Raw genomic sequence first — 54028 nt, 5'->3', positions numbered from 1 at the left:
GGCAGTTCCAGCCCGTCCGGCGACCGAGGACGCAGGGTCAGGTGGTGACCGGCTCCTTCACGGGTTCCGGCCCGGCCTCCGCGCCCCGCCCCGCCAGCCGCTCGCGCCAGGCGAACAGCACCGCCTCGTCGGTCGGCTTCGTCGCCAGGGACACGATCACGTACACCGCGAGCGAGGACAGCAGACCGTAGTAGACCGGCTCATTGGCAAGGATTCCGTACGTGGCCATCAGGCCGATCACCGCGATACCGCCGACGCACACCGCCGCCAGCGCACCCTCCGCCGTCCCGCGGCGCCACAGCAGCCCGCCCAGGATCGGCACCAGGAGTCCGGCCACGAGCAGGTTGTACGCCACGGTCAGCGCCTCGACGACGTCGTTGAGCGCGATCGCGATGAGGATGACGGCGATACCCATGATCAGGATGAACGCGCGGTTGCCCTTCACCTCGTCGCGTTCCTCCTCGCCGCCGCTCTTGGCGACCGCCCCACGGAGCCTGGACCAGATGTCGTTGTTGGCGACGGTGGCGCAGGCGATCAGCGCACCGGATGACGTCGACATGACCGCGGCCAGCGCGGCGGCCAGCACGAGCCCGCGCACGCCCATCGGCAGTTCGTCCTTGACGATGGTCGCGAACGCCGCGTCCGCGCTGGGCAGGGTCGGATAGATGACCTTGGCCGCCGTTCCGATGACCGCTCCGGCGATGGCGTACACGAGGCAGTACGTACCGGCGACCGTGCCGCCCCAGCGTGCCGTCCGGTCGGTGCGGGCGGTGAACACGCGCTGCCAGATGTCCTGGCCGATCAGCATGCCGAAGGTGTAGATCAGGACGTACGTGAAGATCGTTTCGCCGCCGATGCCCAGCGGGTCGAAGTACTCGGTGGGCAGCTGGGCCTTCATCTCGCTGAAGCCACCGGCCTTGACGACCGCGATGGGGAGCAGGAGCAGCAGCACGCCGATCGTCTTGACGACGAACTGCACCATGTCCGTCAGCGTGATCGACCACATGCCGCCGAGCGTCGAGTACGCGACGACGATGGCGCCGCCCAGGATGATCGAGATGGTCCGGTTCATGTCGAAGAGGACGTCGAAGATGGTGGCGTACGCGATGGTCGAGGTGACCGCGAGCATCAGCGTGTACGCCCACATGACGAGTCCGGAGATGATTCCGGCCCGGCCGCCGTAGCGCAGGTCGAGCATCTCGGAGACGGTGTAGACCTTCAGCCGGGCGATGCGGGCCGAGAAGAAGACGGACAGGGCGAGGAGCCCGAGGCCGATGGTGAAGACCATCCACGCGCCGGAGAGTCCGTACTGGTAGCCCAGGCCGACACCGCCGATCGTGGAGGCGCCACCGAGGACGATGGCGGCCATGGTGCCGGAGTACATCCAGGGGCCGAGCCGGCGGCCCGCCACCAGGAACTCGCTCTTGGACTTGGCGCGGCGCATGCCCCACCAGCCCATGGCGAGCATGCCGGCCAGATAGACGACGATCACGGCGTAGTCGACAGCCATGGGCTTTCCCTCCGTCTCGCTCAACAGGTTGGTGAAGACGGTAGGTGGCCGATAAGCAACCATGAAGTGTACGTTTCAGCCATTCTCGAAGCGCTGAATGGATGGACCATCCATGCCGGACTCCCCCACCGCACCGCCCACCCCGCCCGTCCCGCTGGCCGAGCTGCTGGCCAGGGAGGAGCTGGGGCTGCGCCGGATCGCCGGTCCCCGCGACGCGAACCTGCTGTGGGTGCACACCTCGGAGATGGCCGACCCGTATCCCTACCTCCTCGGCGGTGAGCTGCTGCTGAGTGCCGGGGTGCTGCTGAAGGACCCGGACACCTATGTCGCGCGGCTCGTGGAGGCGGGGGCGGCCGCGCTCGGGTTCGGGGTTGCGCCGGTGCACGACACGGTGCCCCGGGCCCTGGTCGAGGCGTGCGACCGGCACGGGCTGCCGCTCCTGGAGGTGCCGCCCGAGACGCCGTTCACCACGATCGCGCGGGCCGTGTGGCGACTGATGGCGGAGGCGAGGCACCGGGAGCTGCGCCGGGTGACCCGCGCCCAGCAGGCCCTGGCCTCGGCTGCGGCCAGGCCCGACCCGGTGCCCGCGGTGCTGCACCAGCTGGCCGTGCAACTGGCGGGGCGTGCGGCCCTCCTGACCGCCGAGGGCGAGGAGCTGCACGCGTCGGGCCGCCGCCCGGCCCCCGGGGCTCAGGAGGCCCTCGCCCGTCTGTCCCGGGTGGTCTCCCCCGCGGCCCGCCCCGACCCGGCCCCCGCATCCGCCACCGACACGGTCGGCGGCACCCAGCTGTCCGCGTACCCGCTCGGCGGCGGCCAGGGGCTCGTCCTCGCCCTGTCCGCCGGCCGGCGCGAGCAGGGGGACCACACGGTGGCCGGTATCGCGGTCGTCCTGCTCTCCCTGCTGACCGCCCCGCACCAGGGCGCCGACGCGGCGGGCCGTGCGGCCGCGCTCGTACGGATGCTGCTCGGCGCGGCCCCGGCGGACGTCACCCCGCTCCTGGGCGCCGCCGACCACTGGACGGTGGTCCACGCGCGCCGCCCCGGCGGCGCGCCCGCCGACCCGCTCACCGCAGGGGCGCTCGGTACGGCACTGGGCTCGGCCCTCGTCGACGCGGACCGTCACGCCGTACGCGTCCTGGTCACCGACGCCGACCGGATCACCCCGCAGCCCGGCTGGACACTCGGCGCCTCCGCCCCCGCCCCGGTCACGGCCCTCGCGGCGGCCGACGCCCAGGCGGCCCGCGCCCTGAGCCGCGCGGAGGCCACCCGTACGCCGCTCTCCGTACACCGCCCCCCGACCGGCCTGACGGAACTGGTCCCCCGCGACCGGGCCGAGGCCCATGCCCGCGCCCTCCTCGCCCCGCTCACCGAACCGCTGACCGAGACCCTGCGGTGCTGGCTGAGCCTCCACGGCAGCTGGGACCGCACGGCGGTCGCGCTCCAGGTCCACCGCAACACGGTGCGCCAGCGCATCGCTCGCTGCGCGGCGCTGCTGGAAGCGGACCTGGACGACATGGACGTACGCACGGAGCTGTGGTTCGCGCTGGGTCACCGCTGAACCGGGGCCCGGCTGAACCGCGGCCCGGCCGCCGAGCGTGCCGAGCATCACCCTGGACAGGTGCGGTGACTGGCGGGTAACTTTTAACCAGGTCTGAGCAAGCGCTTAGCCAGCCCGCCGGAAGCTCACGCCGAGCTGACCGAAGCCGACAGAGGAGGCACCCCGTGCGCCGTACGGTATTCAACGAGGACCACGAGGCGTTCCGGGAGACCCTTCGCGCCTTCATCGAGGCCGAGGTCGTTCCCGTCTACGACGAGTGGTTCACCGCCGGCCAGGCGCCGCGCGACTTCTACTACAAGCTCGGCGAGCTGGGTGTCTTCGGCATCTCGGTCGAGGAGGAGTTCGGCGGCGCGGGTGTCGACTCGCACAAGTACGAGGCCGTGCTCCAGGAGGAATGCGCACGCGCGGGCGTCTCCTTCGGCGGCTCCGGCGTGCACGTCCTGCTCGGCCTGCCGTACATCAAGATGCTCGCCACGGGCGACCAGAAGAAGCGCTGGCTCCCGAAGTTCGTCAGCGGCGAGGAGATGTGGGCCCTCGCGATGACCGAGCCGGGCACCGGTTCCGACGTCGCGGGGATGAAGACCAACGCGAAGCTCTCCGAGGACGGCACGCACTACGTCCTCAACGGCTCGAAGACCTTCATCACCGGCGGCGTGCACGCCGACCGGGTGATCGTCTGCGCCCGTACCTCCGCCCCGCGCGAGGACGACCGCCGCTTCGGCATCTCGCTCTTCGCCGTCGACACCAAGTCCGAGGGCTACTCGATAGGCCGCAAGCTCGACAAGCTGGGCCTGAAGGTCTCCGACACCGCCGAGCTGGCGTTCGTCGACGTGAAGGTGCCGGTCGAGGACCTGCTCGGCGAGGAGAACAAGGGCTTCGGCTACCTGGGCACCAACCTGGCCTCCGAGCGCTGGGGCATCGCCTTCGGCGCGTACGCCCAGGCCGCGGCCGCCGTCCGCTTCGCCAAGGAGTACGTCCAGGACCGCACGGTCTTCGGCAAGACGGTCGCCTCGTTCCAGAACACCAAGTTCGAGCTGGCCGCCTGCCAGGCCGAGGTGGACGCTGCCCAGGCCGTCGCCGACCGTGCCCTGGAGGCCCTGGACGCCGGTGAGCTGACCGCCGCCGAGGCCGCCTCCGCCAAGCTCTTCTGCACCGAGGTCGCGCACCGCGTGATCGACCGCTGCCTCCAGCTGCACGGCGGCTACGGCTTCATGAACGAGTACCCGATCGCCCGCCTCTACGCCGACAACCGGGTCAACCGGATCTACGGCGGCACCAGCGAGGTCATGAAGTCGATCATTGCCAAGTCGATGGGCCTGTAGAGCAGTTACGTTCCCCTCATGAGCGCAGCACTCGACTCCCTGCTCGATCTGCTCGACCTGGAGCGGATCGAGCGGGACATCTTCCGGGGCACGAGCCGTTCCGCGGTCGTGCCCCGGGTCTTCGGCGGTCAGGTCGCGGCCCAGGCGCTGGTCGCCGCGGGCCGGACCGTCCCCGCGGACCGCACGGCCCACTCCCTGCACTCCTACTTCCTGCGTATGGGTGATCCGGGTGCCCCGATCGTCTACACCGTCGACCGCATCCGCGACGGCCGGTCCTTCACCACCCGGCGGGTCGTCGCCGTCCAGCACGGGCAGCCGGTCTTCCACCTCTCGGCGTCCTTCCAGACGTACGAGGAGGGGCTGGAGCACCAGGCGGACATGCCGCCCGCCCCGGACCCCGACACGCTGCCCACCGCGGCGCAGATGCTGCCCCGGTACGCGGACCGGTTCGTCGATCCGGGTGTCATGGACCGGCTCCTGGAGGCGCGGGCGGCGGTCGACCTCCGGTATTGCGACGCCCCTCCCTTCGCCACGGTCGGGGACCCGCGGGAGCCCCGCTCCCAGGTGTGGTTCCGGACGAACGGCAAGCTCGCGGACGACCCGCTCCTCCATGTCTGCATGGCCACGTACGTCTCCGACATGACGCTGCTCGACTCGGTGCTGCTCGCGCACGGGCGCGGCGGCTGGGCGGTCGGTGACGTGGTGGGCGCGAGCCTGGACCACGCGATGTGGTTCCACCGGCCGTTCCGTGCGGACGAATGGCTGCTGTACGACCAGGAGTCGCCGTCCGCCTCCGGCGGGCGCGGGCTCGGGCAGGCCCGTATCTACACCCAGGACGGCCGGCTCGCGATCACGGTCATCCAGGAGGGCGTGATCCGCGCCCCGCGGGGCTGAACAGGTCACAGCCACCCGACTCGGACATACTCCCCACCATGACCGATGCTAAAAGTGGTGGTGGGGAGTCCACGTTCACCGTCGTCGTCGCGGCGACCGCCAATCTGGGCATCGCCGTGGCGAAGGCGGTCGCCGGACTGATCAGCGGGTCGAGCGCGATGCTCTCGGAGGCCGCGCACTCGGTCGCCGACACCGTCACCGAGGTCATGCTCCTGACCGCGCTCCGGCGCAGCGGGAAACCGGCCGACGAGGAACACCCGCTCGGTTACGGCCCCGAGCGCTACATCTGGGCGATGCTCGCCTCCATCGCCACGTTCGTCGGCGGCGCCGTCTTCTCCGTCTACGACGGCGTGCACACCCTCGTCGCGGGCGAGGAGCTGGGTGATCCCCTCGTCTCGTACCTCGTGCTGGGCGTCGCCTTCCTGCTGGAGGGCTACTCGCTGCGTACGGGCGTCAAGCAGGTCCGCCGTGAGGCCGCCCGGCTGCACTCCCCCGCCGGCTACTACCTGCGCCACACGCCCGACACGGCCGTCAAGGCGGTCGTGATGGAGGACTCCGCCGCCCTGATCGGGCTGCTGCTCGCCGCGGGCGGTCTGCTCGGCGGCCAGCTCTCCGGCTCCGGCGTCTGGGACGGTGTCGCATCGGTCCTGATCGGTGTCCTGCTCGTGTACGTGGCCTGGGTGCTCGGCCGCTCCAACGCCCAGTTGCTGATCGGCCGTCCGCTGCCGAAGGCGATGCGCGACGGCGTGCGCGAGGAGCTGCTCTCTGTCCCGCACATCATGGGCGTCCTGGAGCTCACCACGCTCATCCAGGGTCCGACGGAGATCCTGATCGCCGCGAAGATCGACTTCCGGGACGTGGCGAGCGCCGAGCAGGTCGAGTGGGCCTGCGAGGAGGCGGAGGCGCAGCTGCGGGAACGCTTCCCCGCGATCCGCCGGGTCTATCTGGATCCGACGCCGGGCCCGGGTCAGCGCGAGGACGGCCGGTCCACGTCCGGCCGTGGGTAGGGGCGGCCGGTCCCGGCGCCGGGACCGGCCGCCCAGGAAGGCCACGGCGGCGCTCCCGTCCCGGCCCCGTACGGGGTCAGAGCAGTCCCGCCGCGTCCAGGAGGTAGTCGGTCATCGGGTCGTAGAAGCGCGGATCGGTGACGTGGTCGTCCAGCGGCACCGTCACCTGGAGCGTGCCTTCCGCCTCGCCGAGGAACAGCGCGGGGTCGTTGGAGTCCGCGTAGCCGACCGCGTCGATGCCCCGCTGGCCCGCGCAGCCTGCCCACCCGTGGTCGGCGACGACGAGATCGGGCCGCGGCCGGCCCTCGCGCTCGAAGCCGTCCAGGATGGCCGCCATCGGGGCCGGTGAGTGGGTGTGCCACAGCGACGCCCCGTGCTCCAGGACGGCCACGTCCGCGAACTGGAAGACCATGCCCTCGTCCGTCCTCAGCCCCTGCGGAATCCGTACGATCTCGCATCCGGCGGCCCGCAGCGCGTCCGCGGTCTGCCGGTGCACGTCCAGCAGGCCGCCCGGGTGGCCGGTCGCGAACAGGACCCGCTCCGAGTCGGCGGCCGCCTTGCGCAGCCTCGCCGCCATCCGGTCCAGCGCGTCGACGGTCAGCTCCGGGTCGATGGTGTCCTGCCCGAACCTGTGCTCGGGGTCGTCGCTGACCCCGCAGCGCTCCGCCATCACGGCGAGCACGTCCTGCTCATCGGCCCAGCGGTCGCCGAGCTCCAGACCCAGCCAGTAGTGGCGGTCACCGTTGGCGAGCTTGCGGTAGTGGGAGAGGTTGTTGTCGCGCGGGGTGGCGACGTCTCCGGCGATACGCGTACGGACGAGGTGGTCGACGAGGGCGGCACGGCTGGGTATCGGCATGAACCCATTGTGCCGTCAGGGGTGCGCAGTGTGCCGGGCGTCTTGCACGACGGACGGCGGGTGGCTCCGACGGCCTACGCGGACTACGCCCGGGAGGCCGCCGCCGCGAAGGCTCCGCGCGCCAGCCGGTGCAGCAGCGCAGCCGTCGCGTCACGGTCCGGGAGGGCGCCGGTGAGGTGCGGCGTGGAGTTGAGCAGGCCGAAGACCGCGTGGACGGTCATCCGGGCCTCGGCCTCGGCCAGGGCCGGGTACAGGGCGCGGACCGCCTCGACCCAGACCTCGACGTACTGCCGCTGGAGCTGGCGCACCCGCTTGCGGTCGGCTTCCCGGAGGCGGTCCAGCTCGCGGTCGTGGAGGGTGATCAGGGGGCGGTCGTCGAGGGCGAAGTCGATGTGCCCCTCGATGAGCGCGTCGAGGAGCGACTCCGGCGAGCCGTCGCCGGCCGCCGCGTCCTGCGACACGCGCATCCGTCCACCGTCGAGGAGGCGCTCGCTGATACCCACCAGCAGTTCGGCGAGCATCGCGTCCTTCCCGGGGAAGTGCCGGTAGAGGCCGGGGCCGCTGATACCGACGGCGGCCCCTATCTCGTCGACGCCCACTCCGTGGAAGCCGCGCTCGGCGAAGAGGCGCGCCGCCTCCCGGAGGATCTGCTCGCGGCGGGTGGGAGCCGCGACTCGGGCGGTGGCATGGGTGCTCATGGAGATTCATTCTAGACAGGGCCGTTAGCGCTCGTTAACCTGAGCGCAATGCGTTAACGGTCATTAACCAGTGCGGTACGGGCAAGGGGGCTCGAACGATGCAGCAGGCACCGGTCCTGGCGAGCGCGGCCGATCCCGCCTCGGAGGCCTGGCAGGCCAACGAGGCGGCGCATCACGCGCTCGCCGACGAGCTGCGGGCGCGGCTCGCCACGGCACGTCTCGGCGGGGGTGAGAAGGCCCGCGCCCGGCATGTGGCGCGCGGCAAGCTGCTGCCCCGTGAGCGGGTGGACACCCTGCTCGACGCGGGCTCGCCCTTCCTGGAGCTGGCACCGCTGGCGGCCGAGGGGCTGTACGGGGGCGCCGCCCCGGCGGCGGGAGTGATCGCCGGAATCGGCCGGGTCAGCGGCCGGGAGTGCGTGATCGTCGCCAATGACGCGACCGTCAAGGGCGGCACGTACTACCCGATGACGGTGAAGAAGCATCTGCGGGCCCAGGAGGTGGCGCTGGAGAACCGGCTGCCCTGCCTGTACCTCGTCGACTCGGGCGGCGCCTTCCTGCCCCTTCAGGACGAGGTGTTCCCGGACCGGGAGCACTTCGGACGGATCTTCTACAACCAGGCCCGGATGTCGGGCGCCGGCATCCCGCAGATCGCCGCCGTGCTCGGTTCCTGCACGGCAGGCGGGGCGTACGTCCCCGCGATGAGCGACGAGGCCGTGATCGTCCGCAACCAGGGCACGATCTTCCTCGGCGGACCGCCGCTGGTGAAGGCCGCGACCGGCGAGGTCGTGACGGCCGAGGAGCTGGGCGGCGGCGAGGTGCACTCGCGGACCTCGGGCGTGACCGACCACCTCGCCGAGGACGACGCCCACGCCCTGCGGATCGTGCGGAACATCGTGGCCACCCTGCCGGACCGCGCACCGCTTCCGTGGCCGGTGCGGCCGGCCGAGGAGCCGAAGGTCGACCCCGCCGGGCTGTACGGGGCGGTGCCCGTCGACTCGCGGACGCCCTACGACGTACGGGAAGTGATCGCCCGGGTCGTGGACGGCTCGCGCTTCGCGGAGTTCAAGGCGGAGTACGGGACCACGCTCATCACCGGCTTCGCGCAGATCCACGGCCACCCCGTCGGCATCGTCGCGAACAACGGCATCCTGTTCTCGGAGTCCGCCCAGAAGGGCGCCCACTTCATCGAGCTGTGCGACCAGCGCGGCATCCCGCTGGTGTTCCTCCAGAACATCTCCGGCTTCATGGTCGGCCGCGACTACGAGGCCGGCGGCATCGCCAAGCACGGCGCGAAGATGGTCACCGCCGTGGCCTGCACCCGGGTGCCCAAGCTGACCGTGGTGGTCGGCGGGTCCTACGGGGCGGGCAACTACTCGATGTGCGGGCGGGCCTACAGCCCCCGCTTCCTGTGGATGTGGCCCAACGCGAAGATCTCCGTCATGGGCGGCGAGCAGGCCGCTTCGGTGCTCGCCACCGTCAAGCGCGACCAGCTCGGCGACGACTGGAGCGCCGAGGACGAGGAGACCTTCAAGGCTCCGATCCGCGCCCAGTACGAGCAGCAGGGCAACGCGTACTACGCCACCGCCCGGCTGTGGGACGACGGGGTGATCGACCCGCTGGAGACCCGGCAGGTGCTGGGGCTCGCTCTGACCGCCTGTGCCAACGCCCCCCTGGGTGACCCCCAGTTCGGCGTCTTCCGGATGTGATGTGAGGACTTCCATGTTCAGCACTGTTCTGGTCGCCAACCGTGGCGAGATCGCGGTCCGGGTCATCCGGACCCTGCGCGAGCTCGGTGTGCGGTCGGTCGCCGTCTTCAGCGACGCGGACGCGGACGCCCGGCATGTACGGGAGGCCGATACGGCGGTACGGATCGGGCCCGCACCCGCCGCCGAGAGCTATCTCTCCGTGGAACGGCTGCTGGACGCCGCCCGGCGCACCGGCGCCGAGGCCGTCCACCCCGGATACGGATTCCTCGCCGAGAACGCGGGCTTCGCGCAGGCGTGCGCGGAGGCCGGACTCGTATTCATCGGGCCGCCCGCCTCCGCGATCTCGCTGATGGGCGACAAGATCCGGGCCAAGGAGACGGTCGCGGCGGCGGGTGTGCCGGTCGTTCCCGGCTCCTCGGGCAGCGGACTCACCGACGCCCAACTGGCCGCTTCCGCCCGCGAGATCGCCATGCCCGTCCTGCTGAAGCCCTCGGCGGGCGGCGGCGGCAAGGGCATGCGGCTGGTGCGCGACGAGAGCCTGCTCGCCGAGGAGATCGCGGCGGCGCGGCGCGAGGCCCGCGCCTCCTTCGGCGACGACACACTGCTGGTGGAGCGGTGGATCGACCGGCCCCGGCACATCGAGATCCAGGTCCTGGCCGACGGCCACGGGAACGTGGTGCACCTCGGTGAGCGCGAGTGCTCCCTCCAGCGCCGCCACCAGAAGATCATCGAGGAGGCACCCTCGGTACTCCTCGACGAGGCGACCCGGGCCGCCATGGGCGAGGCGGCCGTGCAGGCGGCCCGCTCCTGCGGCTATGTGGGCGCGGGCACGGTGGAGTTCATCGTCCCGGGCGACGACCCCGCCGCGTACTGCTTCATGGAGATGAACACCCGTCTCCAGGTCGAGCACCCGGTGACGGAGCTGATCACCGGACTCGACCTCGTCGAGTGGCAGCTGCGGATCGCCGCCGGTGAGCGACTGCCGTACAAGCAGGACGACATCACGCTCACCGGCCATGCCATCGAGGCCCGCGTCTGCGCCGAGGACCCGTCCCGCGGTTTCCTGCCCTCCGGCGGTACGGTGCTGCGGCTGAATGAGCCGCAGGGCGACGGGGTCCGCACGGACTCCGGCCTCAGCGAGGGTGTGCCGGTCGGCAGCACGTACGACCCGATGCTGTCGAAGGTCATCGCGTACGGCCCCGACCGGGCGACGGCCCTGCGCCGGCTGCGCGCGGCCCTCGCCGACACGGTGGTGCTCGGCGTCCCGACCAACGCGGGCTTCCTGCGCCGGCTGCTCGCCCACCCGCTGGTGGCCGCGGGCGAGCTGGACACCGGGCTGGTGGAGCGCGAGGTGGCGGGGCTGGTCCCCGACGGCGTACCGGAAGAGGTCTACGGGGCGGCGGCACTGCTCAGGCACTCCTCCCCCGCCCCCGCGCCGGACGCCTGGGCCGACCCGTTCTCCGTAACGAACGGCTGGCGCCTCGGCGGCACCCCGGCCCCGGCCGTCCGCCATTTCCGGGTCCCCGGGCACGAGCCGGTGCGGACCGCTCTGCGCCCCTGGCCGACGGGTGCCGAGCTGACGCTCGGGCCCACCGTGGACAGCGGCCGGGCCGAGGACGTCCAGGCCGACGCCTGCGGGCCGGTCCCGCCGCAGCCCGGTGCGCAGGCGGTCCGGCTCGTCGTCGGGTCCGGCCACCGGGTCACCGTCGAGATCGACGGGCTGACCCACACGTTCGACCATGCCGCGTCGCCGGAGGGCAGCTGGCTGGGCCGGGACGGCGACACCTGGCACGTCCAGGACCACGACCCGGTGGAGGCGTCCCTCAGCGGCGCCGGACGCTCCGGGCTCGACACGCTCGCCGCGCCCATGCCGGGGACCGTCACGGTGGTGAAGGTGGCCGTCGGGGACGAGGTGACCGCCGGGCAGAGCCTGCTCGTCGTCGAGGCGATGAAGATGGAGCACGTCATCTCCGCGCCGCACGCCGGCACCGTGACCGAACTCGATGTCACGGCGGGCGCCACCGTCGCCATGGACCAGGTGCTGGCCGTCGTGACCGCCAGGGAGGAATCATGACCGAGGGACTTCCCATGCGGGTCCCCGCCGAGGGCCTGCCGCCCCGGGTCCGCATCCACGAGGTCGGGGCCCGCGACGGACTTCAGAACGAGAAGACGGTCGTCCCGACCGAGGTGAAGGCGGAGTTCATCCGCCGACTGGCCGTCGCCGGGCTCACCACGATCGAGGCGACCAGCTTCGTCCACCCGAAGTGGGTGCCCCAGCTGGCGGACGCGGAGCAGCTGTTCCCGATGCTCGGCGACATCGCGGACGTCGGGGACGTCTCGCTTCCCGTCCTCGTGCCCAACGAACGCGGCCTCGACCGGGCCCTCGCGCTCGGCGCGCGGCGGATCGCGGTGTTCGGGTCGGCGACCGAGACGTTCGCCGCCCGCAACCTCAACCGGACCGTCGACGAGTCGCTCGCCATGTTCGAGCCGGTCGTGGCCCGCGCCAAGGCCGACAAGGTGCATGTGCGCGGCTATCTGTCGATGTGCTTCGGCGATCCGTGGGAGGGGCCCGTCCCCGTCGGCCAGGTCGTCCGCGTCGCCAGGGCGGTGATGGACCTCGGCTGCGACGAGCTCTCGCTCGGCGACACGATCGGCGTGGCCACGCCGGGCCATGTCCGGGCCCTGCTCTCCGCGCTGAACGAGGCGGGCGTCGCCACCGGCACCATCGGCGTGCACTTCCACGACACGTACGGACAGGCCTTGTCCAACACCCTCGCCGCGCTCCAGCACGGGGTGACGACCGTGGACGCCTCCGCCGGCGGCCTCGGCGGCTGCCCGTACGCGAAGAGCGCGACCGGCAACCTCGCCACCGAGGACCTCGTCTGGATGCTCGAAGGTCTCGGCATCCACACCGGGGTCGACCTCGCCGAGCTCACCGCCACCAGCGTGTGGCTCGCCGAACAACTGGGCCGACCCAGCCCTTCACGTACCGTCCGCGCACTCTCGGTGTAACAAGCGCAGTCCCACAAGGAGTGAACACCACCATGTCCCTGGACCACCGGCTGACCGCCGAGCACGAGGAACTGCGCCGCACCGTCGAGGCGTTCGCGCACGACGTGGTCGCGCCGAAGATCGGCGACTTCTACGAGCGCCACGAGTTCCCGTACGAGATCGTGCGGGAGATGGGGCGGATGGGACTGTTCGGTCTGCCGTTCCCGGAGGAGTACGGCGGCATGGGCGGCGACTACCTCGCCCTCGGCATCGCCCTCGAAGAACTGGCCCGGGTCGACTCGTCCGTGGCGATCACCCTGGAGGCCGGGGTCTCGCTGGGCGCGATGCCGGTGTTCCGCTTCGGCACGGAGGAGCAGAAGCGGCAGTGGCTGCCGAGGCTCTGCTCGGGCGAGGCGCTCGGCGCGTTCGGCCTGACCGAGCCGGACGGCGGCTCGGACGCGGGCGGCACCCGCACGACGGCGGTGCTGGACGAGGCGACCGGTGAGTGGGTGATCAACGGTTCCAAGTGCTTCATCACCAACTCCGGTACGGACATCACCGAGCTGGTCACGGTCACGGCGGTGACCGGCCGCAAGGAGAACGGCGCCCCGCGCATCTCCGCGATCATCGTGCCGTCCGGCACCCCCGGCTTCACGGTCGCCGCCCCGTACTCCAAGGTCGGCTGGAACGCCTCGGACACCCGCGAGCTGTCCTTCAGCGACGTGCGCGTCCCCGCCGCGAACCTGCTCGGCGAGGAGGGCCGCGGCTACGCGCAGTTCCTGCGCATCCTGGACGAGGGCCGGATCGCCATCTCGGCACTGTCGACGGGCCTGGCGCAGGGCTGTGTGGACGAGTCGGTGAAGTACGCGGCGGAGCGGCACGCCTTCGGCAAGCCGATCGGCGCCAACCAGGCCATCCAGTTCAAGATCGCGGACATGGAGATGCGCGCCCACATGGCCCGCATCGGCTGGCGCGACGCGGCCTCACGGCTGCTGGCGGGCGAGCCCTTCAAGAAGGAAGCGGCGATCGCGAAGCTGTACTCGTCGACGGTGGCGGTGGACAACGCCCGCGAGGCGACCCAGATCCACGGCGGCTACGGCTTCATGAACGAGTACCCGGTGGCCCGGATGTGGCGCGACTCCAAGATCCTGGAGATCGGCGAGGGCACGAGCGAGGTGCAGCGGATGCTGATCGCCCGCGAACTGGGGCTGCCGGCCTGACGTTTGGGGCTTGCTGCTTACGGTTTACGGCTTACGGCTTGGCTTTCGGCTTTCGGCTTGGCTTTCGGCGAGGAGGCCGCCGTGCGCGTGCGGTGACGCGGCGCACGGCGGCCTTCCGCTCGGACGGATCAGCCGGTCAAGCCGCCCATCGGCCCAGGCAGCGCACAGCTCATTCTCCGTCCGGGCCGCCCGGCGCCCCGGGCTTGCCGCCGTCCATCGGAACGGCGCGGCGCAGCGTGCGGATCGCCGGAGTCACGAGCAGCGCCACGCAGCCCGCCAGGCAGGCGCCCGCCGACACCAGCAGCAGCCGCCCCGGGGAGGCCAGCGCGATGGCCGGCCCCGCCAGCATCTGGCCCAGCGCGATCCCGGACACCGAACCGGCCAGCTCGTACGCGGAGACCCGGTTGAGCACCGCGGGCGGGGTGTGGGTCTGCACGCTGGTCGCCCACATCACCGACCAGAACGCCAAGGCGCCGCCGCCGAGAACGTGGCCCGCAAGCAGCACCGGCAGGCCGGCGTCCAGCGCCACGCAGAGCGGCAGCGCGGTGTACAGCGCCATCGCCACCGCGCCCGCGGCCAGCGGCCGGGCCGGGCGCAGCCGCAGGGCCAGCAGGCCGCCGAGCACCGTTCCGACGCCGAGGAAGGACACCGCCAGGCCGTAGGCGTTCGGGCCGAGCCGGGCGCCGACCAGCGCCGAGCTGAGCGGTACCAGCGGGCCGAAGAGCAGCACGCCGTAGCCCACCCAGATCAGGATCACCGCCCACATCCAGGTGCGGGAGCGGAACTCCTGCCAGCCCTGGCGCAGGTCGCGAAGGAGTGCACTGCCGGTGCGGGCGGCGGAGTCGGCACCGGCCGGGGTGTCGGTGGGCACGTCGGCCGGGGCGAGCCGGATGAGTGCCAGGCACAGCGCGCTGAGCAGGAAGGTGCCGCTGTCGATCGCGTACACGGCCCCGGCGCCGGTCAGCGCGATCAGCACCCCCGCCAGGGCCGGGCCGAGCAGGTGGGCGAGCGCGTCGGCCACCTTGAGCGTGGCGTTGGCCCGCTGCGGCTCGGCGGCGACCAGCGGGACCATCCCGTTAGCCCCCGGCAGGAACATCGCGACGGCCGCACCGGCCAGTGCCGCCATGGTCACCAGCAGCCAGAACGGCGGCGGCCCGGCGAAGAACGCGGCAGCCAGCACACCCTGGGTGAGCACCCGGACGAGGTCCGCGCAGACCATCAGCCGGCGCGCGCCGAACCGGTCGGCGAACACCCCGCCGAACAGGACCAGAAGGACGAAGGTCCCGGTCCAGGTGCCGAGGACGAAGCCGACCCCGGAAACCCCGTACAGCGCGCCGACGGCGAGCGCGGTGGCCACCGGCATCATCGCGTCGCCGAACATCGAGACGGTGCGGGCGGTGAAGTAGAGCGTGAAGCGCCGGTCCCACAACGGGGGACGGGCGGGCGGCCGGACGGCCGGCGGATCGCTCCGGGCGGTCTGGCCGTGTGTCTGGGTCTGTGTCTGGCTGTGTGTCGGTGTCTGCGAGGTGGTCACAGATCAGATGCTGGACTGGACCAATCAATAACCCCAGTGTCTCGAACGACGTGATGAGGTACTTTCGCGCCATGACGCCTCGCTCGCTGCCGAAGTCCCCGGCGCCGCATCGGGTGGTGGCCCTGCTCCAGCCCCCGCAGTCGGCCTTCCTGCTGGCCTGCGCGACCGAGGTGTTCGGTGACCACGGTCCGGCGATCCCCGCCCGCTATGCGTTCGAGGTCTGCGCCGAGCACCCTGGCCCGGTGCGCACCGAGGCCGGCTACGACCTGCTGGTCACGGCGGGCCTGGACGCGTTGGAGCGGGCGGACACCGTGCTGGTCCCCGGCTGGCAGCAGGCGCCCGGCACCGAGGTGCCGCCGGCGGTGGTCGCGGCGGTCCGCGGGGCGCACCGGCGCGGCGCGCGGATCGTCGGCATCTGCTCCGGCGCTTTCGTGCTCGCCGCCGCCGGGCTGCTGGACGGCCGGCGGGCCGCCACCCACTGGGCCCGGGCCGCCGAGTTGGCCGCCCGGTTCCCGCAGGTCCGGGTCGACCCCGCGGTGCTCTACGTGGACCACGGCGACGTCGCGACCAGCGCCGGATCGGCGGCCTGCGTGGACCTCTGCCTGCACCTGGTGAGCACGGACCAGGGCGCCGCGTACGCGATGCGGATCGCCCGCCAGATGGTGATGCCGCCGCATCGCGAGGGCTGCCAGCTGCAGTACGCCGAACTGCCCACCTCAGGACCGGTCGCCGACACGCTGGCCCCGCTGCTGGAGTGGCTGGCCGGGCGGCTGGACCAGCCGGTCAGCGTCGCCGAGATGGCGGTCCGCTCCCAGGTCTCGGCCCGCACGCTGACCCGGCGCTTCACGGAGCAGCTGGGCATCAGTCCCGGACGCTGGCTGCTGGACCGGCGGATCGCCGCCACCCGGGCGCTGCTGGAGGAGACCGACCTGCCGGTGGAGACCATCGCGCGCCGGGTCGGCCTCTCCTCGGCCGTCAACCTGCGCCGACGCTTCCACGAGGCCCTGCGCACCACGCCCGCCGCCTACCGGCGCGCCTTCCGCGCGGACAAGGCACCTCCCGGCGACGAGCCGGCCGAGCGAACCACCTGGCGTACCGAACGTGCCTGACGGGAGCCCTTCGGCACCCCGCGGCCTGCGGCGGAGCTCAGCCGGAAGACCCCGTCCATCAGGACGTTGGTGAGCACGCGCGCGGCTTCAGGAGCACTGGCCGTGTCGAGCAGGCCGTGGAGCAGGACCGGTATCCCGGCCGGGCATCCGGGGATCGCGGACCAGACGACCTCCTCGCAGCCGCGCAGTGCGGGGTGCCCGCTGTCGGCTCGTACGGCTCGCGCGTACTGACGAAGGAATCGGTCGACCTCAGCCCTCTTGGCTGCCGCGTCCAGCACGCACACCTGTCTGCCCCCGCCGTGGACGAAAGCCTCCGTACAAGCGGCACTGTTCCCCGCCCGGAGCCAGGTGTGCAACCGATATCGCCGGCCCGGCCTCAGAGGTCGTCGGGCAGTAGCCGGAACGCTTTGTGGCCGGTCAGCGGTCGCACGGCGCGGAAGTCCCGGCGGTCAAGCGTCAGGATGTACTCGGTCTCGTACGCCTCGGCCAGAACCGCGTTCACCGCGTCGGCAAGCGCAACGTGCCGGCCGAGACGTCGGGAACGAGCACCCTCATGGCGCGTTCCTGACCGAGCAGCCAGTCATTGACCGCATGCGCGGCCCGCCGGTCGACATTGCGGGTGGCGATGTGTTCGATCTCCATGAAGACGAGCGGGGACACCACCGTCGCCGACGCACGCCTCAGCCCATCGGACCGTCGTAGTAGCCCGGTTGGGCCACCAGCACGGACTGGAAGTAGTGGCCCTGCTCCTCCTCGGGGTTGTCGTCGTCCACGAACGGGCGCCACAGGGACAGCAGCAGATCGGAGGCGACATAGCTCCGGCCGCCCTCGTCCTCCTCCAGTTCGGTGAGCGCACCGAGTTGTTCGACGACCCGGGCGGCCGGGGTACGGAGAAGGTCGATTCCCCGGTATTCGACGCGGAGCGGGGCGTACGGCCGGTAGACCTGGATCGCCCCGAGCGTGCCGCCGGGGGCCGGTTCCAGCTCGATCGACATACCGCTCGCGTACGTGGCGGTGAGGCTCTCGGAGCCTGGCGGGCCGGGCTCGTAGCCCTCGATCGCCGCAAGGGCGCTCCTGGCCTCGTCCATCGTCATGCCGATCCGGACCGGGCCCACGCCCTCCGGGGGCACCACTTCGAGGTTCATCCTGCTCTCCCATCAATAAAAGGGGGGTGGGGCGGGGGCCTGGTCCGGCTCCCCGCCCCACTGTGGATGGTGCTTGCGTCCGTCAGCCGATGGTGCCGGGCACCGTTCTCAGTGCCTGGTACGCCGGATTGTTGGCCAGTCCGTCGACCATCTGTCTGATCGCACTGTCGTACTTGGTTCCGAACCTCTGCCTGATGTCATTGATGTCCATCTGCACGGCCTCGTCGATCCGGCCCGAACCGATGAGCTCCTTCTGCCAGGCACGCCATGCCTTCGCGGCGCGCGCCGACCCGGTCGAATACACCGCACGGTGGTCCAGGTAGTCCATCTGGATCGCCGGACCATCACCGTACGCGAAGTCGGTCACGGAGTCCGGCGGGATGTGGTTGATCTCCGTACCGGGCACGTTGCGCGGCTTCCCGGGCGGACTGCTCGGGTCCTTGAGGTTCTTGTACTCGCCACCCTGGTACTGGTGTCCGGCGGGGGCACGGTCCTGTCCACCGGGACCGCAGCCGTTGTGGACGAGCAGGTCGAGACCACCGGCGAGCACGTAGTAGTCGTGCACGCCGTCGACCGTGAGGTTGTACACCCGGGCATGACGGTTGGTGTGCTCGACCGCGGTGACCTGCACCCAGGTACCGGCGGCGGTGCGCAGCCAGGTACCGGGCTCCAGCTCACCCGCCTTCACCCAGCGGCCTGCGGCCGGCAGCCAGTACTCGTGGCCCGCCGTCGAGGTGATCTTGCCCTTCGCTTTCTTGCCCGACTCCTCCTTGCTCTCCACGGTCAGCGTCACCAGGTGCTTGTCGCCCTCGTGCGAGCGGGTGTCGGTGACGACGCGGCCTCGGGTGTCATCGCCCTCGACGTCCGTCGCCGTGACCCGGTCGCCGACCTCCAGCTCCTCGATGGCCTTGTGGCTGCCATCGGCCATGACGACCTTCGTGCCGGGGACGAAGCTGTTCACCTTGCAGCTCGGTGCGGTCGTCTCGGCCTTCGGGGTGGGGTTGTCCGGGGTGGTGTCCTTGGGCTTCGGCGGCGTCGCCGCGTCCACCACGTCACCGGCGTTGTCCGACGCCTTGCGGGCGTCGTTGGCCGTGTCCAGGGCGTCGACGCCCTTGGCCGCGTACCGGCCGGCCTTGACCGCGCTTGCCCCGTACCCGACGAGCGGGATCGCCGAGGTCATCGACAGGGCCGCGTCGACGTAGTTGCCCTCGGCCAGGTACCAGAGTCCGTTGGCGACATCCGCGACCTCGCCGACGACCGGGATCAGCCCGACGACGTCGAGTGCCGCGTGCCCGATGTCCGACCACGACATTCCGAACAGGTGACCGTCCAGCTCCACGAAGCTGATCGGGTTGCCGCCGGCGAACGCGTAACGGTTGCCGGTGAACGGGTCCGTGGCCAGCGACATGTCGGCGAGCGCGCCACCGTACATGTCCCGGGTCAGGAACCGGTTGAGACCCGGGTCGTAGTTGCGGAAGCCCATGTCGTACGTGCCGGACGCCCCGTCCCAGCGGGCCGCGTTGAACCGGAACGCGTTGTACGACTCCTTCTCCGGGTTGGCCGCGTCCGGCTTGTCCGCCCCGGAGAACTGCGACGTGTCGTCGGAACCGTAGGCCGTGTATCCGTACGTGGCCCGGGTCTTGCCGTCGTCCTTGGTGATCGCCTCGACGTCACCACGCGGGTGGTAGGTGAACTGCGACAGTTCCTTGCTGCCGTCGTCCTTGTGTTTGATCTGGGTGAGCTTCTGGTTCCACGGGGCGTACTGGTAGGACTTGTCGGCCTTCCCGTCGACCGTTTCCCGCAGGACCGTGGAGTCCATGCCCAGGTAGGTGAAGGCGGTCGTCTTGCCTTCGGTACCGCTGGCCTGCTGGCTGACGGTGCGGTCGAACGGGTCGTAGGCGTACGTCGTGGTCTGCGCCGCGGCCCCGAAGCCGGCCCGGTGCTTCGCCGTCCGGTCGAAACCGTCGTACGTGTACTTCTCGATGCTCTGTCCGCCGGCGGAGACCGTGTCGAGCCTGCCGAGCGGGTCGTAGTTGTAGGTGTTGGTCACCCCGCCGGACGAGGAGGACAGCAGGCGGTTGCGGTCGTAGCGGTGGGTCGTGGACTCACCTGCGACGGACTGCTCGACGATGTTGCTGTTGCCGTCGTAGCTGTAGGTCTCCGTGGACGAGGAGTCCCCCGTCTTGAGGACCTTCGCCACCCGGTCCTGCGGGTCGTACTCGTAGGTGTACGTGTTGTCGAAGTACTCCGACGCGTTGTCGGCGTTCATCAGTTTGAGGTCGTCCTTGGAGCGGTGCCCGTTGAGCGTGTACTCCACGTCGTGCTGGGCGACGACCGTACCGGTGGCGGTCTTCTCGAGCTGGCGCTTGATCGAACCGTCCTGGAAGTAGGTCAGGTCGACCGTGTTGCCGTTCGGTTTGGTCTGCTTGAGCAGCTGGCCCCTGGCCGTGTAGCTGAAGGCCGAGATCTGCTGATTCCCGGCGGTCGGCGAGTCCGCGTTGGTGACCCTGGTGACCATGTCGCGCGCGTCGTACTCGAGCTTCGACCAGGTCAGGTCATGTGTCGAGGTGAGCGGGTTGCTGTTCTCGTCGTAGGTCAGAGCGGTGGTGTTCTTCACCGCCCCCGCTGTCACCTCCTCGACCTTGCCGATGCGGTTGAGGCCGTCGAACGCGATCTTGTAGGTGTCGACCTTCGGGTTCGGAGACCGGTCACCGACCTCGATCAGGTTGGCGTTGGCGTCGTAGCGGTAGGAGAAGTCCTTCTTCTCCGTGTCGGTTTCGCCGGTGTTGGAGCGCACCAGCTTCACCGCGTCGGCCAGCACCGTGCCGTTCGCGTTGTCGGTCAGTGTGATCTTCTGCGGACCGTCCTCGACGAACGCGTAGCTGCCCAGGGACACCCAGGCGCCCGTGTTCTGCGTCTGGTTGACCGTCTTGGTGGTGGTGCCGCCGTCGTGCGCGACCTGGAACTTCGCGTCGGAGGCCGCGCCCGTCACCTTCGGGTGGCGTACGAACACCTCGTACGTGCCGCTCTGCGGGAAGTTCAGCTGCCACACGAACTGCGAGGTGCCGGACCCTGCGGGGTGCGAGTAGGTGTCGTAGCCGTAGTTCTGCTCGGCTGCGGTCCTGCTCCAGTTCCCCTGGGTCGCGGTGTTGTGGAAGTCGGAACTGTCCACGAGCACCACGGACTTGCCGACCGGGACACCGTCGTCGCTGCGCGACTTCTTGTTGCCCGAGGGATAGAAGTCGGTGGTGATGGTGCGCTGCTGGGAACCGCCGGCCGAGGTCAGGGTGTTCCTGGTCTGCTGGCCGAGCGTGTTGTAGTCGTAGGACGTGGTGATGTCCCACGAGTCGGTGGTCGACCTGGTCCAGCCGTTGTCGTAGTAGCTGTACGTGGTCTTGTTCCGGGTGGTCTGGCCCTGCGAGGGCGGTGCCGACACCTCGGCCAGGTTGCCGACCGCGTCGTAGGAGTAGTACGTACGGTCCGGGGTGCCGTAGCGGGGGTCGTCCTTGTCGTACGGGGAGACCTCCTCCTTGACCCGGTTCAGCTCGTCGTAGACCGTCTCCGCCGTGAAGTCGGTGGTGTCGTCGGTCGTCGAGAGCGCCCGCGGGGTGAGGGTCCGGACCGGGTTGCCGACCTCGTCGTACTCGTACTTCACCGTCCGGTGAATGGGATTGCCGGACGCGTCCTTGTCCTTGACCACCTTCGACTGGATGAGCGCGCCACGCTCGTCGTACGTCGCGAGCGACTCGTTGCCCTCGGCGTCGCGCATCGACGTGGTGAGGCCGTCCAGGTCGAACCTGGCCGACGTCGTGTTGCCGACCGCGTCCGACGTGCTGACGATCCGGTGGTTCTGGTCGTAGGTGTACTTGGTCGCGTAGTCGTCCGGGTCCGGGGTGGCGTTCTTCCGGGCGTCGACGACCTTGGTGATGTTGCCGACGTTGTCGTAGGTCGTCGACACCTTGTTGCCGAGCGCGTTGACGGCCTCGACCGGCTGGTAGACCGAGTCGTACCGGACCGTCGTCGTGAAGTCACCGGCCTCGGGCGTCAGGTTGCCCTTGGGCTCGGTGGTGGTGAGGACGTTGCCGACCTTGTCGTACGTCGACGTGGTCCTCCGCTCCGGGTCGGTCGGCTCGTCCTTGGGCAGGACGGTCTCGCTGACCTGGTCGGCCTTGTCGTACACCGAGGTGGAGAACGAGCCGTTGGGCTGCGTCACCTTGGTGATGTTGTCGTTGGCGTCGTAGACGGCCGCGGGAGTGATGATGACATCGCCCGCCGCCTGGTCCTTGGGCTCCTTCTTCTCCAGTGGACGCCCGAAGGTGTCGTAGCTCTGGGTCACCTGGGCGCCCTTGGCGTTGACCACCTTGGTGACGTTGCCGCGCTCGTCGTAGGTGAAGTTCGCCTTGCCGCCCAGCGCGTCGGTGATGGCGCCGGGATAGCCGGTGGGCTGGAAGTCACTGTTGAAGCTCGGATGCCCGTTGGCGTCGAGTGCCTTGGTCATCTGACCGTGCACGTCGTACTCGTACGTGGTGGTGAAGTCGCCCTCCGTCGTGGTGGCGAGACCCTTCGGGTCGGTGACGGAGGTGAGGTTGCCCTTGGGGTCGTAGGCGAACTGCCAGGTCCTGCCCTCGGGCGACCTGCGCTGCCAGATGTCGGCGATGTGGCCGTTGAGCCCCGTCTGGTAGGTGTACGTGCCCGCCGGGGTGCCGTTCTTGCTCGCCTCGGCGCCCTTGGTGGACAGCGGGTAGCCGGTCTTCGCGTCGTACGTCCAGGTGGAGACGGCGCCGTTGGCCTCCTCCAGGCGGTCGACGTTGTTGTCCGCGTCCCAGTGGAACTTCGTCGTCTCCGACTTGGCGTTCGTGATCTGCGTGGAACGCCCGTACCCGTCGAGCACCTGGGTGGTGACGTGGTTCTCCGCGTCCGTCACCTTGGTCTCGATCACCGAGCCGGCACTGCCGTCCGGGTCGGTGTACACGAAGCCCGTGGTGCCGCCGAGGCGGTCGGTGATCTGCTGGGTGTACCAGTGGAACTTCGGGTCGTCGCCCTCGTTCGGGTAGTAGTAGTCGAGCGAGGTGGCGTTGCCACGCGGGTCGGTCGTCCTGACCAGCTTGACGTTCTTGTTGCCCTGGGTGGCGTCGTACTCGAAGAGGAACACCTTCGGCTGGGCCGAGCCCGCCCCGTCGGTGAGCTTGGTGAGCAGCCCCTTGTCCGAGTACGCGAAGGTCAGCTTGCGCTGCGAGATGTCGGTCATCGACTTGAGGTGGTCGATGATCTTGGGGTTGCTGCTGTCGGCCTTGGAGTAGTAGTCCAGGGTGAGCGACTGCCGGCCGGCCGGGTCGGTGATGTAGCGGAGGAACTTGACCGGCTTGTTGTTGGACTTGCGCTCCTCGTAGGTGAACAGCTGCGTGTTGCCGTTCTTGTCCACCGTCGAGGTCACATAGCCGTCGCAGTCGAAGAAGAACCGCGTGCGGTCGGGGCGGGTCAGCGACCACGCCTGCGGGTCACCGTCCTTGTTCGGTGTGCAGTCCACGCCGGAACCCTGTTCCAGCAGGTAGTGCACGCCCGCGGGCGCCTTCCACGACCCGTCGTCCTGCTTGCGGAAGATGTGCGAGGTGCCGTCGCCGTCCGGCAGCGTCACCTCGCGCGGGTTCGGGTTGGGGTGGAAGTCGAGCGCGGCGCCGAGGCGCAGCGGCGAGGCGGCCTGCGCCGACCAGCCGTGGCCCAGGACGGTGTCCGAGGTGTCGAGCGAGTTGTAGGCGAAGCGCGCGAAGGTCGAGACGCCACGGCCCGGGTTGCTGAGGGCGTTGTACTGCCAGACCGTGTTGCCCGCGTAGAGGTTGTTGACGAGCGAGCCGCCTGCGCCGGTGTTCTTCCCGGTGTACGAGAAGAACTTCTCCATGCCCAGCTGGTTGGAGGTCGGGTCCTCCACGCGCACGTTCTGCGCGAGCGGCGGGATGGACTCGGTGGCCGAGAGCCAGGTGCCCGTGGTGTTGTTGCGCAGGTCCCACTTGAGGACGTAGTCGAGGCGCTTGTTGCCGGAGTCCGAGTTGATCGGGGTCTTCAGCTGCGCCTTGACGGTGACGGTCTCACCGGGCAGGACGTTCTTCGGCAGCGCGGTCTGCAGCTGGTTGCCGCCGGTGGTGGCGTCCGTGCCGTCGGGCAGCGACCAGGTGTACGAGAGGGCCTGGTCGGCCGGTTTCCACTCCGTTGTGGTGGTGTTGGTGAGGGTGACGTCGATGCCGTACTGGTCGCCCGGGATCATCCGCGACGGGGTGTCGGGGGCGAAGTACGTGGACGCCGTGGACTTGTCGATGTACGTGACGACGAGCTGGGGCCGCAGCTGCGGCTCCTCGGCCTCGGACGACAGGAACACGGTGCGTTCCTGCGGTCCGCTCAGGGACTCGTCCTTGAGCCGGATCGCCACGCCCTTGTTGCTCGTGGGCTGGGAGACCCACTGCTGCGCCAGCGAGGTGAGCATCCAGCTCTGGCGGGCGGGGTCGTTGGTGACCTCACCCACGGTGTCCGCGACAACCGTTCCGGCGTCACCGCCCGGTGCCGTCCACGGGGTGGTGGCGGTGGCGTTGTTCCAGCTCGCGGCGGCCTCGTCGAAGTCCCTGGTGAGCCCGCGCAGTTCGTAGACCGCGCCGGCACTGCCGGTGGTCGTCGTCGTGCCCCACAGGTCGAGCTGCGCCTCCAGGACGCGCGCCCCGGCGGGTACCTCGCTCAGCGAGGGGAACTTCAGGAGCGCCCGCGTCTTGCCGTACGTCGTGGAGTTGTTGCCGACCGTCATCCACGGGTGCCCGATCCCCGACTCGGATATCGCGTCGTGGCCGGTGGTGGGCTGGGCGCTGGCGAGCGTGGTGTCCGCCGCGTCGCCCTGGAGGACGACGGTGGTCCGGCCCGCGGTGGGCAGCTTGACGAGCTCGGTGGGTGCCGGGATCACCTGCCCGTCACGGGTCTTCACCGCGACCATGTAGTAGAAGACGTTCCCGAAGGTGTCCGCCGAGTCCGCCGCGGTCGGGGTGGCGGTGGAGTCGGTGAACGATCTGCTGGTGGGCGCCACGGGCGCGAGCAGGGTCTGCGAGGACGGCGTGAAGGTCTGGAACACACTGCGGTGTACCTGGTACTCAACGATGTCGTCGGCCGTCGAAACCGCGGACGGGTCGGCGTAGGCGGACCAGTTCAGCTCGGCCCCGGTGGAGTGGATGACCCGGGGCGCGTCGAGGGTGACTCCGGGGCGCCCCCAGGTCAGCACGAGGCGCGGGAAGTTGGCGCCCTCGCCCTTGTACGCGAATTCGGCGGCCTCGTAGCGCGGTCCGCCGAGCGGCGCGGCCGCGGACTCGTCGGCGGCCTTGACCACGAAGCCGTTGTTGGTGTTGGTGCCGTTGATCCAGGACTGCACGGTGTCGGTGACACCGAAGGAGTGCCAGGTGTTGACGACCCCGGCCCGCTTGGTGACGGTGGCGCCCCTGGTCAGCCGTACGGCGTCGGCGATGACCCCCGTGGAGGTGGTCACCGGGCCGTCACCGAGGACGACCTTGCCGACGTTGCCCGCCTTGAAGGGGTGGCTGCCGAGCGTCTTCCACACGCCGCCCGTACCGGCACTCTGGTCGACGGTGTACGCCTTCGTGCCGCCGTCGAACGTCACGGTGTACGGGGCGTTCGTGGCCCGGTCGGACGCGGGAACGCTGTGCACGTCGACCCGGTAGGTGCCGTCCGAGGGGAGCTTCGGCTGCCAGGTGTACGTGTCCCCGGCGACCGTGTCCTTGTTGTACAGGTAGTCCTTGTTGACCGCGTACTGCGTGAACGCGGCGTTCCCGGACGCGGGCCAGGCGCCCCTGGCCGCGGTGGTCCCGGTGTCGCCGTCGTCGACGACGACCGAGGTGCCGGAGAGCTCACCCGTGATGTTGTTGCTGTTGGCCCAGGTGGCGGTGGTCTCGTCCCACGCCGCTGTGGCGCGGTGCGCCTCCAGGGGGACGTCCGTGTCACCCGCGCCGTGCGTCTGGTCGTAGTACAGCTTCAGGTCGGCGGAGTCCAGCTTCACGCCGGCCGGTACGCCCGTCAGCGGGAACCGCACCAGGGCTCGGGAGGCCCCTCCGAGGCTCGTGGCGCCGACGGACAGCCGCCAGTTGTCGTCGTAGTTCGCGGCGGGGTCGTCCGAGGAGATCATGACGTCCTGGGACTGGGTGGACGTCGGCGCGATCGAGATGGTGGGGTCGATCACCACCGGGTACTGCCGCTCCGGGGCCGCCAGCCACTTCGCGTCCGGGCGCAGGGTCAGCTCGTACGAGCCCTTCGTGCCCGTGAGCTTCTGCTGGACGGCGTCGCTGGAGGACGTCCCGTACGCGGAACCGGCGTCCTTCCTCGCGTCCGTCATGAACGGGGCGGGGATGACCAGCTCGGGGCGCTCGGGTCCGCCGCTCTCGCTGTGGAGGGCGATGGCGCCGTTCTTGAGCTGCTTGGCCGTCAGGCCCTTGGTGTCGAGGGTGAAGGTGTACGCGGCGCCGCCGGCGGGCGGGGCGGCGAGGACGATGTCCTCCTTCACCGACCCGTGGCCCACGGTGTACCGGAGGTCCGCTCCCGCGCCCAGGGCGCCGGGGTAGGTGACGGCGTTGCCGGACACCTCGGGAGCGAGCTTCGCCTTCGCCGGCTTCTTGAGGCCGACGGTCACCCAGTGCCCGGATTCGGTGCTGAAGCGGACGAGCCGGTCCGGGTCGGAACCGAACCGTGTCCCGGCGACATTGGTCGTGTTGGCGTGGCTGAAGCCGTCACGGGCGGTGGGGCGCACCGCCGTGTCGATGGCCTTCCAGTCCTTGCCCGACTCGTAGTGCGTCGGGGTGCCGGAGACCTCGGCCTGGACCCGGCCGTCGGAGAGCTTCCAGTAGCGGGCGCTGGGCGTGCGCCTTTCCTTGAGCTCGCCCGTCCGCTTCGGTTTCGGTGCCTCGCGCCCCTCCGGGAGGCGTTCGTTGTCGGGCACCCCCTCGTCGGGGAGCTCGGGTGGCCGGGATCTCTCCCCGTCGTCACCGTCGTCGGCCCCGAACCAGCTCCGTACCCCGTCGACGAGCGCTCTGCCCTCGACCTGGGCCGCGAAAGCGGGTTGTGGCAGGCCCGCTAAGAGCAGCACCGTGATCGTGCTGGTCGTCAGATTTCTGCGTGTGCGTGGTCCGAACATCGCGTGTGTCACCCTCAGTGCCTTCGGACCGCACCGGACCAGGCTCTTCGCAGGGGTGCGCGAAACGACTGGGTGGTGACGGTCGGTACCGGACCGGCTCCCCAGCGTTCGTCACCGGCGCAAGAGTTGTACTGCGTCTGGAGGGGTTCATGTCAACTGTGGGAACGTACGGGGCATTGCACACTTAAGGTGCCTTCGATTCCAGACCCGCTGATAGCCGGGACTCCCGCGCCGCACACGTACAACCCTCGGCGCACGAAAACGGTCTCCGCTGTGCCGTGTCCGGACCAAGACCGCAGGAGACACACCCTTCCATGCAGCAACGTCCACGTTCACCCCGTATGCGCACGACCGTCGCCATCGCCGCCCTGCTCACGGCCGGGCTGACGCCGCTCACACTCACCTCCCCCGCGTCGGCCGCCGCCGCCAAGCACTTCGACGACTTCAACGGGGACGGCTATCGCGACCTGGCGGCGCCGCACATGTACAGCGGCATGACCGGCGGCCCCGTCGACTTCAGTGGCGGCGCCGTCCTCGTCACCTTCGGTGGACCGGCCGGGCTGACCACCCGCACCCAGCTCATCCACCAGGATTCCGCCGGGGTGCCCGGCGTCAGTGAGGGCGGCGACCAGTTCGGTCAGGAACTGGCGAGCGCCGACCTGAACAGCGACGGATACGCGGACCTCGTCGTCGGCAATCCCAGCGAGGAGTCCGGCACCACCCCCGTCGGCTCGGTGACTCTGCTCTGGGGTTCATCCAACGGGCTGGGCGGCGGGACCGCGCTGCCCCGCAAGAACGGCGGCCCGTGGTTCGGGCGGGACCTGGCGACCGGGGATTTCAACGGCGACGGCAAGGCCGACATCGCGGCGATCAGCGGCAGTGACGCCTACCTCTACCGGGGCGGCTTCACCAAAACCGGCAGCCTCGGCGCCGTCACCAAGTACGACAAGGAGGGCGGGGGTTGGTACAGCGACGGCCTCGCGGCCGGCAAGGTCACCGGCGACGGGAAGACGGACCTGGTCATCCTCGGCACGCACGCCACAGACATCACCGTGCGCTCGGAAGCCTGGTTCCTGAAGGGCACGTCCGGCGGACTGACCTCCGGTCCGACCAAAGTCATCGCCAGCACGTACAGGCATGAGCTGCACGAGGCCACGATCGGAGACTTCGACAAGAACGGTTACGGGGACATCGCCGTCGCCAACCCCTATGAGAGCAGCGACCGCGGAACGGTGACCCTCTGGTACGGCACCTCCACCGGCCCCGGCTCGAAGAGCGCCAAGCTCAGCCAGGCGACCTCCGGCGTGGTGGGCGCCGCGGAGCCGAACGACGGGTTCGGCTCGGCTCTCTCGGCCGGTGACACCGACGGCGACGGATACGCCGACCTCGCTGTCGGGGTGCCGGGCGAGTCGGTCGGCACCAAGGAGTACGCGGGCGGGGCACACCTCTTCCGCGGCGGCTCCGGCGGGCTGAGCGGCGCGCGTTCCGCGATGATCGACAAGACGCTTCCCGGCGTGGCCGGCGGCACGGTGGCCGAGGACATGTTCGGCTCCGACCTGCGCGTCCGCGACCTGAACCGTGACGGGAAGGCCGAGTTGACCGTTCTGGTGCCCTGGGAGAACGCGGCGCGGGTGCTGCCGGGGGCGAATGGCGGGGTGACGGGCCTCGGCTCGTACATCGTCATCGGGATCAGCGGCCTGCCCGAATAAGCCCCACAGCAAGCAAGGGTAGGCTAACCTTCCTTCGGATTGCCTTCGCCGGGTCGCCGCACCAGCGGCGCCCGGCACCCGTTCCGGAGGAGCTCCCGCATGACGACCGCCACCGAACCCGCCATAGCTCCCTTCCGGTTCTTCGGGCTGACGGTTCTGCGGACCAGACGGCTCGGGCCGTCCATGCTCCGGATCACCTTCGGCGGACCCGGTCTCGACGGCTTCGCGGCAGGCGGCCGGGACCAGAGCCTCTCGCTCTTCCTGCCACACCCCGGACAGCCCGAACCCCTCGTCCCGGTCGACGAGGACGGCGAGTGGTTCGCTGCCTGGCGCGCGCTCCCCGACGACGAACGGGCCGTACTGCGCTCGTACACGGTGCGCGCCCAGCGCCGCGCCGCCGACGGTTCGAACGAGGTCGACATCGACTTCGCCCTGCACGAGGACGGCGGACCGGCCTGCCGCTGGGCGGCCGCCGCCGCTCCCGGGCAGCTCATCAAGGCGCTCGGCCCGGCCGTCGAGGACAACACGGCCGTCCGCTTCCGCCCCCCGCAGGACACCGACTGGGTGCTGATCTGGGCCGACGAGACGGCGCTGCCCGCCGCTTCGGCCGCCCTGGAGTGGCTGCCGGCCGGTACGCGCGCCCTGGTCTGGCTTCAGGTCCAGCACACCGAGGACCGCCAGGCGCTCAGCACCGCCGCGCGCGCCAAGATCAACTGGCTGGTACGCGACGAAGGCGCGCCCTCGCCGGTGGACGCCGTCCGGGCCGCGGAACTGCCGTCCGGGACCCCGTACGTCTGGATCGCGGGCGAGTCGTCCGAGGTCCGCGCACTGCGCCGACACCTCGTGCGGGACCGGGAGTTCGACCGAAAGCGGGTCACCTTCGTCGGCTACTGGCGCCGCGGGCTCAGCGAGGAGCAGCTGCGCGCCGAAGCGGCCACCGAAGACGCGTAAATCGGTCAACTTCCGAGCCCCATGGGGGGACGGGGAACGCGTGCGTCAAAACTTAGGTTAGGCTAACCTTACTTCGACATCGCGCCCTCGTCCCCTTTCTCCTGCCCGGAGGGTTTCGATGAAGTTCCCCTCATCCGGGAGGACCCCCCTCATGCGTTCGCACCTGCTCAACGACTCGACCGCAGAGCACTACCGTCGCTCCGTCACCGCAGGAGTCGAACGGGTCGCGGCCAAACTCGCCGCCACCGAGCGGCCGTTCAGTGGTATCGGCGTCGACGAGCTGGCTCCCGTCATCGACGCGATAGACCTGGACCGGCCCCTGGGCGACGCATCGGCCGCTCTCGACGAACTCGAGGACGTCTATCTCCGCGACGCCGTCTACTTCCACCACCCGCGCTACCTGGGCCACCTCAACTGCCCGGTCGTCATCCCCGCCGTCCTCGGCGAGGCCGTGCTCTCGGCCGTCAACTCCTCCCTGGACACGTGGGACCAGAGCGCGGGCGGCACGCTCATCGAGCGCAAGCTGATCGACTGGACCACCGAGCGGATCGGCCTCGGCCCCGCCGCAGACGGCATCTTCACCAGCGGTGGTACGCAGTCGAACCTGCAGGCTCTCCTGCTGGCCCGCGAGGAGGCCAAGTCGCGGCCTGAGCACTTCAGCCGGCTGCGGATCTTCGCCTCCGAGTGCAGCCACTTCAGCGTCCAGAAGTCGGCGAAACTCCTCGGCCTCGGGCCGGACGCCGTCGTACCGGTGCCCGTCGACAGCAACAAGCGCATGCAGACCGTGGCCCTGGCCCGCGCCCTGGAACAGTGCGTCGCGGAAGGTGCCGTGCCGATGGCGGTCGTCGCCACCGCCGGCACCACCGACTTCGGCTCGATCGACCCGCTCCCCGAGATCGCCGCGCTCTGCGAGCGCTTCTCCACCTGGATGCACGTCGACGCCGCCTACGGCTGCGGACTGCTGGCCTCGCGCACGCGCCGCGGCCTCATCGACGGCATCGAGCTCGCCGACTCGGTCACCGTGGACTACCACAAGTCCTTCTTCCAGCCGGTCAGTTCGTCGGCGGTCCTGGTCCGCGACCGGGTGACCCTGCGCCACGCCACGTACCACGCGGAGTACCTCAACCCGCAGCGGATGGCACAGGAGCGCATCCCCAACCAGGTGGACAAGTCCCTCCAGACCACCCGCAGATTCGACGCGCTGAAGCTCTGGATGACCCTGCGCGTCATGGGCGCCGACGGCGTGGGCGAGCTCTTCGACGAGGTATGCGGCCTGGCCGCCGAGGGCTGGCGGCTCCTCGCCGCCGACCCGCGCTTCGACGTCGTCGTCGAGCCGCAGCTCTCCACCCTGGTGTTCCGCTACATCCCGGCCGCCGTCACGGCGCCCGCCGAGATCGACCGGGCCAACCTCTACGCCCGCAAGGCCCTGTTCGCCTCCGGCGAGGCCGTCGTCGCCGGCACGAAGGTCGGCGACCGCCAGTACCTGAAGTTCACCCTGCTCAACCCTGAAACGACCGCGCAGGACATCACCGCGGTCCTCGACCTGATCTCGGGCCACGCCGAGCAGTACCTGGGAGACTCCCTTGACCGCGCTTCCTGACCCCCACGACTTCATCGGGATCGGCCTCGGACCGTTCAACCTCGGGCTCGCGTGCCTGACCGAGCCGATCGACGAACTGAACGGCGTCTTCCTGGAGTCCAAGCCGGACTTCGAGTGGCACGCGGGCATGTTCCTCGAAGGCGCCCACCTCCAGACGCCGTTCATGTCGGACCTCGTGACGATGGCCGACCCGACGTCGCCGTACTCCTTCCTGAACTACCTCAAGGAGCGGGGCCGGCTGTACTCCTTCTACATCCGGGAGAACTTCTATCCCCTGCGGACCGAGTACAACGACTACTGCCGCTGGGCCGCCGCGAAACTGAGCAGCGTCCGCTTCAACCAGACCGTCCAGTCGGTTACGTACGAGGAGAGCGACGCGCTCTACACCGTCCGCACCGCCGACGCGGTCTTCCGCGCCCGCCACCTGGTCCTGGGCACCGGTACACCGCCGTACATCCCGGAGGCATGCCAGGGCCTGGGCGGCGACCTGCTCCACAACTCCCGCTACCTGGAAGGGAAAGCGGCGCTCCAGGCGAAGGAGTCCATCACCCTCGTCGGCAGCGGCCAGAGCGCGGCGGAGATCTACTACGACCTGCTCTCCGAGATCGACGTGCACGGCTACCGGCTCAACTGGGTGACGCGCTCCCCGCGGTTCTTCCCGCTGGAGTACACCAAGCTGACGCTGGAGATGACCTCGCCGGAGTACGTGGACTACTTCCACGCCCTGCCCGAGGAGGCGCGCTACCGGCTGGAGTCCGGCCAGAAGGGCCTCTTCAAGGGGATCGACGGCGAGCTGATCGACGCCATCTTCGACCTGCTCTACCAGAAGAACCTGCCGGGCCCCGTCCCCACCCGGTTGCTCACCAACTCCGCACTGAACAGCGCGAGTTACGACGAGGAGTCGGGCACGTACACCCTGGGGCTGCGCCAGGAGGAGCAGGGCAAGGACTACGCCCTGACCACGCACGGGCTGATCCTCGCCACCGGTTACAAGTACACCCCTCCGGCCTTCCTGGAACCGATCACCGACCGGCTGAGACACGACAGCCGGGGCCGCTTCGACGTGGCCCGCAACTACAGCATCGACACCACCGGACACGGTGTGTTCCTCCAGAACGCGGGCACGCACACCCACTCGATCACCTCGCCCGACCTGGGCATGGGTGCGTACCGCAACGCGTACATCATCGGGGAACTGCTCGGCCGTGAGTACTACCCGGTGGAGAAGTCCATCGCCTTCCAGGAGTTCGCGATATGAGCCAGGCCATCGGCACCTTCACCATCCGCCCGCTCAACCCCCTGTCCGACGCCGAGCTGGTGCACGGCTGGGTGACCCACCCCAAGGCGTCCTTCTGGATGATGGGCGACGCCCGTCTCCAGGACGTCGAGCGCGAGTACATGGCGATCGCCTCCCACGCGCACCACGACGCCTTCATCGGGCTGCACGACGGGGAGCCCGCCTTCCTCATGGAGCGCTACGACCCGGCCGAGGTCGAGCTCAAGGGGCTGTACGAGGCCGAGCCGGGCGACATCGGGATGCACTTCCTGGTCGCCCCCACCGACACCCCGCTGCACGGCTTCACGCTCGCCGTGATCACGGCCGTGATGAAGGAACTGTTCGCCGACCCCTCGGTGCTCCGCGTCGTCGTCGAACCCGACGTCCGCAACGGCGCCGTGCACGCCCTGAACAAGGCCGTCGGCTTCGAGGTCCTCCGGGAGATCACCAAGCCGGAGAAGACCGCGCTGCTCAGCGCATGCACCCGTGAACAGTTCCAGGCCACGACCGGAGGACTCTCCTGATGCCGGCCCTCACCGACAGCGTCGCCCACCTCTCCCCCGAACGCTGGGCCACCGCCAACCGCCTGCTGATCCGCAAGGGCCTCGCGGAGTTCGCCCACGAACGCCTGCTGGCCCCGGCCCCGCTCGGCGACGACCACTACTCGGTCCGCAGCGACGACGCGGAGACCGAGTACCGCTTCGCCGCCCGGCGCTTCGCCCTCGACCACTGGCAGGTCGACGCCGACTCCATAACCCGCCACCGTCACGGCAGTGAACTCCCGCTGGACGCACTCGACTTCTTCATCGAACTGCGCTCGACGCTGGGGCTCTCCGAGGAGATCCTGCCGGTCTACCTGGAGGAGATCTCCTCCACCCTGGCCGGAACCGCGTACAAACTGACCAAGGAACCGGCCACCTCCGCCCAGCTCGTCGCCGCCGGTTTCCAGGCGATCGAGACCGGGATGACCGAGGGCCACCCCTGCTTCGTCGCCAACAACGGGCGCCTCGGCTTCGGCGTGGACGAGTACCGCGCGTACGCCCCCGAGACGGCGGCGGAGATCCGGCTGGTGTGGCTCGCCGCCCGCCGTGACCGCGCCACGTTCACCGCGGGCGCCGGGCTCGACTACGGGACGCTGATCGCCGGGGAACTGAGCGAGGAGACCCGCAGCCGGTTCGCCGGCACGATGACGGGCCTGGGCCTCGACCTCGACGACTACCTCCTCATCCCGGTGCACCCCTGGCAGTGGTGGAACAAGCTGTCCGTCACCTTCGCCGGAGAGCTCGCGCAGCGGCACCTGGTCTGCCTGGGCGAGGGCGACGACGCCTATCTCGCGCAGCAGTCGATCCGTACGTTCTTCAACGCCGACCACCCCGAGAAGCACTATGTGAAGACGGCGCTCTCCGTCCTCAACATGGGCTTCATGCGCGGGCTGTCGGCCGCGTACATGGAGGCGACGCCCGCGATCAACGACTGGCTCGCGGGGGTCGTCGAGCGCGACGAGCTGCTGCGCCGGGCCCGGTTCTCGATCATCCGGGAGCGGGCGGCCGTCGGCTACCACCACCGGGCGTACGAGGCGGCCACCGCCAAGGGCTCCCCGTATCTGAAGATGCTCGCCGCGCTCTGGCGCGAGAGCCCCGTCTCGGACCTGGCGCCCGGCGAGCGGGTCGCCACGATGGCCTCGCTGCTCCACACCGACCACGAGGGCGCGTCCGTCGCGGGTGTGCTGATCGCCGAGTCGGGCCTGACGCCCGCGCAGTGGCTGCGCGGCTACCTGGACGCGTACCTCGTCCCGGTGCTGCACAGCTTCTACGCCTACGACCTGGTGTTCATGCCGCACGGCGAGAACGTCATCCTGGTCATCGAGGACGGAGCCGTGCGCCGCACGATCTTCAAGGACATCGCCGAGGAGATCGCGGTCATGGACCCGGACGCGGTGCTGCCGCCCCAGGTCGAGCGCATCCGGGCCGAGGTCCCCGAGGACATGAAGCTGCTGTCGGTCCTCACCGACGTCTTCGACTGCTTCTTCCGCTTCCTGGGCGCCGGTCTGGCCACGGAGGGCATCCTCGACGAGGACACCTTCTGGCGGACGGTCGCGGAATGCGTGAGCGGCTACCAGGAGTCGGTGCCGTACCTCGCGGACAAGTTCAAGCAGTACGACATGTTCACGGAGGAGTTCGCGCTGTCCTGCCTGAACCGTCTGCAGCTGCGCAACAACAAGCAGATGGTCGACCTGACGGACCCGGCGGGCGCTCTGCAGCTGATCGGCACCCTGAAGAACCCGATCGCGGGGTTCTAGGGGCGCGCTTCCTCCTCGATCGCCGGACGGGCCTGTCCTCACGCCCGTCCGGCGATCGAGGACCTCATTCACCTCACTCCGCCGCCCACGGGACCTGCGGCGACCGGTAGAAGTCCACGCCCAGCGCAGCCAGCCGGGGCCCCTGCGCCCCCAGCCGCACCTTGTACGCCTCCCAGTCGTGCGTGGCCGCGGGCGACCAGCCGAGCTCGGCGACGCCCGGCAGCCGCGGGAACGCCATCTGCTCGATCTCGCCGCTGTTGCTCAGCGTCTCCGTCCACAGCGGCGCCTCGACACCGAGGACGGAGTCCTCCGGAACGCCCGCGAGGTACGTCGCCGGGTCCCAGTCGTAGGAGCGCCGCACCTCCACATAGCCGGCCCAGGCCAGCCCCAGCCGGGTGTCCTTGTCGTACTTCATGTCGAGGTACGTACGGTCGGCCGGGGACAGCACCAGCTTCGTGCCGTTGCGGGCGGCCCCGGCCACCTGCTCGCGTTCGGCGGCGCCCGTCCGGTCGTACCCCCAGTACTGGGCGACCGCGCCCGCCACCGGCTCGGCCCCGGTCAGCTGGTGCCAGCCGACCACGGTCTTGCCGTACTTCCCGACGATCGCCTGCGCCTTCTCCATGAACGCCACATAGTCCTCGTGGCTGGTGGAGTGCGCCTCGTCGCCGCCGATGTGGAGATACCGGCCGGGCGTGAGCGCGGCCAGCTCGCGGATCACGTCGTCCACGAAGTCGTACGTCACCGCCTTCGGCACGCACAGCGAGCTGAAGCCGACACTCGTGCCCGTGTAGAGCGGCGGCGCGACCCCGTCGCAGTTCAGCTCGGCGTACGAGGCGAGGGCCGCGTTTGTGTGGCCGGGCAGGTCGATTTCGGGCACGACCTCCAGATAGCGCGAGGACGCGTACCTGACGATCTCCCGGTAGTCGCTCTTCGTGTAGTGACCGCCTGGGCCGCCCCCGACCTCCGTGGAGCCGCCGTACTCGGCGAGCCGCGGCCAGGAGTCGATCGCGATGCGCCAGCCCTGGTCGTCGGAGAGGTGCAGGTGCAGCGTGTTGATCTTGTAGAGCGCGAGCTGGTCGATGTACCGCTTCACCTCGTCGACGGAGAAGAAGTGCCGCGAGACGTCCAGCATCGCGCTCCGGTACGCATAGCGCGGGGAGTCCGTGAGCGTGCCGCCCGCGACCTTCCACGGCCCGTCCTGGACGGTGTCCTTCTCGACGTCGGCCGGGAGGAGCTGCCGCAGGGTCTGCACCCCGTGGAACAGACCGGCGGGGCCGCGCGCGGTGATGGTGACCGCGCCGCCGGATGACTGGAGTCGGTAGCCCTCGGAGCCCAGGGACGGGTCGGTGGAGCCGAGTCGGAGGCGGATGCCGTCACGGCCGTCCTGGTCGGTGACGGGCAGCGGGTAGCCGGTGGACGGACGCAGGAGGTCCGCCAGGTACTCGCCGACCCGCCGGGCCCCGCCGGAGCCGTCGTCGACCCGGATGCGGGTGCCCGCCGTGACGACGTACGGGGAGCCGCCCGCCTTCACGCGGGCGGGGGCGGGCACGGTCTCGCCGAGCGGCCGTGGCGGAGGGCCGGCCGAGGCCGTACCGCCGCCGCCCGGGGCGGCTCCGACACCGAAGACCGCGGCCGCCACGACGAGCAGCAACGAGCCGGACAGACGGGGAAGTGTTCTGCGCTGTCTCACAAGGGTCCCTTCGCCGGGGTTCACGCCTGTGGTTCTCCGGGCAACCGAACAGTCACCATGCGTACCGTGCGCCTCACTGATGGTCAAGGGACTAGACCACCTCGGCCGCATCCAGGGTCACCCACGCCACGGCCGGAGAAAGATTCCCGGGGCTTCCTGCCCGATATCGGGCAGATTTCTTGCACAATGCGGCCCTGCCAAGCAATATCAACGAGTGCTCGAACGCCGCTCGTCGCATGACGACCTCATCGACCACCTGGTGCGCAGCACCGCGCTCCAGCGCGGTGAAGCATCCCGGGTGATCCTCGACGTGCTGGCGTACTTCGACGAGACGACGGATGACTTCGTCCGCCGCCGCCACCGCGAACTGCAGTCCGGCGGCCTGGTGAACACGGAGATCTTCGAACGGATCGCGGCCGAGCTGCCGCACCGCGCGGTCGCACCGCCGGAGCTCTCGCTCCGTCAGCTGCGCCGCATCGTCTACGGCTGAGCACTCACTGGCACGTCGATGGAGGGGTAGAGACTTTATGTGCGGAATCGTCGGTTATATCGGTAAGCGTGATGTGGCACCGCTGCTGCTGGAGGGTCTGCAGCGGCTGGAGTACCGGGGTTACGACTCGGCGGGCCTCGTCGTCACCAGCAAGGCGGCGGCAGGCAAGCCCGGCACCCTGAAGATGGTCAAGGCCAAGGGCCGGGTCCGCGAGCTGGAGGCCCGCGTCCCCAAGCGCTTCGCCGGCACCACCGGCATCGCCCACACCCGCTGGGCCACCCACGGCGCCCCGAGCGACGAGAACGCCCACCCCCACATGGACGCCGACAACAAGGTCGCCGTCGTCCACAACGGCATCATCGACAACGCCTCCGAGCTCCGCGCGAAGCTCGTCGCCGACGGCATCGTCTTCCTCTCCGAGACCGACACCGAGGTGCTGGTCCACCTGGTCGCCCGCTCGCAGGCGGACACCCTGGAGGAGAAGGTCCGCGAGGCCCTGCGTCTCGTCGAGGGCACGTACGGCATCGCCGTCATGCACGCCGACTTCAACGACCGCATCGTCGTCGCGCGCAACGGCTCCCCTGTCGTCCTCGGCATCGGCGAGAAGGAGATGTTCGTCGCCTCCGACGTGGCGGCCCTCGTCGCGCACACCCGCCAGATCGTCACCCTCGACGACGGCGAGATGGCCACCCTCAAGGCCGACGACTTCCGTACGTACACCACGGAGGGCTCGACCACGACGGCCACGCCCACGACCGTGGAGTGGGAGGCCGAGTCGTACGACATGGGCGGCCACGACACGTACATGCACAAGGAGATCTCCGAGCAGGCCGACGCCGTGGACCGCGTGCTGCGCGGCCGCATCGACGACCGCTTCTCCACCGTGCACCTGGGCGGTCTCAACCTCGACGCCCGCGAGGCCCGCGGAGTCCGCCGCATCAAGATCCTGGGCTGCGGCACGTCGTACCACGCGGGCCTGATCGGCGCCGGCCTCATCGAGGAGCTGGCCCGCATCCCCGCGGACGCCGAGCCCGCCTCCGAGTTCCGCTACCGCAACCCGGTCGTCGACCCCGACACGCTGTACGTCGCGGTCTCGCAGTCCGGTGAGACGTACGACGTGCTGGCCGCCGTCCAGGAACTCAAGCGCAAGGGCGCACGCGTCCTCGGCGTCGTGAACGTGGTCGGCTCGGCGATCGCCCGCGAGGCCGACGGCGGCATGTACGTCCACGCAGGCCCCGAGGTCTGCGTCGTCTCCACCAAGTGCTTCACCAACACGGTCGTCGCCTTCGCCCTGCTCGCCCTGCACCTCGGACGCATCCGTGACCTGTCGGTCGCCGACGGCAAGCGCATCATCGACGGCCTGCGCAAGCTGCCCGAGCAGATCGGTCGGATCCTGGAGACCGAGGACGAGATCAAGAAGCTGGCGGAGGTGTACGCGGGCGCCCAGTCGATGATGTTCATCGGCCGTGTGCGCGGCTACCCCGTGGCGCTGGAGGCTTCCTTGAAGCTCAAGGAGATCTCGTACATCCACGCCGAGGCGTACCCGGCGTCCGAGCTGAAGCACGGCCCGCTCGCGCTCATCGAGCCGGCGCTCCCCACGGTCGCGATCGTCCCGGACGACGACCTGCTGGAGAAGAACCGCGCCGCCCTGGAAGAGATCAAGGCCCGCAGCGGCCGGATCCTCGCCATCGCCCACCGCGAGCAGGAGCGGGCCGACCACACGATCATCGTCCCGAAGAACGAGAACGAGCTGGACCCCATCCTGATGGGCATCCCGCTCCAGCTCTTCGCGTACCACACGGCGCTGGCCATGGGCCGCGACATCGACAAGCCGCGCAACCTCGCGAAGTCCGTCACGGTCGAATAGCCGACCCGTACGACGACGCCTCGCGGACAGCGAGCGGCCCCGCACACACACGGTGACGTGGTGCGGGGCCGTTCGCTGTCCACAGGGTGTCAGGAACCCCGTTCACAGGGTCGTCAGGGGATGACGATGACCGGGCGCTGCGCCCGGCGCGCCAGCCTGCCCGCCACCGAACCGAAGATCCGGCCGACGATGCCGTGCGTCGAGCCGACGACGATGGCGTCCGCCGAGTACTCGCGGCCGACCTCCTCCAGCTCGTGGCAGATGTCCCCGCCGCGCTCGACGAGCACCCAGGGCACCTCGGAGAGATAGTCCGCGCAGGCCAGCTCCAGGCCGAGGACCTCGGTGCGGTGATCGGGCACGTCGACGAAGACGGGAGGCTCGCAGCCCGCCCAGACGGTGGTCGGCAGCCGGTTGGCGACATGGACGATGATCAGGCCGGAACCGGAGCGCGAGGCCATGCCGATCGCGTAGGACAGGGCCCGTTCACTGGACATGGAGCCGTCAAAACCGACCACGACTCCATGCCGGAAGGCGGGATCGCAGGAAGGACGTGCTTCTTCGACCGTCAGCGGGTCCGACAGCGCGTCGGCGACCTGCTTGCGGTCTGCGGGTTCAGGGATTTCGTGACCGGCCATCGGTGTCTCGGCGAAGAGAGTCCTCGTGTGGAGGGAGCGGCTTCGGACGGTGTTTCACGCGGTGAAGGTGTGTCCGGGAATCATCTTCCCAACCCCATACCCCCAAGGGTACGGCCCCACTCCTCCACAGCCCAGACCCCCGCAAAGCGCGTGCGACGTTGCAGGGAGCATGCCCGAGGCGGCGGCGTATGGCAATGCCGGTTGTGCCGTACACCGAGCCTCATCCGACCGGACGACACCATTCCTCTTTGTTCCGCCCCTCCCTTTCCTTCCACGGTGCCCCGGCGGGACCCTTCGGGACGAGCAGTGACCAGCCACGGCACTCCGGCGTCAGCCCTACCGTCACACTGAGCCACCGCCCCCTCCCAGGGAGCGGAAACCGCATTCGCAGCCGCGCCCACACCGCCGGCCGCTGCGGCGACCCGACCGCCGGCACCCCCTCACCGAGCCCGCGGACACCGCCGCATCACCGGAGGCGGTCCGCTGGGGGCCGTTCTGCCGCCTGCTCGTCCACGCCGCCCTCGCGGCGTACGGGGCCCGGGCCGGCGGCGCCGGATCCTGGGTCCTCGGACTCGCCGCCGTCACCGCGGCCGGCCGGCTGCCGCTGCGCCGTTCCGAACACCGCACCACCCGCGCCGCCACCCCGGGCCGCGCCCCCTCGCCCGCCCGCGAGACCGAAGGGGCGCGCCGGGGCGGCCGCTGATCGAGGGGTCGTGCGCCGGGGTGTGACTGGTTTCCGTGCACACAACCGTTGGTTTTCAGCCAACTTCGCGCCGACGTCCAACTCTTGGTGTTCTGCCCGGCCAACCCGCGTGCCACCAGGCAGGAATAGACCGCGCGGTACGCTTTCACCCAACGGGGACGGGCCAAGATCGCGAGGCGCACTTCCCTGGGCGGCTCGCGAGTGGAACGCTTCGTGATCGACGGCTTCGCGCCAAGTTGCCTTGTCGACATAGTGCCGGTGGGGGAACGTGTCACTACGGCACCACGGGACGCAGTAGATTCGATCATGGGACGAAGTCTGCGGACTCGTGCGAGACCGAGGGGAAACGTGCAGGAGCGACAGGCCCGTAAGGACCAGGGAGACGCGAACACCGAGGGGGGCTTAGCGTCATGAGCCAGGACTCCGCCACCGCAACGGAGGCCGCACGGAAGCTGACCGGGCGGCGACGCCGGGAAGTCGTAGCCGTACTGCTTTTCAGCGGCGGACCTATCTTCGAGAGCTCCATCCCGCTCTCCGTCTTCGGAATCGACCGGCAGGACGCGGGAGTTCCCCGCTACCGGCTGCTCGTCTGCGGAGGCGAAGAGGGGCCACTGCGCACCACGGGTGGGCTCGAACTCAGCACACCGTACGGCCTGGAGGCGATCAGCAGGGCAGGCACCGTCGTGGTGCCCGCCTGGCGGTCCATCACATCACCTCCGCCCGCAGAGGCGTTGGACGCACTGCGCCGTGCCCATGAAGAGGGCGCGCGCATCGTCGGACTCTGCACCGGGGCCTTCGTCCTCGCCGCGGCCGGCCTGCTGGACGGCCGCCCGGCGACGACACACTGGATGTACGCACCGACGCTGGCCAAGCGCTATCCGTCGGTGCACGTCGATCCGCGTGAGCTCTTCGTCGACGACGGCGATGTACTCACCTCCGCCGGCACCGCCGCCGGAATCGACCTCTGTCTGCACATCGTCCGCACGGACCACGGCACGGAGGCCGCCGGGGCACTCGCCCGACGGCTCGTCGTGCCACCGCGCCGCAGTGGCGGGCAGGAGCGCTACCTCGACAGGTCCCTGCCGGAAGAGATCGGCTCCGACCCGCTCGCCGAGGTGGTGGCCTGGGCGCTGGAGCATCTCCACGAGCAGTTCGACGTGGAGACGCTGGCCGCGCGCGCCTATATGAGCAGACGGACCTTCGACCGGAGGTTCCGTTCGCTCACCGGCAGCGCACCGCTCCAGTGGCTCATCACCCAGCGGGTGCTGCAGGCGCAGCGGCTGCTGGAGACCTCCGACTACTCGGTCGACGAGGTCGCGGGCCGCTGCGGCTTCCGCTCGCCGGTCGCGCTGCGCGGGCACTTCCGCCGCCAGCTCGGCTCGTCCCCGGCTGCCTACCGGGCCGCCTACCGGGCACGCCGTCCGCAGGGAGGGGGGCTGGAGAGCATCACCACGGTGATGGACCCGGTCGTACCCGCCCAGGGGACGGTTCCGGGCCGGCGCCCCGCGCCGGCCGGAGCACCCGGGCCCGCCCAGGTATCCGCGGTATCGGGCGGCTCGATGGAGCACCTGAAACCGGGCCCGGACGCGTACGCCTCGGGACGCCCGGCCCTGCCGGGGCAGCGCCACGCCCCGTAGGGTGGGGCACATGAACGACCGTATGGTGTGGATCGACTGCGAGATGACCGGGCTCTCGCTGACGGACGACGCACTCATCGAGGTGGCCGCACTGGTCACCGACTCGGAGCTGAACGTGCTCGGCGAAGGGGTGGACATCGTGATCCGCCCGCCGGACGCGGCCCTGGTGACCATGCCCGAGGTGGTGCGGCAGATGCACACCGCCTCGGGGCTCCTCGACGAGCTGGCAGGGGGCACCACCCTGGCAGCCGCCGAGGAGCAGGTCATGGCCTATGTGCGCGAACACGTGAAGGAGCCCGGCAAGGCCCCGCTCTGCGGGAACTCGGTCGGTACCGACCGGGGCTTCCTCCTGCGGGACATGCCGTCACTGGAGGGGTACCTCCACTACCGGATCGTCGATGTGTCCTCGGTCAAGGAACTGGCACGCCGCTGGTACCCGAGGGCGTACTTCAACAGTCCGGAGAAGAACGGCAACCACCGGGCGCTGGCGGACATCCGTGACTCCATCACGGAGCTCCGCTACTACCGGGAGGCGGTCTTCGTGCCGCAGCCCGGCCCCGACTCGGTACGCGCCAAGGAGATCGCGGCGCGCTTCGCGGCCCCCACGGAGTAGAACGACGACCCCGCCCACGGGCCTTTCGGGGCCCGTGGGCAGGGCGGAAACAACCGGGGCGCGAGCACCCTCTCGGACCCTGTACACTTTTTCTCGGCCGGTCGGAAAAGCGACCGGGCGACATGGTGGGTATAGCTCAGCTGGCAGAGCACCTGGTTGTGGTCCAGGATGTCGCGGGTTCAAGTCCCGTTACTCACCCTGAAAGAAGGGCCCCGGTCTTCGGACCGGGGCCCTTCTCATGTGTGCCGGCACACATGTCGTGCGTACCGATGCCCTCCGCTTCCTATGACCTGGGTCACGGGAACCGAAGGGCGCGCCCGCGTCCGTCAGGACGAGTCCCGGACCACCAGCTCCGTGGGCAGCACGATCCTCGGGCGGTCGTCGGACGGGCCGGCGATCTCCTGGAGCAGTACGCGGGTCATCGTGCGGCCCATCTCCTCGGTGGGCTGCCGGACGCTCGTGAGCGGCGGGTCCATGTGGCGGGCGACCGACGAGTCGTCGAAGCCGATCATGGCGATGTCCTCCGGGATGCGGCGACCGGCCTCACGCAGGACCTGGCGGGCGCCCGCGGCCATCACGTCGGACGCGGCGAAGACCGCGTCGACCTCGGGGCAGCGGGTGAGGAGCTCCCGCATGGCGCGGGCACCGCCCTCCTCGGTGAAGTCGGCGGGGGCGATCAGGCGCTCGTCGGGGGCCAGACCCGCCGCGGCGATGGCCTCGCGGTAGCCGTCGAGGCGGCGCTGGGCGCCGTACACGTCGAGGCGGCCCGTGATGGTCGCGATGGAGCGGCGGCCACGGGATATGAGGTGACCGACGGCCGAGCGCGCGCCCTCGAAGTTGTCGGAATCGACCGACGCCAGCGGTTCCGCGGCATGCCTGCGGCCGCTGATCACACAGGGCATGCCCAGCTGCTCCAGCAGGTCGGGCAGCGGATCGTCGGCGTGCACGGAGACCAGCAGCACGCCGTCCACGCGGTGCGCGGTCAGATACTGCGCCAGCCGGCGGCGCTCGCGGTCGTTGCCCGCGAGGGTGAGAAGCAGCTGCATCTCGGTATCGGCGAGGGCCGCGCCGACCCCGCGCACGATGTCGGAGAAGTACGGCTCGGCGAAGAACCGCGTCTCCGGCTCGGGCACGACCAGGGCGATGGCGTCCGTGCGGTTGCCCGCCAGGGCGCGGGCGGCACGGTTGGGCACGTAGCCCAGTTCGTTGACCGCCGCCTCGACCGTGGCCCTGGTGGCGTCGCTCACGCGCGGTGAGCCGTTGATCACTCGGGACACCGTCCCGCGGCCCACGCCTGCCTTCGCCGCGACCTCCTCCAGTGTGGGCCGCCGCCCCTGCCTTCCACGAACAGTCATGGCTGCCCCTCCCAGTCGTCGATAATTTCTCACAAGCCGATAGGTCCACGACCCGGGACCGAGATCCCGGGCTTACTGCTCGTGACCATCACTGGCGGTGATGGATCCGGCTGCGTCCCGCTCCCGCCCTCCCCGACCATGCGGTGAGGGTGCGAACTGGGGCCGTTGACCGGGCCCCGCGGACCCACATCCACCAGCCGCGCCGGGCGATGCCGTGGGACGAATTATGGTCCGCGTGATCAACGGATCCGCAGGACCGGCGCGCGAAGACGGCCTGGGAGGGCCAGTCGCCGCGGTCGGCGTGATGGCAGTGCGAGCATTCCCGAAGCGCCGCCCGTGGGCGGAAGGCGATGGGTTCGGCGGAGGCGCGGGGGTGGCGTTTCGGGCCGGGCCGGCGATGGCGGCCGTTGCGGAGGTTCGCCTTCAGGGTGGTGCGGGCGTCGCAGGTCTTCTTGATCGCGACCGACGCCCAGGACGCAGCCTCATCACAGGCGGTCGGAGTTGCCTCAAGTGCCGACGCCTGCACGGACGTCGGCAGCGGCGTGACCCGCACCACCACCTTCATGCCCCGGACACTAGTCCGCCAGTCGCACGAACCAGCCGGACTCGCACACCATTCGCTCAAATGAGCGATTCGACAACCGCGCGTTCGCTGCACTGCGTCCGGCTCGACAGGTGGCGGCACGGGCACCCTTCGCCCGAGAACAGACCGCAGCGACGCTCCGCGCCGCACATCACGGGACGCGAATCCTCCCGGGGCCGAAGCCCCGGCGTTCCTCGAAGGAATCCGCTGGAACAAGTCTCGTCGTCCGATCTCTTGACACCCTCCCGGCGAGCCGCAACCCTTCAACACATCACGTATGGGAGCGCTCCCACCGTACCTGACTCATAAATATCCCGCACGTCCCTCACCTGGGCCACAGCGCGAAACAACGTACGGACGCGTTCGCGCAGTTGGGCCGGGGAGGGCACGTACAGGGCACTAGGAGGCCGCAATGCGCACTTCTGTCTTCACCCGGGGTACGACCGCACCACCGCCCCGCCGCACCTTCCGCAGGGCCGTGGTCGTCGCCGCCGTCGCCGCCCTCGGCGCCGGACTGCTGGCCGGCTGCGCGGAGGACTCAAAGGACCCGTCGTCCAGCTCGTCCTCGGGCGGAAACGGCAAGGGCAAGACGACGATCACCGTCGGTGTCTTCGGTGCCTTCGGTCTCAAGGAGGCGGGGCTGTACGACGAGTACATGAAGCTCCACCCCGAGATCAACATCGAGCAGACGTCGATCGAGCGGAACGAGAACTACTACCCGCAGCTGCTCACGCACCTCGCCTCGGGCAGTGGCCTCGCCGACATCCAGGCGATCGAGGTCAACAACATCGCCGAGATCGCCCAGACGCAGTCCTCCAAGCTCGTGGACCTGGGCAAGACCGCCGGGGTGAAGAAGGAGAACTTCCTGGAGTGGAAGTGGTCGCAGGGCACGGACAAGAGCGGTAAGACGGTCGCGCTCGGTACCGACATCGGCCCCCAGGGCATCTGCTACCGCAAGGACCTCTTCGAGAAGGCCGGGCTTCCCACCGACCGCGAGGAAGTCGGCGCGCTGTGGGCCGGTGACTGGCAGAAGTTCCTCGAAGCGGGCAAGAAGTACAAGGCGAAGGCGCCCAAGGGCACCGCGTTCGTCGACTCCGCCTCCGGTCTGATGAACGCCGTGCAGGGCGGCTCCGCCGAGCGCTTCTACGACAAGGACGGGAAGGTCATTTACAAGACCAACCCGGCGGTCAAGGACGCCTGGGACGTCGCCGCGAAGGCGGCCGACCTCGGTCTGACGGCCAAGCTCCAGCAGTTCCAGCCCTCCTGGGACCAGGCCATCGTGAACGGCACCTTCGCCACCATCTCCTGCCCGCCGTGGATGGTCGGCTACATCAAGGACAAGGGCGCCGAGAAGACCGAGGGCAAGTGGGACGTCGCGGCCGCGCCCAAGAGCAGCAACTGGGGCGGTTCGTTCCTGACCGTGCCCGAGGCCGGCAAGAACAAGGAGGAGGCCGCCAAGCTCGTCGCCTGGCTGACCGCCCCTGAGCAGCAGGCCACGTTCTTCGCCAAGCGCGGCAGCTTCCCGAGCGCGCAGGCCGCGTTCTCGCTGCCCGAAGTTGCCGACGCCAAGGACCCGTACGTCAACGACGCCCCGATCGGCAAGATCTTCTCCGACGCCGCCAAGAACATCCCGGTGACCATCGTCGGCCCGAAGGACCTGATCATCGCCCAGAACCTGGCCGATGTCGGCATGCTCCAGGTCGACCAGAAGGGCGTCTCGTCCGAGGACGGCTGGAACGCCGCGGTGAAGGCGATCGACAACGCCCTGGAGAAGTGACCTCCGGTGAGCGGTACGACAAGTAAGTCCCGCACGGCCGCGCCCCTCTCCGAGGGGGGCGCGGCCCCGCGCCGCGTGGGCGGCGGCTCGTCGGGTCCCGTGCGCAGCGAGCGGCGCAGCCGGCTGTACCGGTGGGACCTGAAGTGGAGTCCGTACGCCTTCGTGGCCCCGTTCTTCGTCTTCTTCCTGGCCTTCGGCCTGTTCCCGCTGCTCTACACGGGATGGGCCTCGCTCCACCAGGTGGAGCTGACCGCCCCGAACGACATGGAATGGATCGGGCTGCGCAACTTCTCCAGGCTGATGGAGGACGAGTTCTTCTGGAACGCGTTGCGCAACACCCTGACCATCGGGGTCCTTTCCACGGTTCCGCAGCTGCTGATCGCCCTCGGCATCGCGCATCTGCTCAACTACAAGCTCCGCGGCTCGATGTTCTTCCGGGTCGCGATCCTCACTCCGTACGCGACGAGTGTGGCCGCGGCGACGCTCGTGTTCGTGATGCTGTTCGGCCGTGACATCGGGATGATCAACTGGGCGCTGGGACAGGTCGGCTTCGGCCCGGTGGACTGGGAGAACGGCGAGTGGACCTCGCAGCTCGCCGTGTCGACGATCGTCGTCTGGCGGTGGACCGGCTACAACGCGCTGATCTACCTGGCGGCGATGCAGGCGATCCCGAACGACCTCTACGAGTCGGCGGCGCTTGACGGTGCCACCCGCTGGCAGCAGTTCGTCCATGTGACGATCCCGTCGCTGCGGCCGACAATCCTCTTCACCTGTGTGGTGTCGACGATCGGCGCGACCCAGCTGTTCGGTGAGCCGCTCCTGTTCAACCGGGGCGCGGGTGCCACCGGAGGGGCCAACCACCAGTTCCAGACGCTCGGTCTCTATCTGTACGAGCAGGGCTGGGTCAATCTCCACCTCGGCCGGGCCTCGGCCATCGCCTGGACGATGTTCCTGATCCTTCTGCTGATCGGCGCCGTCAACTGGCTGGTCGGCCGTCGTCTGCGCAAGAGCTCATGAGGGGCGACACGATGACAACCCTGACTCCGGCCGACCGGGTGATCCCGCCGGAAGCGCCGTCGGGCAAGCGGAAGGGGCGGCGTCGCGGCGCGGCTCGCGCCGGCAAGCACCTGCACGGCGGCAAGTTCACCTACGCGGTGCTGATCGTCTTCACGGTGATCTCGCTCTTCCCCCTGGTGTGGACGGCGATCGCGGCATCGCGCAACAACCACCGGCTGGCGCAGAATCCGCCGCCGTTCTGGTTCGGCGGCAATCTCTTCAAGAACCTGGAGATCGCCTGGACCGACGCCAACATGGGGTCGGCCCTGCTCAACACGGCGATCGTGGCCGGTTCCATCACCATCGGCACGGTCATCTTCTCCACGCTGGCGGGCTTCGCCTTCGCCAAGCTCCGTTTCCGCTTCAAGAACGTCCTGCTGCTGCTGGTCATCGGCACGATGATGGTGCCGCCGCAGCTCAGCGTCGTACCGCTGTACATGATGGTCGCCAAGCTCCAGTGGACCGATCAGCTCCAGGCGGTCATCCTGCCGACGCTGGTGAGCGCCTTCGGGGTGTTCTTCATGCGGCAGTACCTGATCGGGGCGCTGCCCACCGAACTGATCGAGGCGGCCCGGGTCGACGGGGCCAGCAGTCTGCGCATCGTGTGGCACGTGGTCTTCCCGGCCGCGCGGCCCGCGATGGCGGTGCTCGGAATGCTCACGTTCGTCATGGCCTGGAACGACTTCTTCTGGCCGATCATCGCGCTGACCCAGAACGGCAGCCCCACCGTGCAGGTGGCCCTCACCGGGCTCGGCCGGGGGTACATCCCGGACCAGTCGGTGATCATGGCGGGCGCGCTGCTCGGCACGCTGCCCCTGCTGGCCGTCTTCGTGCTCTTCGGCAAGCAGATCGTCGGCGGCATCATGCAGGGCGCCGTCAAGGGCTGACCCCCGCCCGCCCTCCTTCTCCCTTCCCAGGACTCTCAGGACACTCACGGAGGCTCTTCATGTCCGCACACTTTCCGCCCGGTTTCCTCTGGGGCACCGCGACCTCCGCCCATCAGATCGAGGGCGCGGTACGGGAGGACGGCCGTACCCCCTCCATCTGGGACACCTTCAGCCACACACCGGGCAAGACGGAGGGCGGCGACCACGCCGACGTCGCCACCGACCACTACCACCGCCGCACCGAGGACGTGCAGCTCATCTCGGACCTCGGGGTGAACGCGTACCGCTTCTCCGTCTCCTGGTCCCGGGTGCAGCCCACCGGGCGCGGTCCCGCGGTCCAGCGGGGTCTGGACTTCTACCGCCTCCTGGTCGACGAGCTCCTGGAGCGGGGCGTGAAGCCGATGCTCACGCTCTACCACTGGGACCTCCCGCAGGAGCTGGAGAACGCCGGCGGCTGGACGGCGCGGGAGACCTCCCAGCGCTTCGCCGAGTACGCGACCATCGTCGCGGGAGCGCTCGGCGACCGGGTGGAGCTGTGGACCACGCTCAACGAGCCCTGGTGCAGCGCCTTCCTCGGATACGGCTCCGGGGTGCACGCCCCGGGGCGTACGGAGCCGGTCGCCGCCCTGCGCGCCGCCCACCACCTGAATCTGGCGCACGGTCTGGGCACGCAGGCCCTGCGTGCCGCGCTGCCCGCCAGGGCGCAGGTCTCGCTGAGCCTCAACCCGAGTGCGGTGCGGGCGCGGACGCAGTCCCCGCAGGACCTGGACGCCGCGCGCCGGATCGACGCTCTGGCGAACCGGATCTTCTCGGACCCGGTGTTGAAGGGCTCGTACCCGCAGGACCTGTTCGAGGACACCGCGCGGCTGACGGACTGGTCGTTCGTGGAGCCGGGCGACCTGGCGGCGATCAACCAGCCGCTGGATTCGCTGGGCATCAACTACTACACGCCCGCGGTCGTCTCCGACGGCAGTGACGCGAAGGGCCCGCGGCGCGACGGACACGGGTCGAGCGACCATTCGCCGTGGCCCGGTTCGGAGCACGTCGCCTTCCACCAGCCGCCCGGTGAGCAGACCGAGATGGGCTGGTCGATCGACCCGTCGGGGCTGCACGACCTGCTCATGCGGTACACGAAGGAGGCGCCGGGCATGCCTCTGATGGTCACGGAGAACGGCGCCGCGTACCCCGACAAGCAGGGGGACGACGGTGTGGTGCAGGACGTGGACCGCATCCGCTATCTGCACGGGCACCTGTCGGCGGTCCACCGGGCGATCGCGGACGGGGCCGACGTCCGCGGCTACATGCTCTGGTCGCTGATGGACAACTTCGAGTGGGCGTACGGCTACGGCAAGCGCTTCGGCATCGTCCACGTCGACTACCCCACCCAGACGCGTACGCCCAAGGCCAGTGCCCACTGGTACGGAGAGCTGGCGCGGACGGGGGTCCTTCCGAAGCTGCCGGCCGGCTGAGGACGCCACGAACCGGGGTACGGCGGAACGAGGGTGCCGCCGTACCCCACTCCTGTTGAGTCCCACCGAGCACGGCAAGCCGTTCGCCGGCTTCTTCGAGTCGCGGGGGAAATGGGGCGCGCACCCCGGCCGGGGGTGGGGGGTCTGGGGCCCGGCCGGGGCACGCGGGGGGGTGGCGGTCCGGAGGACTACTTGTACGCGCCGAACGCCTTCGTGAAGGCCAGCGGCTCCTGAACGATCGAGCTGCACGTGGCATCCGCAGCCGGCTTCGCGCCGCCCGGGCACGCCTTGTCCCGCGTGCCGGACCACATCGCCAGCCGGCCGATGCCCTTCTCCCGGGCGAACGTCACCAGCTGCGCGGCGTCGTCGACCTCGAAGATCTCGGTGACGACGTCGTTGACACCGATCATCGGGGTGACCGCGACGGCCTTCCAGGCGGCGGCGTCGGAGAGCCCGAGCACGCCCTTGATCTGCGCCTGCGTGGCGGTGGCCGCCTGGATCGCGTACGTGCCCATGTCGCCGCTGTACGCGGGGCCGTAGTCCATGGCCATGATGTTGACCGCGTCGATCCGGACGCCGTTCTTCTTCGCGTCGGCGAGCAGGTCCACACCCGGCTGGGTCAGCCCTTCGGGCATCACCGGCAGGGTGAAGGAGACGTCCAGGGCGGGGTGCGCCTTCTGGAGCTGGGCGATGGCCTGCGAGCGGCGGGAGTTGGCGGCCGCGTCGGGCAGCGCACCGCCCTCGATGTCGAAGTCGACCTTGGTGAGCCCGTAGGTGTCGATCACCTTGCCGTACGCGGCGGCGAGGTCGGCGGCCGAGGAGCAGTTCAGTGCCAGTTCGGCTCCGGCCGCGCCTCCGAAGGAGACCCTGACGTCACCGCCCTTCGCCCGCAGCGTGCCGATCTGCGCGGCGACCTTGTCGTCACCGAGGCCGGTGACACCGCCCCAGAGGGGGGCGCAGCTGCCGCCGGAGGTGATGAAGGCGAGGGCGAACTCCTTCACCCCCGTCCTGGTGACGGTGTCCATGAGGTCGTACGAGGGATGGAGCGAGGTGTCGATGTACGGGGCGAAGCGTGCCGAGCCCGTCGTGCCGCCGGTCTCGGACGGGGTGGGGACCGGTGTGGCGCTCGGGGTCGCGGTCGGCGCCGGGGTCGCGGTCTCGGAGACCGTGGGGGTCGGCTGCGGCGCGGGGGTCGCGGTGCCGGTGGGGCGGCCGCTGGGCTCCGGTGTGGCGCCCGGGCCGGCCGAGCAGGCTGCCTCGTCGATGAGGCAGCCGGCCGGGTCTTCAGCGGTGCCGGCCGAGGTGGTGACGAAGCCGACGGTCACGGACTTCCCGGGGGCCAGCCCGGTGTCCCAGCTCGCGGGCTTCACCGTGACGTGGCTGCCGCTGACTGTGTGCTCGGCGTTCCAGAGGGAGCTGATCTTCGTGCCCGTGGGCAGGTCGAATTCGAGCGTCCAGTCCGAGCGGGTCTCCGCGCTGTCGTTCGTGACGACGTACTGCCCGGTGTAGCCACCGGTCCAGCCGCTGGTGCGGGTGTACGTCGCTCCGACCGCCGCGGCCTGCGCGGTGCCGGTCAGTGCGAAGACCGTGCCACCGATCACCGCAGCGGCGACGACGGCGCCGACCGCCTTGGTGCGGGTGCTCGCCGTCCGGCGGTGCGTTCTGGTGCCCATCGCGTGCCTGCCTCTGTCCTGCGGGGGGTGGGGGGTTCGCGGCAGACGCTAGCGGCACCGAAAGCGGCAATTGGGGTTGTTCGGGCACCAGCCGGTGTTCTTAGGGTTGGCTTAAGGGGCGCATCGGCGCCGGTTAATGCTGGCTGCCCGCCCCGGGGCCAGCACGGAACTCCGTCCTCCGGCGCAGCACTCCGCGTCGCTGCCGCCCGACCCGGTGTCCGCGCCTGCCCTGCGCGGGCCGGCCGCCGTCGAGCCCGATCCAGATCCGTACCTCCGTGCCGCCGAGCACCGACCGGCCGATCCGCAGATCGCCCCCGGTGGACTCCGCGACCCGCCGGACGATGTCGAGCCCGAGTCCGGTCGAACCGACGGCGCCCGTGCCGCCGCCCCGGCCGCTGGAGCCGCGGGCCAGTGCCGCGCGGGGGTCGGCGATGCCGGGGCCCGCGTCGGACACCAGCACGATGACTGCGTCGCCGCTGTGGTGCACGTCGACGGAGAAGGCGGTGCCCTCGGGGGTGTGGCGGAAGACGTTGCCGAGCAACGCGTCGAGGGCCGCGGCCAGTTCGGGCCGGGCGACGGGGATGCGTACCGTACGGTCCACGCCTGCGAGGCGTACCGTGCGCCCCTCGTCCTCGGCGAGCGCCGACCAGAATTCCATCCGCTCCCGGATCACCTGGGAGGCGTCGCAGCCTCCGGCGGCACCCGGCTGCGGTCCCTGCGTCTGGGGGCGCTGTTCACGTGCGGTGCGGATGATCGTGTCGACCTCGTGCTCCAGCTGTTCGACGGCGGCCCGGGTCTGCTCGGCGGCCGGACCCTCGCCCAGCGAGGCCGCGTTGAGGCGGAGGACGGTGAGCGGGGTGCGCAGCCGGTGCGAGAGGTCGGCGGCCAGTTCGCGTTCGTTGGCGAGGAGTTGCACCACCTGGTCGGCCATCGAGTTGAACGCGACGGCGGCCGACCGCAGTTCGGTCGGCCCCTCCTCCGGGACCCGGGTGCCGAGCCTGCCCTCGCCCAGGTCGTGGGCGGCGCCCGCGAGCCGCTGGGCGGGCTCCACCATCCGTACGCCGAGCCGGTCGGCGACCGCGACCGAGCCGACGATCAGCGCGATACCGACCGCCGCCAGTACGAGCCAGGCGGTGCCGACCCCGTTGGAGACCTCGCCCTCGGGCACGAACACCTCGACCACCGCGATGTCCCCGGAGCCCAGCGCCGTCGGCTGGAGCAGCACGGAACCGCCGGTGACCTCGGCGATGGCGGCGCGCCCCGACTTCCGTACGGTCTCCAGGTCCTTGCGGGCGGCCCGCCGGGTGCCGATCTCCAGCGCCTGCCGGTCCGGCTCCGCGGCCGCGGGGACATGGACGGCGAGCCGTCCCTCGTCGCCCGGTTCGGTGGACAGGACGGCCCGGGTCAGTTCCTTGCGGTCGGTGGTGATGGACAGGGTCGGCCCGATGGTGGCCGCCTGTCGCTCGGCGTCGGAGAAGGCGCGGTCGCGGGCCATTTCCTTGATGACGAGTCCGAGCGGCACCGCGAAGGCGATGACCACCATGGCCGTGACGGCCAGACAGACCTTGACGAGCGCCCATCTCATGCGGGCGGCTCCAGCTTCACCCCGACACCGCGCAGGGTGTGCAGGTAGCGCGGCCGTGCGGCGGTCTCGCCCAGCTTGCGGCGCAGCCAGGACAGATGGACGTCGATGGTCTGGTCGTCGCCGTAGGACTGCTGCCAGACCTCCGCGAGCAGTTCCTTGCGTGCGACGACGACGCCGGGGCGGCCTGCGAGGAAGGTCAGGAGGTCGAATTCGCGGCGGGTCAGGTCGAGCGTGGCCCCGTCCAGCTCGGCCTGACGGCGCAGCGGGTCTATCGAGAGCCCGCCGACCTGGAGGACACGTGACGGCGGCACCTCGCTGCCGGCGGCGCGCGAGCGGCGCAGGACTGCGGCCATGCGCGCGGAGAGGTGTTCGACGGAGAACGGCTTGGTCAGATAGTCGTCGGCGCCGTCGTTGAGGAGCCGCACGATCTCGGCCTCGTCGTCCCGCGCCGTCGCGATGATCACGGGTACGTCGGTGATGGACCGGAGCATCTTCAGGGCCTCGCCGCCGTCGAGGTCGGGCAGCCCGAGGTCGAGAATGACCACGTCGAAGCCGAAGTGCGCGACCTCGCGCAGCGCTTCGAGCGCGGTGCCGACACTCCGTACGGTGTGGGATGCCTCGCTCAGGTGCCGGATGAGGGCGGAACGTACGAACTGGTCGTCCTCGACCACGAGCACACTTGCCATGGGCGGCACCGTACGCCATGCGACCGCCCCGGGTACCGGGCCGGTCCCCTCCGGGACAGCGGAGGCCCGAGTGGTGCAGGATGTCCCGGATGCAACGAGGACTCGTACACGCGATCGCCTGGTCGCTCGCCACCGGGGCGGCGGTCACGCTGTCGTGGTGGGGTGTGCACACGGTGATGGCGGGGACCGCCTACGATCCGCCGCGCGCGGTGCCGCTCGCCGTGGGCGCCCGTACCGAACCGAGCACGCGGGAGCCGGTGTCGTCGTCCACGCACCGCCCGGCGCCGTCCCCCTCCTCGCCCGCCGCGACCCCCCGCACGACGCCTCCGGCCTCCCCCACCCCGTCCCGGACGCCTTCCCGTACGCCGCCGAGCAGCCCGGCGCCCGTGCGGACCCCGGCCGCGTCGGGCGAGGTGAAGAGCTATCGCACGGACGGCGGGCGGGTCGTGTTCGAGCTGGGCGGCAGCTCGGCGAAGCTGGTGTCGGCGACGCCGGAGCCGGACTGGTCGATGCAGGTGTGGACGAACACCACCTGGATCAGGGTCAACTTCAGCGACGAGACCGGGGCGACGTACTCGGTGTTCTGCACCTGGAACGACCACCCGCCGCTGGTGCAGATCGTCGGGCCCTAACGAGCTCGTGCATGGTTGGTGGTGCGCGTCGAGGGCCGAGGTTTGGCCGTCGTGTTCACATTCGCACGCTGCTGGCGATGGTGGCGGTCTGCTGGTGGGAGAGCAGTCCGGCGACGGCTTGGATGATGTCGCTCAT

Annotated in this window: 38 protein-coding genes and 1 tRNA gene; 25 read left to right on the top strand and 14 right to left on the bottom strand. The window is 70.1% G+C overall.

Annotated elements, in window-relative coordinates:
* Positions 1-37: 37 nt before the first annotated feature.
* On the bottom strand, positions 38-1510 hold the full coding sequence (locus ACFWSK_RS29135) for a sodium:solute symporter (RefSeq protein ID WP_383792410.1): 1473 nt from the start codon (positions 1508-1510) through the stop codon (positions 38-40).
* A gap of 112 nt (positions 1511-1622) precedes the next feature.
* Here ACFWSK_RS29135 and ACFWSK_RS29130 point away from each other — a divergent pair, with 112 nt between their 5' ends.
* The 4 genes from ACFWSK_RS29130 to ACFWSK_RS29115 all read left to right on the top strand — a co-directional run bounded on the left by ACFWSK_RS29130 (position 1623) and on the right by ACFWSK_RS29115 (position 6291).
* Positions 1623-3068: a PucR family transcriptional regulator ligand-binding domain-containing protein gene (locus tag ACFWSK_RS29130; protein WP_383792408.1), complete on the top strand. Its 1446-nt coding sequence runs from the start codon at positions 1623-1625 to the stop codon at positions 3066-3068.
* 164 nt (positions 3069-3232) lie between these two features.
* Entirely contained in the window at positions 3233-4390 is a 1158-nt protein-coding gene (locus ACFWSK_RS29125) for an acyl-CoA dehydrogenase family protein (protein WP_383792405.1), read from the top strand.
* 18 nt (positions 4391-4408) lie between these two features.
* The gene (locus ACFWSK_RS29120; RefSeq protein ID WP_383792402.1) at positions 4409-5284 is read left to right on the top strand and encodes an acyl-CoA thioesterase; all 876 of its coding nucleotides are present in this window, start codon (positions 4409-4411) and stop codon (positions 5282-5284) included.
* Between the two features lie 38 nt (positions 5285-5322).
* Complete coding sequence (locus tag ACFWSK_RS29115; RefSeq protein ID WP_383792400.1) at positions 5323-6291, top strand: cation diffusion facilitator family transporter; 969 nt, start codon at positions 5323-5325, stop codon at positions 6289-6291.
* Between the two features lie 76 nt (positions 6292-6367).
* Here the strand turns inward: ACFWSK_RS29115 and ACFWSK_RS29110 are convergent, their stop codons facing one another.
* Both ACFWSK_RS29110 and ACFWSK_RS29105 read right to left on the bottom strand, forming a co-directional pair.
* On the bottom strand, positions 6368-7147 hold the full coding sequence (locus ACFWSK_RS29110) for a phosphatase (RefSeq protein ID WP_383792397.1): 780 nt from the start codon (positions 7145-7147) through the stop codon (positions 6368-6370).
* 83 nt (positions 7148-7230) lie between these two features.
* Positions 7231-7845 (bottom strand): TetR/AcrR family transcriptional regulator, encoded by a 615-nt coding sequence (locus ACFWSK_RS29105; RefSeq protein ID WP_383792394.1) that lies wholly within the window; start codon positions 7843-7845, stop codon positions 7231-7233.
* A 98-nt stretch (positions 7846-7943) separates the two neighbouring features.
* Between ACFWSK_RS29105 and ACFWSK_RS29100 the strand changes: the two genes are divergently transcribed.
* From ACFWSK_RS29100 to ACFWSK_RS29085, 4 genes are read left to right on the top strand one after another with little or no spacing between them, the layout of a single operon-like run.
* Entirely contained in the window at positions 7944-9551 is a 1608-nt protein-coding gene (locus tag ACFWSK_RS29100; RefSeq protein WP_383792391.1) for a carboxyl transferase domain-containing protein, read from the top strand.
* A 13-nt stretch (positions 9552-9564) separates the two neighbouring features.
* Positions 9565-11625, top strand: a complete 2061-nt coding sequence (locus ACFWSK_RS29095) for a biotin carboxylase N-terminal domain-containing protein (protein ID WP_383792387.1) — start codon at positions 9565-9567, stop codon at positions 11623-11625.
* Positions 11622-12563: a hydroxymethylglutaryl-CoA lyase gene (locus ACFWSK_RS29090; protein WP_383792384.1), complete on the top strand. Its 942-nt coding sequence runs from the start codon at positions 11622-11624 to the stop codon at positions 12561-12563. Before ACFWSK_RS29095 ends, ACFWSK_RS29090 begins: the two co-directional genes overlap by 4 nt.
* 32 nt (positions 12564-12595) lie before the next feature.
* Complete coding sequence (locus ACFWSK_RS29085; RefSeq protein WP_383792381.1) at positions 12596-13762, top strand: acyl-CoA dehydrogenase family protein; 1167 nt, start codon at positions 12596-12598, stop codon at positions 13760-13762.
* Positions 13763-13931: 169 nt separating this feature from the next.
* On the opposite strand, the gene ACFWSK_RS29080 is transcribed toward ACFWSK_RS29085, so the two are convergent.
* A complete protein-coding gene (locus ACFWSK_RS29080) occupies positions 13932-15296 on the bottom strand; it encodes an MFS transporter (RefSeq protein ID WP_383792379.1) in 1365 nt (454 codons plus the stop codon).
* A gap of 71 nt (positions 15297-15367) precedes the next feature.
* Here ACFWSK_RS29080 and ACFWSK_RS29075 point away from each other — a divergent pair, with 71 nt between their 5' ends.
* The gene (locus ACFWSK_RS29075) at positions 15368-16405 is read left to right on the top strand and encodes a GlxA family transcriptional regulator (RefSeq protein WP_383792377.1); all 1038 of its coding nucleotides are present in this window, start codon (positions 15368-15370) and stop codon (positions 16403-16405) included.
* A gap of 376 nt (positions 16406-16781) precedes the next feature.
* Here ACFWSK_RS29075 and ACFWSK_RS29070 read toward each other — a convergent pair whose 3' ends face one another.
* From ACFWSK_RS29070 to ACFWSK_RS29055, 4 genes are all read right to left on the bottom strand, one after another.
* Complete coding sequence (locus tag ACFWSK_RS29070) at positions 16782-16907, bottom strand: hypothetical protein (protein ID WP_383792375.1); 126 nt, start codon at positions 16905-16907, stop codon at positions 16782-16784.
* A complete protein-coding gene (locus tag ACFWSK_RS29065) occupies positions 16904-17047 on the bottom strand; it encodes a hypothetical protein (RefSeq protein ID WP_383792371.1) in 144 nt (47 codons plus the stop codon). The genes ACFWSK_RS29070 and ACFWSK_RS29065 overlap by 4 nt, the downstream gene beginning before the upstream one ends.
* 38 nt (positions 17048-17085) lie before the next feature.
* Complete coding sequence (locus ACFWSK_RS29060; protein WP_383792368.1) at positions 17086-17550, bottom strand: hypothetical protein; 465 nt, start codon at positions 17548-17550, stop codon at positions 17086-17088.
* An 82-nt stretch (positions 17551-17632) separates the two neighbouring features.
* Positions 17633-26719 (bottom strand): DNRLRE domain-containing protein, encoded by a 9087-nt coding sequence (locus ACFWSK_RS29055; protein WP_383792365.1) that lies wholly within the window; start codon positions 26717-26719, stop codon positions 17633-17635.
* 341 nt (positions 26720-27060) lie between these two features.
* On the opposite strand from ACFWSK_RS29055, the gene ACFWSK_RS29050 reads away from it, so the two are divergent.
* The 6 genes from ACFWSK_RS29050 to ACFWSK_RS29025 all read left to right on the top strand — a co-directional run bounded on the left by ACFWSK_RS29050 (position 27061) and on the right by ACFWSK_RS29025 (position 34554).
* A complete protein-coding gene (locus ACFWSK_RS29050; protein ID WP_383792361.1) occupies positions 27061-28428 on the top strand; it encodes an FG-GAP and VCBS repeat-containing protein in 1368 nt (455 codons plus the stop codon).
* 99 nt (positions 28429-28527) lie between these two features.
* Entirely contained in the window at positions 28528-29379 is an 852-nt protein-coding gene (locus tag ACFWSK_RS29045; RefSeq protein ID WP_383792358.1) for a siderophore-interacting protein, read from the top strand.
* Positions 29380-29530: 151 nt separating this feature from the next.
* Positions 29531-30979 carry a pyridoxal phosphate-dependent decarboxylase family protein gene (locus ACFWSK_RS29040; protein ID WP_383792356.1) on the top strand — a complete coding sequence of 483 codons (1449 nt, stop codon included), beginning with the start codon at positions 29531-29533 and terminating at the stop codon, positions 30977-30979.
* On the top strand, positions 30963-32237 hold the full coding sequence (locus ACFWSK_RS29035) for a lysine N(6)-hydroxylase/L-ornithine N(5)-oxygenase family protein (RefSeq protein WP_383792353.1): 1275 nt from the start codon (positions 30963-30965) through the stop codon (positions 32235-32237). The genes ACFWSK_RS29040 and ACFWSK_RS29035 overlap by 17 nt, the downstream gene beginning before the upstream one ends.
* Entirely contained in the window at positions 32234-32779 is a 546-nt protein-coding gene (locus tag ACFWSK_RS29030) for a GNAT family N-acetyltransferase (protein ID WP_383792350.1), read from the top strand. Before ACFWSK_RS29035 ends, ACFWSK_RS29030 begins: the two co-directional genes overlap by 4 nt.
* Complete coding sequence (locus ACFWSK_RS29025) at positions 32776-34554, top strand: IucA/IucC family protein (protein ID WP_383792413.1); 1779 nt, start codon at positions 32776-32778, stop codon at positions 34552-34554. The genes ACFWSK_RS29030 and ACFWSK_RS29025 overlap by 4 nt, the downstream gene beginning before the upstream one ends.
* A 73-nt stretch (positions 34555-34627) precedes the next feature.
* Here the strand turns inward: ACFWSK_RS29025 and ACFWSK_RS29020 are convergent, their stop codons facing one another.
* Positions 34628-36244 carry a beta-N-acetylhexosaminidase gene (locus ACFWSK_RS29020; RefSeq protein WP_383792346.1) on the bottom strand — a complete coding sequence of 539 codons (1617 nt, stop codon included), beginning with the start codon at positions 36242-36244 and terminating at the stop codon, positions 34628-34630.
* A gap of 214 nt (positions 36245-36458) precedes the next feature.
* On the opposite strand from ACFWSK_RS29020, the gene ACFWSK_RS29015 reads away from it, so the two are divergent.
* Positions 36459-36734: a hypothetical protein gene (locus tag ACFWSK_RS29015; RefSeq protein WP_383792343.1), complete on the top strand. Its 276-nt coding sequence runs from the start codon at positions 36459-36461 to the stop codon at positions 36732-36734.
* A gap of 37 nt (positions 36735-36771) precedes the next feature.
* A complete protein-coding gene (gene glmS, locus ACFWSK_RS29010; protein ID WP_383792340.1) occupies positions 36772-38601 on the top strand; it encodes a glutamine--fructose-6-phosphate transaminase (isomerizing) in 1830 nt (609 codons plus the stop codon).
* A 113-nt stretch (positions 38602-38714) separates the two neighbouring features.
* Here the strand turns inward: glmS and ACFWSK_RS29005 are convergent, their stop codons facing one another.
* On the bottom strand, positions 38715-39236 hold the full coding sequence (locus ACFWSK_RS29005; protein WP_383792337.1) for a universal stress protein: 522 nt from the start codon (positions 39234-39236) through the stop codon (positions 38715-38717).
* A 1113-nt stretch (positions 39237-40349) separates the two neighbouring features.
* Between ACFWSK_RS29005 and ACFWSK_RS29000 the strand changes: the two genes are divergently transcribed.
* The 3 genes from ACFWSK_RS29000 to ACFWSK_RS28990 all read left to right on the top strand — a co-directional run bounded on the left by ACFWSK_RS29000 (position 40350) and on the right by ACFWSK_RS28990 (position 42387).
* Positions 40350-41576, top strand: a complete 1227-nt coding sequence (locus ACFWSK_RS29000) for a helix-turn-helix domain-containing protein (RefSeq protein WP_383792334.1) — start codon at positions 40350-40352, stop codon at positions 41574-41576.
* A gap of 10 nt (positions 41577-41586) precedes the next feature.
* Positions 41587-42189, top strand: coding sequence for an oligoribonuclease (orn, locus tag ACFWSK_RS28995; RefSeq protein ID WP_383792331.1), 603 nt, complete (start codon positions 41587-41589; stop codon positions 42187-42189).
* 125 nt (positions 42190-42314) lie between these two features.
* Positions 42315-42387 (top strand) — tRNA-His (locus ACFWSK_RS28990).
* Positions 42388-42515: 128 nt separating this feature from the next.
* Here the strand turns inward: ACFWSK_RS28990 and ACFWSK_RS28985 are convergent.
* On the bottom strand, positions 42516-43544 hold the full coding sequence (locus ACFWSK_RS28985; protein WP_383792328.1) for a LacI family DNA-binding transcriptional regulator: 1029 nt from the start codon (positions 43542-43544) through the stop codon (positions 42516-42518).
* A gap of 995 nt (positions 43545-44539) precedes the next feature.
* On the opposite strand from ACFWSK_RS28985, the gene ACFWSK_RS28980 reads away from it, so the two are divergent.
* Genes ACFWSK_RS28980 through ACFWSK_RS28965 form a run of 4 tightly spaced genes read left to right on the top strand, consistent with a single transcriptional unit; the run spans position 44540 to position 49316 of the window.
* Positions 44540-45904, top strand: a complete 1365-nt coding sequence (locus ACFWSK_RS28980; RefSeq protein ID WP_383792326.1) for an ABC transporter substrate-binding protein — start codon at positions 44540-44542, stop codon at positions 45902-45904.
* A 6-nt stretch (positions 45905-45910) separates the two neighbouring features.
* Complete coding sequence (locus ACFWSK_RS28975; protein WP_383792323.1) at positions 45911-46921, top strand: carbohydrate ABC transporter permease; 1011 nt, start codon at positions 45911-45913, stop codon at positions 46919-46921.
* Between the two features lie 11 nt (positions 46922-46932).
* Positions 46933-47847: a carbohydrate ABC transporter permease gene (locus ACFWSK_RS28970; protein WP_383792321.1), complete on the top strand. Its 915-nt coding sequence runs from the start codon at positions 46933-46935 to the stop codon at positions 47845-47847.
* Positions 47848-47906: 59 nt separating this feature from the next.
* On the top strand, positions 47907-49316 hold the full coding sequence (locus ACFWSK_RS28965; RefSeq protein WP_383792317.1) for a GH1 family beta-glucosidase: 1410 nt from the start codon (positions 47907-47909) through the stop codon (positions 49314-49316).
* A 188-nt stretch (positions 49317-49504) separates the two neighbouring features.
* On the opposite strand, the gene ACFWSK_RS28960 is transcribed toward ACFWSK_RS28965, so the two are convergent.
* From ACFWSK_RS28960 to ACFWSK_RS28950, 3 genes are all read right to left on the bottom strand, one after another.
* The gene (locus ACFWSK_RS28960) at positions 49505-50989 is read right to left on the bottom strand and encodes a cellulose binding domain-containing protein (RefSeq protein WP_383792314.1); all 1485 of its coding nucleotides are present in this window, start codon (positions 50987-50989) and stop codon (positions 49505-49507) included.
* A 133-nt stretch (positions 50990-51122) separates the two neighbouring features.
* Entirely contained in the window at positions 51123-52574 is a 1452-nt protein-coding gene (locus ACFWSK_RS28955; RefSeq protein ID WP_383792312.1) for a sensor histidine kinase, read from the bottom strand.
* Positions 52571-53260 carry a response regulator transcription factor gene (locus ACFWSK_RS28950; RefSeq protein WP_383792309.1) on the bottom strand — a complete coding sequence of 230 codons (690 nt, stop codon included), beginning with the start codon at positions 53258-53260 and terminating at the stop codon, positions 52571-52573. The genes ACFWSK_RS28955 and ACFWSK_RS28950 overlap by 4 nt, the downstream gene beginning before the upstream one ends.
* An 89-nt stretch (positions 53261-53349) precedes the next feature.
* Here ACFWSK_RS28950 and ACFWSK_RS28945 point away from each other — a divergent pair, with 89 nt between their 5' ends.
* Positions 53350-53892, top strand: a complete 543-nt coding sequence (locus ACFWSK_RS28945) for a hypothetical protein (protein ID WP_383792306.1) — start codon at positions 53350-53352, stop codon at positions 53890-53892.
* Positions 53893-54028 lie beyond the last annotated feature (136 nt).

The sequence above is a fragment of the Streptomyces sp. NPDC058620 genome, assembly GCF_042717135.1.
Taxonomy (GTDB): Bacteria; Actinomycetota; Actinomycetes; order Streptomycetales; family Streptomycetaceae; genus Streptomyces.
This window is presented reverse-complemented; position numbering and strand designations above follow the sequence as displayed.

What these genes read in the sequence shown, in the direction of transcription:
- ACFWSK_RS28985 (WP_383792328.1), bottom strand. Translation starts at nt 43,544, where the DNA reads ATGACTGTTCGTGGAAGGCAGGGGCGGCGGCCCACACTGGAGGAGGTC.
- ACFWSK_RS28980 (WP_383792326.1), top strand. Translation starts at nt 44,540, where the DNA reads ATGCGCACTTCTGTCTTCACCCGGGGTACGACCGCACCACCGCCCCGC.
- ACFWSK_RS29085 (WP_383792381.1), top strand. Translation starts at nt 12,596, where the DNA reads ATGTCCCTGGACCACCGGCTGACCGCCGAGCACGAGGAACTGCGCCGC.
- ACFWSK_RS29060 (WP_383792368.1), bottom strand. Translation starts at nt 17,550, where the DNA reads ATGAACCTCGAAGTGGTGCCCCCGGAGGGCGTGGGCCCGGTCCGGATC.
- ACFWSK_RS28945 (WP_383792306.1), top strand. Translation starts at nt 53,350, where the DNA reads ATGCAACGAGGACTCGTACACGCGATCGCCTGGTCGCTCGCCACCGGG.
- ACFWSK_RS29130 (WP_383792408.1), top strand. Translation starts at nt 1,623, where the DNA reads ATGCCGGACTCCCCCACCGCACCGCCCACCCCGCCCGTCCCGCTGGCC.
- ACFWSK_RS29105 (WP_383792394.1), bottom strand. Translation starts at nt 7,845, where the DNA reads ATGAGCACCCATGCCACCGCCCGAGTCGCGGCTCCCACCCGCCGCGAG.
- ACFWSK_RS29040 (WP_383792356.1), top strand. Translation starts at nt 29,531, where the DNA reads ATGCGTTCGCACCTGCTCAACGACTCGACCGCAGAGCACTACCGTCGC.
- ACFWSK_RS29030 (WP_383792350.1), top strand. Translation starts at nt 32,234, where the DNA reads ATGAGCCAGGCCATCGGCACCTTCACCATCCGCCCGCTCAACCCCCTG.
- ACFWSK_RS29065 (WP_383792371.1), bottom strand. Translation starts at nt 17,047, where the DNA reads ATGGAGATCGAACACATCGCCACCCGCAATGTCGACCGGCGGGCCGCG.
- ACFWSK_RS28960 (WP_383792314.1), bottom strand. Translation starts at nt 50,989, where the DNA reads ATGGGCACCAGAACGCACCGCCGGACGGCGAGCACCCGCACCAAGGCG.
- ACFWSK_RS29000 (WP_383792334.1), top strand. Translation starts at nt 40,350, where the DNA reads ATGAGCCAGGACTCCGCCACCGCAACGGAGGCCGCACGGAAGCTGACC.
- ACFWSK_RS28950 (WP_383792309.1), bottom strand. Translation starts at nt 53,260, where the DNA reads ATGGCAAGTGTGCTCGTGGTCGAGGACGACCAGTTCGTACGTTCCGCC.
- ACFWSK_RS28970 (WP_383792321.1), top strand. Translation starts at nt 46,933, where the DNA reads ATGACAACCCTGACTCCGGCCGACCGGGTGATCCCGCCGGAAGCGCCG.
- ACFWSK_RS29135 (WP_383792410.1), bottom strand. Translation starts at nt 1,510, where the DNA reads ATGGCTGTCGACTACGCCGTGATCGTCGTCTATCTGGCCGGCATGCTC.
- ACFWSK_RS29055 (WP_383792365.1), bottom strand. Translation starts at nt 26,719, where the DNA reads ATGTTCGGACCACGCACACGCAGAAATCTGACGACCAGCACGATCACG.
- orn (WP_383792331.1), top strand. Translation starts at nt 41,587, where the DNA reads ATGAACGACCGTATGGTGTGGATCGACTGCGAGATGACCGGGCTCTCG.
- ACFWSK_RS29075 (WP_383792377.1), top strand. Translation starts at nt 15,368, where the DNA reads ATGACGCCTCGCTCGCTGCCGAAGTCCCCGGCGCCGCATCGGGTGGTG.
- ACFWSK_RS29115 (WP_383792400.1), top strand. Translation starts at nt 5,323, where the DNA reads ATGACCGATGCTAAAAGTGGTGGTGGGGAGTCCACGTTCACCGTCGTC.
- ACFWSK_RS29120 (WP_383792402.1), top strand. Translation starts at nt 4,409, where the DNA reads ATGAGCGCAGCACTCGACTCCCTGCTCGATCTGCTCGACCTGGAGCGG.
- ACFWSK_RS29100 (WP_383792391.1), top strand. Translation starts at nt 7,944, where the DNA reads ATGCAGCAGGCACCGGTCCTGGCGAGCGCGGCCGATCCCGCCTCGGAG.
- ACFWSK_RS29045 (WP_383792358.1), top strand. Translation starts at nt 28,528, where the DNA reads ATGACGACCGCCACCGAACCCGCCATAGCTCCCTTCCGGTTCTTCGGG.
- glmS (WP_383792340.1), top strand. Translation starts at nt 36,772, where the DNA reads ATGTGCGGAATCGTCGGTTATATCGGTAAGCGTGATGTGGCACCGCTG.
- ACFWSK_RS29050 (WP_383792361.1), top strand. Translation starts at nt 27,061, where the DNA reads ATGCGCACGACCGTCGCCATCGCCGCCCTGCTCACGGCCGGGCTGACG.
- ACFWSK_RS29095 (WP_383792387.1), top strand. Translation starts at nt 9,565, where the DNA reads ATGTTCAGCACTGTTCTGGTCGCCAACCGTGGCGAGATCGCGGTCCGG.
- ACFWSK_RS28965 (WP_383792317.1), top strand. Translation starts at nt 47,907, where the DNA reads ATGTCCGCACACTTTCCGCCCGGTTTCCTCTGGGGCACCGCGACCTCC.
- ACFWSK_RS29005 (WP_383792337.1), bottom strand. Translation starts at nt 39,236, where the DNA reads ATGGCCGGTCACGAAATCCCTGAACCCGCAGACCGCAAGCAGGTCGCC.
- ACFWSK_RS29110 (WP_383792397.1), bottom strand. Translation starts at nt 7,147, where the DNA reads ATGCCGATACCCAGCCGTGCCGCCCTCGTCGACCACCTCGTCCGTACG.
- ACFWSK_RS28955 (WP_383792312.1), bottom strand. Translation starts at nt 52,574, where the DNA reads ATGAGATGGGCGCTCGTCAAGGTCTGTCTGGCCGTCACGGCCATGGTG.
- ACFWSK_RS29090 (WP_383792384.1), top strand. Translation starts at nt 11,622, where the DNA reads ATGACCGAGGGACTTCCCATGCGGGTCCCCGCCGAGGGCCTGCCGCCC.